Source organism: Massilia sp. LjRoot122, from assembly GCF_964252725.1.
In the GTDB taxonomy this organism is placed as follows: Bacteria; Pseudomonadota; Gammaproteobacteria; order Burkholderiales; family Burkholderiaceae_D; genus Telluria.
This window is the reverse complement of sequence record NZ_CAXUPB020000001.1, coordinates 55280-111328: the sequence shown is the minus strand read 5'-3', so window position 1 is coordinate 111328 and position 56049 is coordinate 55280. Positions and strand designations below refer to the sequence as shown.

The following is a 56049-nucleotide window of genomic DNA, read 5'->3' as shown; positions in this document are numbered from 1 at the left end:
GAACTGGACATCGATACTGTCAATGCCTGACTCCGGACTGGCCGGAGCAGGTGGGACGGCAGCCGTGCTACGGATCATCGGGCACTTTCTGTTATCGATGGGACAATGAAGATTGTCAGGCAGTATATCGTTGGTCTTGCCTGTTTGTATAGAAGCGGGCGCGGGATGAGCTTTTCGGCGGCGCGCCGCGTCGTGAAAAGTGCGCCATTTCGAGCGTTTTGGTGGATAATTCGCGTCTATGAACGATACCGCTACCCTCCCCCCACTCCCGGACCGGCTCTCGATCGACCCGAGCAGCCCTTTTCATAACCGCGACGTCTTCCAGCACGAGATCGGCATCCGCTTCAACGACAAGGACCGCCACGACGTGGAAGAGTATTGCATGAGCGAAGGCTGGATCAAGGTCGCCGCCGGCCGCACGCTCGACCGCAAGGGCAAGCCGATGCTGATCAAGCTGAAGGGCAAGGTCGAAGCGTTTTACAAGTAAGAGCGCCTAACAATTCCCCGATGGCTGCGTTGCATCGTCTCGCCGTACTAGCGTACTGTCTTCGACGATGCGCCTTGCCCTCGGGTTTTGTTAGGCGCTCCGTATTTACCTGAAAACAAAGGCGGCTGGTGAAAACCAGCCGCCTTTTTTATTCAAACCTGAGAATCAGTCTTCCAGCGGCGCGAAGATCGCCTGCAGGTCTTCCTGCGTCAGCGCCATCTTCTGGGATTCGCCTTCGGACAGGATCGACGCCGCCAGCTCCGACTTCTTCTGCTGCAGCAGCTGGATCTTTTCTTCCAGCGTCCCCTTGGCGATCAGCTTGTACACGAACACCGGCTTGTCCTGCCCGATGCGCCAGGCACGGTCGGTGGCCTGGTTTTCGGCCGCCGGGTTCCACCATGGGTCATAGTGGATCACGGTGTCGGCCGCGGTGAGATTCAGGCCGACGCCGCCGGCCTTCAGGCTGATCAGGAAGATCGGTACCGCGCCCTGCTGGAAGGCGGCCACCTGGGCCGAGCGGTCGCGCGTTTCGCCGGTCAGCAGGGCGTAGCGGATCCCGCGCGCGTCGAGCTCTTCCTCGATGAGGGCCAGCATGCTGGTGAACTGCGAGAACACGAGGATCTTGCGGCCTTCGCCCAGCAGGTCTTCGACCATCTGCATCAGGTCGGTCAGCTTGGCCGACACCGCCGCCGTGTTCTTCTTGCCCGGCATGGCCTTCACCAGGCGCGGGTCGCAGCAGACCTGGCGCAGCTTGAGCAGCGCTTCCAGGATGACGATCTGGCTGCGCGCCACGCCCTTGCGGTCGATCTCGTCGCGCACCTTCTTGTCCATCGCCAGGCGTACGGTCTCGTACAGGTCGCGCTGCGGGCCGGACAGTTCGATGCGGCGCACCATCTCGGTCTTCTCCGGCAGTTCCTTGGCCACGTGGTCCTTGGTCCGGCGCAGCAGGAAGGGCTTGATGCGGCGGCTCAGCAAGATGCGGCGCACCGCATCGTCCTGGCGTTCGATCGGGTGGCGGAACTGGCTGTTGAAGGTCTTCTCGTCGCCCAGCAGGCCGGGCAGCAGGAAGTGGAACTGCGACCACAGCTCGCCCAGGTGGTTCTCGAGCGGCGTGCCGGACAGGCACAGGCGGTGGCGCGCATTCAGCGAGCCGGCCGTCTGCGCCGCCTTGGAGCGGGTGTTCTTGATGTAGTGCGATTCGTCCAGGATCACCAGGTGATAGTGGTGCTCGCGCAGCTTCTCTTCGTCGCGCGGCAGCAGCGCATAGGTGGTCAGGACGATGTCGGCGCTGTCGATCTGGTCGAACAGGTCCATGCGCTCCTTGCCCTGCAGGAGCAGCACCTTCAGGCTCGGGGCGAAGCGCGCGGCTTCGTCGAACCAGTTGGTCATCAGGCTGGTCGGCGCGATCACCAGGGCCGGGCTGGTCAGGCGGCCCGCTTCCTTCTCGATGAGGATGTGGGCGATCGTCTGGACGGTTTTGCCGAGGCCCATGTCGTCGGCCAGGATGCCGCCGAGGTCGTACTCGCGCAGGAACTGCATCCATGACAGGCCGTCGAGCTGGTAGTCGCGCAGGGTAGCCTGCAGGCCCTTTGGCGGCTCGACCTTCTTGACCGAACCGAACTGGCTCAGCTTGCGGCCGGTCTCGCGCAGGCGCTCGCCGCCGGTCCAGCGCAGCTCGAGGCCGCGCGCCAGGTCCTCCAGGCGCGCCGCGTCCAGCGTCGACAGGCGCATGCGGGCCTTGATCTTGTCGTTGAAGTACAGCTCGCCGAGGGTGGCGAGGATGGGCTTCAGGCGGCCCCAGGGCAGCGCCACGCGCACGCCGTCGGGCAGGGTCGCCAGCATCTGGTCGGCTTCGGCATGCGCGGCCAGCACGGCCGGGTCGAAGTCGGCGGGCGCGCTGCGGATCAGCTGCACCAGCACCGGCAGCAGCGGCACGCGCTTGCGTCCCACCACGATGCCCAGTTCGAGTTCGAACCAGGCATTACCGGCTTCTTCGGGTTCGTCGATATCGGCATACCAGTCTTCGACCGGCACCACGTCGTAGCGGTACTTGGCCGACTTCTGGACGTGCCAGCCGGCGTCGGACAGCGCATCGAGGTCGTTCTCGGCGAAGCGCAGCCAGTGCGCCTGGCTGTCGAGCGCCAGCGCGCCGGCCATCGCGTTGAACGGCGCGGTGACGGGCTTGCGGAAGCCGATCTCGTTGAGTGTGTTGAGCGCCGCGGCTTCGGCCTTCGGGTCGCGCTCGATGATCTCGGTGACGTCGCCGATCTGGCGCACCACGCGCTGGGCCGGGTCGAAGGAGACGCGCTGGCCGTCGTAGTCATAGGCCAGCACGGCGAAGTCCTGCCAGCGCGGCGTGCCGCCGTCGGCCAGCTGCACCGCTTCGAGCAGCAGGTGCGGAATCGGTTTGACGTCGTTGCGCAGGCGCTGGGTCAGCGGCTGCGGCAGCGGCATCAGGGACTGCAGGCCGTGGGCCAGCAGCAGCTGCGAGACGCGCTTCTTGTCGGTGCCGGTGAGGGCCGGGGCCTGGGCCACCAGGGCCTGCAGTTCGGCCAGCGAGATGTCGATGCCGCCGCGATTCAGTTCGAGCGGGCCGATCGACAGGTTGTCGATGTACCACGGCGGGTCGGTCGGCAGCATGTAGTCGATCTGGTCGGCCGCGCTATGGGTCGCGCCCTTGGCCGGTTCCACCGACCATCCGAGCTTGGCCACGCGGCCCTCGTCGCGCCAGGCCAGGCTGGCCAGGCGGGTCGGGCCGGCCTGCAGCGGGTAGACCAGGCCGTTGGCCATGTCGGACCACGAGTTCGCCCACAGCAGCTTGCCTTGTTCAAGCAGCATGTGCAGCAGGATCGCACCTACCTTGCCTTTCGGTTCGGTGGCGCTGGTGCCCTGGGTCGAGCCGCTGCGCATGGCGATGAAGAAGCGCACCAGGTCGACGTCGTCGCCCTCGAGGTAGGCCGGCGGCGCCGACAGCAGCGAGAACACTTCGCTCACCGGGCTGGCGGCGGCGACGTCGCCGTTCGGGCGCAGGCGCGCCTTGCACAGGCAGATCGCGACGTGGCGGCCGCCGCTGGTGGGCGCCATCACGTAGACGAACTTGTACTGCACGGCCTTCGGATCGGCGACCTCGTCGGTCAGTTTGGGCTGCGGATGCGCCGCCGCCTCGACCCTTTGCAGCCAGCTCACCACCGGCGCGGGCAGGGCGGGAGCGCGTGCGGGAGCGCGGGCGACTGCGGGTGAAACCGCGGGTGCGTCGCTGGCGTTCTCGCGATGATCATCGACTGTGTGCATGGGTCTCGTGTGTCTGTATTAAAAACGACAATAAAGAACATTATCCTTCATACGGGCGCTTCCGTTTTGTTCGGAATCGCACGTAGCGGACAAAACTTGTCCGCACCAAGTCCGTGCACAATGAATTCAACGTGCAGTCGACTGTTCTCGCATGATCGGATGGCGCTGTCAAGACTGGCGTATCCGTCGCGATTGCGTATCATTGTTTGCTTGACCTTTCAGATCCACGCGCGTATGCGCATGACCACCGCACCAATGCTGCCATCCATCGAACAACGTCTCGCCCTCGAACTGTCCGCCAAACCGGCCCAGGTGGCCGCCGCCGTCGCCCTGCTCGACGAAGGCGCCACCGTGCCCTTCATCGCGCGCTACCGCAAGGAAGCCACCGGCGGACTCGACGACATACAACTGCGGCTTCTGGAAGAGCGCCTGCGCTACCTGCGCGAGCTCGAAGACCGCCGCGCATCGATCATCGCGTCGATCACCGAGCAGAACAAGATGACGCCCGAGCTGCTCGATGCGATCACGCATGCCGAGGACAAGACCCGCCTCGAAGACCTCTACCTCCCCTACAAGCAGAAGCGCCGCACCAAGGCGCAGATCGCGATCGAAGCGGGCCTGGCGCCGCTGGCCGAGGCGCTGCTGGGCGACCCCTCGCTGAATCCGGACGAGGTGGCCGCCGGCTACCTGCGCGAGGCCTTCACCAATGCCGACGGCGGCGCCAACCCGGGCGTGCCCGACGTGAAGGCGGCCCTGGACGGCGCGCGCCAGATCCTGATGGAGCGCTTCGCCGAAGACGCGGGCCTGCTGCAGTCGCTGCGCGAATACGTGCAGGAGCACGGCGTGGTCGAATCAAAAGTCGTGGCCGGCCAGGAAGACGCGGGCGAGAAGTTCGCCGACTACTTCGACTATTCCGAGACCCTGTCGACTATCCCCTCGCACCGCGCGCTGGCCTTGAATCGCGGCCGCCGCGAGGGCGTGCTGGACGTCACCCTGCGCCTCGACTCGGAACCGGAAAAGCCGAAGTGGGACGCCCCGCACAATCCCTGCGAAAGCCGCATCTGCGCCGCCTTCGGCATCAAGGGCGCGGGCCGCCCGGCCGACAAATGGCTGCTCGACACCGCGCGCTGGACCTGGCGCGTGAAGAGCTTCATGTACATCGAGACCGAGCTGATGGGCGCGCTGCGCGAGAAGGCCGAACTCGACGCCATCCAGGTCTTCGCCCGCAACCTGAAGGCGCTGCTGCTGGCCGCGCCGGCCGGCCCGCGCGCGACCATGGGCCTGGACCCGGGCCTGCGTACCGGCGTCAAGGTAGCGGTGGTGGACGCCACCGGCAAGGTGGTCGATACCGCCACGGTCTACCCGCACCAGCCGCGCAACGACTGGGATGGCGCCCTGCACGTGCTGGGCCAGCTGGCGGCCAGGCATAAGGTGTCGCTGATCTCGATCGGCAACGGCACCGCCTCGCGCGAGACCGACAAGCTGGCCCAGGACCTGATCAAGGGGCGTCCGGAACTCAAGCTGACCAAGATCGTCGTGTCGGAAGCCGGCGCCTCGGTCTACTCGGCCTCGGAATTCGCTTCGCGCGAATTGCCGGAGCTGGACGTCTCGCTGCGCGGCGCGGTGTCGATCGCACGCCGCCTGCAGGACCCGCTGGCGGAACTGGTCAAGATCGATCCGAAGTCGATCGGCGTCGGCCAGTACCAGCACGACGTGTCGCAGACCCAGCTCGCGCGCTCGCTCGATGCGGTGGTCGAGGACTGCGTGAACGCGGTGGGCGTGGACGTGAATACCGCTTCGGCGCCGCTGCTGGCACGCGTCTCGGGTCTGTCGGGCAGCGTGGCGCAGAGCATCGTGAACTACCGCGACATGCAGGGCGCCTTCAGCTCGCGCGCGGCATTGAAGAAGGTGCCGCGCCTGGGCGACAAGACCTTCGAGCAGGCGGCCGGCTTCCTGCGCGTGATGAACGGCGAGAACCCGCTCGACGCCTCGGCGGTCCACCCGGAATCCTATCCGGTGGTGCAGCGCATCCTGGCCGACATCAAGCGCGACATGAAGGCGGTCATCGGCGACAGCTCCCTCATCAAGTCGCTGAACCCGGCCAGGTATGCCGATGAAAAATTCGGTGTGCCGACCGTGACCGACATCCTGAAGGAACTGGAAAAGCCGGGCCGCGACCCGCGTCCGGAATTCACCACCGCGACCTTCAAGGAAGGCGTGGAAGAGATCTCGGACCTGCGCCCGGACATGATCCTGGAAGGCGTGGTCACCAACGTCGCGGCCTTCGGCGCTTTTGTCGACATCGGCGTGCACCAGGATGGACTGGTGCACATCTCGGCGCTGTCGAATACCTTCGTGAAGGATCCGCACACGGTGGTCAAGGCCGGCCAGGTGGTGAAGGTCAAGGTGCTGGAAGTGGACCCCAAGCGCAAGCGCATCGCACTGACCATGCGCCTGTCGGACAGTGCGCCGCAGCCGGGCGCGCAGCCGCAGCAGCGCGGCGACCGCGACGACCGCAAACGCGTGGCGCAGCACCAGCGCCAGGAACGCCCCGCCCAGAACGCCGGCGGCGCGATGGCGGCGGCCTTCGCCAAGCTGAAAAAGTAAGCCGGCGTCAGCCCGCGTGCTTGAGGTAGAGGCCGACCATGTATACGCTCAGGAAGCCGAAGCCGGTCAGGAGCATGCGCGACTGCGGCATGGCCGGGCGGCCGGTCTTGCGGATGGACAGGCCGTCGCGCACCAGCAACAGCGCGTAGCCGAGCGCCGCCAGGCCGCAGATGATTTCGCCCAAGCCGCTGCGCATGATGCCGCCGACGAGGTTGATGATGCCGGGAATGCCGAGCAGGGCGGCGATCAGGAAATTGGTGCCGGCGTTCGGACCGCGGCGGGGTGGCTGTTGCATGGCTGGGACCTGGGAGTGGAAGAAATCCGCGCGATCATACCGCAGTCGATGTCCTCCGCCCAGGCCGGCCGGCCCGATCAGGGGAAGATGCGCAGCGCGGTCGCGCCCACTTTCACGATGAAGCACAGGCAGAACAGGCCGAAGCAGGCGTAGCCGATCATGGTCGTGCGGCGCGACGCGAGCGCGCTGCGCCGGTCCCGGTAAGCCTGCACGGCGCAGTACAGCAGGAAGACGCCCGTGATCAGTTCGGCAATGTCGAGCATGCGGTCTTCCAGCGGCTCCTGGAGCGTCCCGGTCAGCACGTCGTACAGCCCCGGAATGAAGAAAAACGCCGTCATCACCCACAGCAGCGGCGACGGCATGGAGGCAAAGCCCCGGTAGGCGGTCATGGTGACTCCAGTTCGAGTAGCATGAAGTCCATCATAGCGGGGATTTTTCGACAAAAATCCGCCGATTGTCACAAGCCCGCCAATGCCCGTCCTGCCGAATTCTTATAAAATGTCGGCATCTATTCCATTCTCACTGAAGGCACACACATGAGCGACGTTCAAACCTGGATCAAAGAGACCGTGACCAATACCCCGGTCGTGCTGTTCATGAAGGGCACCGCCCAGTTCCCGCAATGCGGCTTCTCGGGCCGCGCCATCCAGATCCTGAAAGCCTGCGGCGTCGACAACATCGCCACCGTCAACGTGCTCGAGGACGCGGAAGTTCGCCAGGGCATCAAGGACTACTCGAACTGGCCGACCATCCCGCAACTCTACGTGCGCGGCGAATTCGTCGGCGGTTCCGACATCATGAACGAGATGTATGAATCGGGCGAACTGCAGACCCTGCTGAAGAACGGCTGATCGCATGACGGTCCGCCCGCGCCGGATTATTGTCGCCATCACCGGCGCGACCGGCGCGGTCTATGGCGTGCAGCTGCTGCGGCGCCTGCACGCGACTCCCGGCGTCGAGACCCATCTGGTCATTTCCGACGCCGCCTCCCTCACCCTGCACCAGGAACTCGGCCTGCAGCGGCGCGATGCCGAAGCGCTGGCCCACGTCGTCCACCGCAACCGCGACATCGGCGCCTCGATCGCCAGCGGTTCGTTCCAGACCGACGGCATGGTGATCGCTCCCTGTTCGATGAGAACCCTGGCCGCCGTCGCGCACGGACTGTCGGACAATCTCGTCACGCGCGCTGCGGACGTGATGCTGAAGGAAAGGCGCAGGCTGGTGCTGATGGTGCGCGAGACGCCGTTCAACCTGGCGCACCTGCGCAATATGACTGCCGTGACGGAAATGGGTGGGATCGTGTTTCCGCCGCTGCCGAGCTTCTACCACCGGCCGGCGACCATCGAAGAGATGGTCGAGCATACGGTCGACCGGGCGGTCGACCTCCTCGGGCTCGACAACGCCCATGCCCCGCGCTGGGGCGGCATGAAAGACGCGCAGGGCGACTAAGGCGCTGCTTCAGCGCTTCTCGCCGTCGAAAGGATCGTCGGCCTTCTTTGCCTCGCGTGCTTCCTCAATCATCCGCCGCCTGGCATTGCGTTGTCGCATTACCTCGGCATGGCGCGCCGCCGTCATCGGCGGTGCGGTCATCAGTTCCTTGAGCTGGGCGGTGTTGGCGTAATTGTTTCGCATACGGCGGCTGCTCCTTGACGTGACCCTGTGGCGGCGGATCCGCTCGCCACGAAGGTGATTATGACCTACACCGGGCCGTTTGTGCGTTCCGGGAGTCACGAAAAGTGCAGTTGCGAAACTATTTTTGCTCAGACTTCTGGTGATTCATCCGGACCAGCATCCGAATGAACTCGCGCGCGAGCTGGCGATGATGTTCGTCCAGGCGTTGCAAATCTGCAATCAGCTTGACGTCGGCAGACTCGAAGCGGGCACCGCCCCCGTTTGCCTCGGTGCCGGCGGCAGCATGTTCCGCGCCGCCGAAGCGCAGCCAGTCGGCCGGCACGCCCAGCCACTGGGCGATCATGCGCAATTTTTCCTGGGTCGGGATGGCTTCGCCCACCAGCCATTTACGAGCAGCGTGCACCGTGATCGGGCGGCCCTCGAAACGGATGTTGAATTCCCTGGCGAGGCGGGTCGGGCTATCGGGCGAGTAGTGGGCGTTCTTCAGCGCCTGCTGCAGGCGCTCACTGAAGCTCTCCCGTTCATTGGTTGAATTCATTGCATTGCTTACGTTAGGTGCAGTTGGCCGAACTGGGGCGGCCGGCTTTCTATTGCTGAGAAGCCTCAACGGACAATCATACCCTTATCAAGTAACAAAGATGTGATTATTTAATAGAATTAGCAGGTTTTTTCGGATCGGGAATATTACATCAATTCCCCATTTGGAGAATGCAAATATATCCTAACGGAAAAAGTATGACATTGCCGCACGGTTGCGCGCAACAAATATGCACAGCTGGTAGAACCCTGCTTGCGGAGAAAGCCGGCTCAGGCCAGCTGGAAGCGGATGATGCCGTCGCTGTGCTTCGTGCGGCGAAGCATCCCGTCCTGCCACAATTTGTGCAGGTGGGCCAGGGCCTCCCCCAGAGCGAAACTGAGCTGGTGGGCGTCGAGCTGGCGGCGGAACATCATGGGCACGATGTCGACCGCGGAGCGCGGCTCGGCGCAGGCGGCAAGCACTTCGGCCAGGCGCGCCGCGTGGTGATCATGCAACTGAGCAATACGGGTATGCAGGCCTCGGAAAGGCTTGCCGTGTGAGGGCAGGACGAGTGTGTCCTCAGGCAAGTTTGTGAACTTTTTCAGCGACTGCAAATACAGCGCGAGCGGGTTGCCTTCCGGCTCGACCGCGAAGACCGAGACATTGGTCGAGATACGCGGCAAGACCATGTCGCCGGAAATCAGGACATTCAGTTCCTCGCAATACAACGAAGCGTGCTCGGGCGAGTGGCCGAAACCGGTGATCACACGCCAATGCCTGCCGCCGACCTCGACGGAGTCGCCGTCCTGCAGGCGGGTATAGGCTTCCGGCACGGCCGGCACCAGCGAGGGATAGTAATTGCGGCGGCTGCGCATCTGTTCCAGCATGGCCGGATCCACCAGGCCATGGCGCTCGAAGTGAGGCAGGGCCGAGGGGCCATCGACGCCCGGCAGCGCCGCCGCCATCATGCGGGCGAAGGCGAACTCGCCGGCCGTCGTCACGAAGGGCGCATCGAAGCGGCTGGCGAGCCAGCCGGACAGGCCGACGTGGTCGGGATGGCAGTGAGTAGCGAACACGCGCAGCAAGGGCGCGCCCTGCAGGCCCTCGGCCAGCACCTGTTCCCAAGCGTCGCGGGTGGCGTCGGTACCGGCGCCGCAGTCGACCACGCTCCATCCCGCTTGCCCCTCCCGCTCGTCGCGCAGCAGCCACAGATTGATGTGGTCGAGCGCAAAGGGCAGCGGCATGCGGATCCAGGCCAAGCCCGGCGCCAGTTCCTGGACCATGCCGGGTGCCGGGATGGTGTCGCCAAGGGGATAGTGGAGCTGAGCTTCGAGCGGATTCATGGAAAACTTTCGTGTTCGTCGACAAGCGGGCACGCTACAATGCCATTAACGTTAACGTAAACGGAAATGCGCCGACATCGATTGTAAGCGATTCCGGGTTTTGCTTCCCTTGCCCAGGCTTTTCTTCACCTCATAGCACCATGGTCACTTACACCATCGCCGAACTGGCCCGCGAATTCGACATCACCGCCCGCGCGATCCGCTTCTATGAAGACCAGGGACTGCTCAGTCCCAAGCGCGAAGGCGTGGGCGGACGCAACCGCGTCTACACCCCGCGCGACCGCACCCGCTTGAAACTGACCTTGCGCGGCAAGCGCCTCGGCCTGACCCTGTCGGAAATCAAGAGCATCGTCGACATGTACGAGTCGCCGCGCGACACCGTCGCCCAGATCGACCGCTTCCTCGGCGTGCTGGCCCACCAGCGCGTGACCCTCGAACAGCAGCGCGCCGACATCGAGATGGCGCTGGAAGAAATTTCCGCCCACGAGGAAGAGTGCCGCCGCCTGCTGGCGGAAAACGGCGCGCGCCAGGACGCCGCCTGACCATCGCGGGGGCTTTTGCTCCCGCTTTTTTCGCCTTTTAGTTGACGTTTACGTTAACGTAAGAGGCGAGTATGATTCACCCTTAATTCTGCTCAACCACCGTTCACCGTGAGGACGACATGCTGCATCTCCCAGGCCTGACCTTTGACCATGGCGAAGACATCGCCGCGCTGCGCGAAGCCGTACAACAGTTCGCGGCAGCCGAAATCGCACCGCGCGCCGCGGAGATCGACCGTAGCGACCAGTTCCCGATGGACCTGTGGAAGAAGATGGGCGAACTCGGCCTGCTGGGCATCACCGTCAGCGAGGAATACGGCGGCGCCAACATGGGCTACCTGGCGCACATCGTCGCCATGGAAGAAATCTCGCGCGCCTCGGCCTCGGTCGGCCTGTCCTACGGCGCCCACTCGAACCTGTGCGTCAACCAGATCAAGCGCAACGGCAATGAAGAGCAGAAGCGCAAGTACCTGCCGAAGCTGATCTCGGGCGAGCACGTGGGTGCGCTGGCCATGTCCGAGCCGAATGCCGGTTCCGACGTCGTCAGCATGAAGCTGAAGGCCGAGCTGAAGGGCGACCGCTACGTCCTGAACGGCACCAAGATGTGGATCACCAACGGTCCGGACGCCGACACCCTGGTGGTGTACGCCAAGACCGACCTCGAAGCGGGCCCGCGCGGCATGACCGCCTTCCTGATCGAGAAGGGCTTCAAAGGCTTCTCGATCGCCCAGAAGCTCGACAAGCTGGGCATGCGCGGTTCGCACACCGGCGAACTGGTGTTCCAGGACTGCGAAGTGCCGGTCGAGAACGTGCTGGGCGGCCTCGGCAAGGGCGTCAACGTCCTGATGTCGGGCCTGGACTTCGAGCGTACCGTGCTGTCGGGCGGTCCGCTGGGCATCATGTCGGCCTGCATGGACTCGGTGGTGCCCTACATCCACGAGCGCAAGCAGTTCGGCCAGGCGATCGGCGAGTTCCAGCTCATGCAGGGCAAGATCGCCGACATGTACTCGACCATGATGGCTTGCCGTGCCTACGTCTACGCCGTGGGCCAGGCCTGCGACCGCGCGACCTTGCCGGAGCAGGTGCGCGCCCTGCGCAAGGACGCCGCCGGCGCCATCCTGTACAGCGCCGAGAAGGCGACCTGGATGGCCGGCGAAGCGATCCAGACCCTGGGCGGCAACGGCTACATCAACGAATACCCGGTCGGCCGCCTGTGGCGCGACGCCAAGCTGTACGAGATCGGCGCGGGCACCAGCGAGATCCGCCGCATGCTGATCGGCCGCGAGCTGTTCGGCGAGACGATGTAATTTGTAGGGCGGGCCTGAAGGTAGAAATCTTCTTCCTTTAGCCGAAAGACCGTCATTCCCGCGCAGGCGGGAATCCAAGTTCGTAGCGTACCAACAGCTTCTGAAGCTAAAGGTACGCAAGCAAAATTGGGTTCCGGCCTTCGCCGGAACGACGTGCTAAGGATGGTGGCCGCGTTTTATGCTTGTGCAGCGCAACCGTTGCCATAGAATGAACACCACCTCGGTCCACGCGCGAGACGAACGATGACCCAGCAAGCGTTCCCCAAACTGCTGTCTTCCCAGATCGCATTCGACATCGCGCGCACCATCCTGGACGGCTTCGACAAGCATTACCGCCTGTTCCGCCAGGCCAGCCAGCAGGCCCGCCGTTACTTCGAGACCGCCGACTGGGCCACCGCCCAGCAAGCCGCGCGCGAGCGCATCGATTACTACGACCAGCGCGTGCAGGAATGCGTCCGCATTTTGCAGGACGAATACCAGCCCGAAGAACTCCTCGACCCGGTCTGGCGCGAAACCAAGCTGCATTACATCGGCCTGCTGTCCGGCCACAAGCAGCCGGAACTTGCCGAAACCTTCTTCAACTCGGTCAGCTGCATCATCCTGCACCGCAGCTATTACCATAACGATTACATCTTCGTGCGCCCGGTGATCTCCACCGAGTACATCGAGAACGACGAGCCGCTGCCGACCTACCGCGTCTACTATCCGGCCGCCGACGGCCTGCGCTTCGCCCTGCGCCGGGCGGTCACCAACTTCCAGTTCGACCTGCCCTTCGCCGACCTCGACCGCGACGTCGCCAGCGTCGAGGCGCGCATGAGCGAGGCCTTCGGCCTGGCGCGTGCGGAACCGAACCTGCAGCTGCAGGTGCTCTCGAGCCCCTTCTTCCGCAACAAGGCCGCCTACATCGTCGGCCGCGCCATCAACGGCCCGCGCGACTATCCCTTCGTGATCCCGGTGCTGCACGACCGCCATGGCCAGCTGGTGCTGGACACGGTGCTGACCGACGTCTACCACATCACCCTGCTGTTCAGCTTCACGCGCGCCTACTTTTTGGTCGACATGGAAGTGCCCTCTGCCTACGTGGGTTTTCTGCGCAGCCTGATGCCGCGCAAGCCGCGCAGCGAGATCTACACGGTGCTGGGCCTGCAGAAGCAGGGCAAGACTCTGTTCTACCGCGACTTCCTGCAGCACCTGAAGCACAGTTCCGACCTGTTCCGCATCTCACCCGGCATCCGCGGCCTGGTGATGCTGGTGTTCGAGCTGCCTTCCTTCCCCTACGTGTTCAAGGTGATCAAGGATTTCTATCCGCCGCCGAAGGACACCACGCGCGCCCAGGTCAAGGAAAAGTACCTGCTGGTGAAGCACCACGACCGGGTCGGGCGCATGGCCGACACCCTCGAGTATTCCGACGTCGCCTTCCCGCTGGCGCGCTTCTCGGAAGAGCTGCTGGCCGAGCTGCAGCAGCACGCACCCTCGCTGGTCGAGATCGAAGGCGAGCGCATCATCGTGCGCCACCTCTACATCGAACGCCGCATGGTGCCCCTGAATATCTACCTGTCCGAGGCCCAGGCGGCGGGCGACGAGGAGCGCATCGAGCACGGCGTGCGCGAATACGGCAATGCGATCAAGGACCTGGTCGCCGCGAATATCTTCCCCGGCGACATGCTGTACAAGAATTTCGGCGTCACCCGCCACGGCCGCGTCGTGTTCTACGATTATGACGAAATCGACTACCTCAGCGACTGCAACTTCCGCGACATCCCGGAAGCGCGCAACGAAGAGGACGAGATGGCCTCGGAACCCTGGTACCCGATCGGCAGGCACGACGTCTTCCCGGAACAATTTGGCCGTTTCCTTCTTGGAAATCCGACCATCCGGCACTACTTTATGAAGCACCACGCGGAGCTCCTGACCCGCGCGTATTGGCAATCCCACAAAGACCGCATCCTGGAAGGCGTCATCGACGACGTGTTTCCTTACCCCCAGCAGATCCGATTCTGCAACCGGACAACCCCACCCATTTTGGAGAACCTACACAATGAATGATCCAGTCGTTATCGTCGGCGCCGCCCGTACCCCGATGGGCGCCTTCCAGGGCGATTTTTCGTCGAAGTCGGCGAGCGACCTCGGCGCGGTGGCGATCAAGGCCGCGGTGGAACGCGCCGGCGTCGACGCCAACAGCGTCGAGCACGTCTACTTCGGTAACTGCCTGATGGCAGGCCAGGGCCAGGCCCCGGCGCGCCAGGCCCTGATCAAGGCCGGCCTGCCGCTGTCGACCGGCGCCGTGACCCTCTCGAAAATGTGCGGCTCTGCCATGCAGGCCGCGATCTTCGCCCATGACCAGCTGGTGGCCGGCAGCGCCGACGTGGTCGTCGCGGGCGGCATGGAATCGATGACCAACGCCCCCTACCTGATCCCGAAAGCACGCGGCGGCTACCGCATCGGCCATGCGCCGATGTTCGACCACATGATGCTCGACGGCCTGGAAGACGCCTACTCGCGCAACGAGAAGACCGGTGAAGGCCGCTCGATGGGGACCTTTGCCGAAGAGTGCGTGGCCACTTACCAGTTCACGCGCGAAGAGCAGGACAACTTCGCGATCGAATCGGTCAAGCGCGCCCAGGCCGCCAACAATGAAGGCTGGTTCAACTGGGAAGTAGCGCCGGTCTCCGTCGCCACCCGCACCGGCGAGCTGCTGGTCGAGAAGGATGAAGGCCCGATGAAGGCCAAGGTCGACAAGATCCCTTCCCTGAAGCCGGCATTCAAGAAGGACGGCACCGTGACCGCCGCCTCGTCCTCGTCGATCAATGACGGCGCCGCCGCCCTGGTGATGATGCGCGAATCGAAGGCCAAGGAACTGGGCCTGACCCCGATCGCCCGCGTCCTCGGCCACGCCACCCATGCCCAGGAACCGAACCTGTTCACCACCGCCCCGATCGGCGCGATGCAGAAGCTGTTCAAGAAGACCGGCTGGACCGCGGGCGACGTCGACCTGTTCGAGATCAACGAAGCCTTCGCCGCGGTGCCGATGGCCGCCATGCGCGAGCTCGACATCCCGCACAACAAGGTCAACATCCACGGCGGCGCCTGCGCCCTGGGCCACCCGATCGGCGCCTCGGGCGCGCGCATCATCGTCACCCTGCTGGGCGCACTGAAGCGCACCGGCGGCAAGCGCGGCGTTGCATCGCTGTGCATCGGCGGCGGCGAAGCCACCGCGATGGCGATCGAGCTGGTTTAATTGCATCGACGGCTTTACGCCGTTGTAGGGTGGGCGGGGGAAAACAGTCCAGTGGACTGTTTTCCCGCCCGCGCGTTCAACCAGCAGATGCGTTAACGATATGCTGGTTATATTTGAACGCGCGGGCGGCAGAGCCGCCCACCCTACGAAAAACCACACAAGGAGCCTGCCATGCCTACTGTTCTGATCCTCGGCGCCTCGCGCGGCATCGGCCACGAAATGGTGCGCCAGTACCGCGAGGACGGCTGGCGCGTGATCGCCACCGCCCGCAAGCAGGAAGACTGCGACGAGCTGACCCGGATGGGCGCGACCGCCCACCAGCTCGACGTCACCAGCGCCGATTCGATCGCCGCGCTGGGCTGGCGGCTCGACGACGAACAGGTCGACGTGGCCTGGCTGGTGGCCGGCGTCTACGGTCCGTCGGGCTCGGGCTTCCCGACCGGCCCGGAATTCGACACCGTCATGCACACCAACGTGCTGGCGGCGATGCGCCTGCTCCCGATCATCGGCCCACTGGTGGCCACCCGGGGCGGCAAGCTGGCCGTGCTGTCTTCCAAGATGGGCTCGATCGGCGCACGCAACTCGACCGAAGCCACGCTGTACCGCGCCAGCAAGGCCGCGCTCAACTCGGTGCTGGCCGATGCCGCCATCACCTACGGCGCGCAGGGAGCGACCTGCGTGTCCTTCCACCCGGGTTGGGTCCAGACCGACATGGGCGGCGCCGGGGCCACCCTCACGCCCGAACAGAGCGTGCGCGAGCTGCGCGCCACCCTGGCGCAGCTGGACAAGTCCAGCAACGGCGCCTTCCTCGACCGCGACGGCACGCCGATCCCGTGGTAAGCCCATAACGCATGACAAACAACGAGACACCATGATTCTGAGCGAAGAACACCAGATGATCCGCGACGCCCTGCGCAGCTACGCGCAGGAGCGCCTGGCCCCCAACGCCGCGCGCTGGGACCGCGAACACTACTTCCCCAAGGAAGAACTGAAGGAACTGGCCGGGCTGGGCGCCTTCGGCGTCGCGGTGCCGGAGCAGTACGGCGGCGCGGGCCTCGACTACGTGTCGCTGGCGCTGGTGCTGGAAGAAATCGCGGCCGGCGACGGCGGCACCTCGACCATCATCTCGGTCAACAACTGCCCGGTCTGCTCGATCGCCATGATGTATGCGAACGAGGAGCAGAAAGAACGCTTCCTGCGCCCGCTGGCCCAAGGCGAGATGCTGGGCGCCTTCGCCCTCACCGAACCGCATACCGGCAGCGACGCCGCGGCGCTGCGCACCACGGCCGTGCGTGACGGTGACGACTACGTCATCAACGGTACCAAGCAGTTCATCACCAGCGGCAAGTACGGCGACGTCGCCATCGTCATGGCCGTCACCGACAAGGCGGCCGGCAAGAAGGGCATCAGCGCCTTCTGGGTACCGACCGACACCCCGGGCTACATCGTCGCCGGCATCGAAGAGAAGATGGGCCAGCACTCCTCGGACACGGCGCAGATCGTGTTCGACAACTGCCGCGTGCCCGCCGCGAACCTGATCGGCGAGGAAGGCATGGGCTACAAGATCGCCCTGTCCGGCCTCGAGGGCGGCCGCATCGGCATCGCCTCGCAGTCGGTCGGCATGGCGCGCGCGGCCTACGAGGCGGCGCTGGCGTATGCGAAAGACCGGACCAGCTTCGGCAAGCCGATCTTCGAGCACCAGGCGGTGCAGTTCCGCCTGGCCGAGATGGCGATGCAGATCGAGGCCGCGCGCCAGCTGATCCTGCATGCTGCGTCGATGAAGGACGCGGGCCTGCCCTGCCTGAAGGAAGCCGCGATGGCCAAGCTGTTCGCCTCCGAGATGGCCGAACGCGTGGTGTCCAGCGCCATGCAGGTGTTCGGCGGCTACGGCTACGTGGCCGACTTCCCGGTCGAGCGCATCTACCGCGACGTGCGCGTGTGCCAGATCTACGAAGGCACCAGCGACATCCAGAAGATCCTGATCGCGCGCGCGCTGTGATCAGCATTCGACCTGCGGCGCAAGAAGACCTGCCGGCGCTGTTCGCCTACCTGGGCGAACAGCTGGCGGAAAACGGCCGCGACGGCCTGCTGTTCCAGCCGATGGCGCCGACGACGGACGGCGTGCCGGCTGCCATGCGCGAGCGCTTCGCGGCCGGCGTGGCGACGCCGGTGGGCCAGCCCGGCTGGCGCCAGGTATGGATCGCGCTGGATGACGACGGCGCGGTGGCCGGCCACATCGACCTGCGCGGCCGGCCGGAACCGGCCTCCAGCCACCGTGCCCTGCTCGGCATGGGCGTGCGCCACGACCTGCGCCGCGCCGGCCTCGGTACCCGGCTGGTGCGGGAGGCGCTGGCCTGGGCCCGCAGCGCCGGCTTCGCCTGGGTCGACCTCGAGGTGCTGGCGCAGAACCACAAGGCGCGCGCGCTCTACGTGCGCACCGGCTTCCATGAAACCGGCGAAGTGGCGGACCTGTACCGCATCGGCGACGCGCAGGTCGGCGCGGTGTCGATGAGCATGCGCTTGACTGAAGCCGCCACTTCATGCCACCCGCATTGACCGGCAAGAGGGCCGCCCTATACTGGGCCGAGGACTCCTCTCCCCCGCTCCCTCCTCGTTTCCCTGTGCCTGCTGGGTGAGCGCGACGAGCCGCCGTATCCGCTCAAGGGCACGCGCGCCTACTACAAGGGAATCGCCGACCTGTACCGCAGGTTCCTGGACTACCGGGGCGACGCGACCGTCTACGTCACGGTGGGCGCCGACGGCGTCCCGACCAGCGCCAGCACCTATGGCGTCCCGCACCGCGAATTCGCGCGCTACCTGGCGATGATCGGCATGGTGCAGCGCTTCAAACCCGCGCTGTGCGGCGGCGCGCCCTGCGAGATGATCTTCCCGCTCAGGTTCCGTTTCCAGGTGCAGAAGTAGGCGCTTTCGGCTCGGTTCAGGAAACGGCGGGTTCGAGCAGGGTCACGGTTTGGGCCGCGGTGTCGAGCCGGGCCTGGATGCCCATCGGGACCGTGAACTGGTGGCGGATATGGCCGATCGAATACCCGGTCACCGCCGGGACGGTCAAGGGTTTGAGGTGCTGGTCGAAGGTTTCGTCGAGGCTCAGCGAGCGCTTGCCCTCCTCGGGCGCGCAATCCTCGCAGACGCCGACCATGACCCCGGCCGCACTGGCGAAGCCGAATGAAAGATCGAGCTGGGTCATCCAGCGGTCCAGCCGGTAAGGCGCCTCGTCCACCTCTTCCAGGAACAGCAGGCCGCCGCGGAAGTCGGCCGCATACGGCGTACCGCACAGCGCCGCCACGATCGACAGGTTGCCGCCCAGGAGCGGGCCGCTGGCCACGCCCGAGGTCAGGGTGCGGATGCCGAAATGCGGCGCGGTCTGCGCCTTCAGGACGTTCTCCGGCGCCATCGGGATCGTGTAGGTGGCGCGCGGATCGCACAGCACCGCCAGCATGTGCTCGCGCGGGTAATCGGCCAGCGTGGACGAGGCCACCGGACCATGGAAGCTCACCAGGCCGGTCTTGTTGTGGATGGCCAGGTGCAGCGCGGTGATGTCGGAGTAGCCGAGCAGGATCTTCGGGCTGCGGCGGATCAGTGGATAGTCCAGGCCGGACAGCAGCGAGATGCAGCCGGAGCCGCCGCGCACCGGCCAGATCATCTTCACTTCGGGGTCCGCGAACATGGCGTGCAGGTCGGCCAGGCGCTGCTGGACCGCGCCGGCATAGTTGCCGTGCACGGCGCGCAGGTAAGTACCCACTTTCACACGCAGGCCCAGTGCTTCGATGTTGCGTACGGATTTTTCGATCGTGCTGTCGCTGGCGTAGCCGCCGGGGGCGATCAGGCCGACCAGGTCGCCGGGGCGCAGGCGCGGGGGTTTGATGAGGCGTCTTGCGGCACGCGCGGGGGCGGCGGCGGCAAGGCCGGGAGTGGAAACAGCGGCGGCGGCAAGGGTGCCGAAGCCGCGTCGACTGAGCATCATGCGGAACTGGCTATCCAATGAAAACGGCCCGCGCCGCGGAGCCGGGATGCCTCCGTCGACAGCGGGCCGCCTGAAGCGATCAACTTAGAAGAACTTGTAGGTCGCCATCAGGGTGAACGAACGGCCACGCGGGTCGGCCACGCGCGGCTCCCACGAGCTGCCTGCACCGGTGTTGCTGTCGTAGGTGATCGCGAACGGCGGATCTTCGTCCAGGAGGTTCTTGATACCCGCGGTCAGCGTCACGTTCTTGATGCCGGTGTAGGTCGTCGTCAGGTGGAAGATCGAGTAGGCATCCACTTTCGGATTGTAGTTCGACGGTTTCACCAGGCCGTTGGCCACGCCCGGCAGCACCTGGTCATCGTAGCCGGCACGGTAGATGTTCTGCAGCATGGTGCTCCAGTTGCCGAACTTGTAGGTCGCGTAGGCGCTGTGCTTCCACTTCAGGCCCAGGTCGCCGGTGAAGGTGAAGCGGCCCACTTCGCTCTTGCCGAATTCCGCATTGGTAGTGGCGCGCGACTTCTTCTCGAGCAGGCGCGAACCGTCGATACCCAGGGTCCACTGCGAGCCGGTGCTGAATTTACCGTTAAAGCGGGCACCCAGCTCGAGGCCGCGGGTAATGCGCTCGCCGGCGTTGACCCAGCGCTGGTCGATGACGGTGATATTGCCCGTTGCCACGTCGCGGCCGAAACGATTTGCGAACAGGTTGTAGTTCGCCACCATGGTCGCGGTGCTGAACGAATCGATGGTGTTCTGCTTGCGGATCTCCCACAGGTCGGCGTTGGCCGAGAACCAGTTGAACGGCTCGATCACGACGCCGACGGTGCCCTGCTTCGCGGTTTCCGGACCCAGGTCGCTCTTGCCGCCGGTCCAGATGGTCGGGGTGATCGACTCGCAGCCCGGCTTGCTCGCGTCGACCAGACCGGTCGGGCACTTGGCCGGATCGACCAAGTCCTTGCCGGCGTACGGCGACTCGGTGATGCCGTTGAACAGCTGGTTGAACGACGGGGCGCGGAAGCCTTCGTTGTACGAACCGCGGAACAGCAGCTGCGGCATCGGCTGGTAACGGAACGAGACCTTCGGGTTGGTAGTGCTGCCGATGCCGCTGTAGTGGTCGCGGCGGACGGCCAGCGTCACTTCCAGGTCCTTGGTCACCGGCACCAGCAGCTCGGCGTAGATCGCCTTGATGTCGCGGTGCACGCCGTCCAGCGCGTTGGTGTCGTCGAATGGCGCGTTCAGGATCGCCGGACGGGCGGCCGAAGCGCGCTTGTCGCCATTGAACTTGTACTCTTCACGGCGCAGGTCGAAACCGAGCGCGCCCATCACGGCGCCGGCCGGCAGGTTGAACAGCTCGCCCGACAGGGCGCCGTCGACCTGGGTCAGGATGGTCTTGCCGCCGTACAGGGTGACGCCGGCGGCCGAGGTGCTCTTGATCAGGTCAACCGCTTCCTGCGACTGGGTCTGGCCCGGCAGCAGGAAGGGGTTGATCTTGCCGCTGCCCAGGGCGTTGGCCAGGGCGACGGTGTAGTTGAAGCCGGTGCCCAGCAGCGATTCCGACTCGCTGAAGGCGCGCGAAGCGCCGACACGGTAGTCGAAGCTGCGGCCGAACAGGTTGACCGGGCCGTCGGCGCCGATCAGCAGGCGCGCGGCTTTGCTTTCGGTCACGATCTCACGGTTGCCGCACTCCATGCAGCGCCAGCGGTAGGCGATCGGCAGGCCGTAGTTGGCCGCGACGCTCGGGAACACCTTGACCAGTGCGTTGTACACGGTGTCGTAGGCGGCGCCGGTGCGCGGGTAGAACGACGATGCGCCAAAGGTCGATGCCGACGGCGAGATCTGGTTCGGCGAGAAGCGCTTGGCCACTTCGACGTTCGAGCCCACGCCTTCGATGAAGAACTGGTGGTCGCCCGACTGGAAAGTGGCGCGTGCCAGCGCGTTGCTGTTCTTGACCGGCTGCTGCAGCACGGCCGCGCGGCCGGTGTCCCAGGCGCAGCCATAGGCGGCGCCGGCGCTGTTCCACAGCTTCTCGTCGTACGGACCCATGCCGTCGATGCTGGTGCAGCCCGCGCCGCCCGGCAGGTCGAGGATGCTGACGCCGCTATAGGTGGTGCTGCCGCCGCCAGGGATGGTCGGGCCGGTGCCGGTGCGCGACAGCAGCGACGGGCCGACGCTGGTGGCGAACACGTTGGCGTGCGGCGAACCGCGGGTGTCGACCGAGACGCCGCGGTCCGGCTGGAAGGTGTTCACGAAGTCGCGCTGGTCGCCGCGCAGGGCCTTGTTCTGGCTGTGCGAGAAGGTGGCCAGCACATTCCAGCCGTCGGTCTGCAGGTCGCCCCAGCCGCCGGTGATGGAAGCACGGCCGATCTCGCTGCCGCCCGCCTCGGTAACGTCGACGAAGGCCTGGGTTTCCAGACCCTTGTAGTTCTTTTTCAGGATGAAGTTGATCACGCCGCCGATCGCGTCGGTGCCGTAGATCGCGGAAGCGCCGTCCTTCAGCACCTCGACGCGCTCGACCGCCGCCATCGGGATCGAGTTCAGGTCGACCGCCGAGCCCTTCATGCCGTGGGTCGCCACGCGGCGGCCGTTCAGCAGCACCAGGGTCGAATCGGCGCCTTGGCCGCGCAGGTTGGCGGATGAAGCGCCATTGTTGCCGCGCTGGGCGCCCGAAGTGACGTCGGCGTTCGAAGCCAGGTTGTCCGAGCCGTTGCCGTTGACGTTCAGCGTTGCGATCAGTTGCTCGGCGGTGACGATACCCTGGTCTTCCAACTGCCTGGCAGTGATGATCTCGACCGGCAGCGCGCCTTCCTTGGCGATGCGCTTGATGCTACTGCCGGTGATCTCGACACGCTGCATCGGGCCGGTCGTCTGCACGTTCTGTGCGATGGCCGGGCTGACCGCTCCCATCAGGGCGATCAAATGGGCGAGCTTCTTTAACTTCACGCGTTTCTCCTAACGTTTTCCCTTGGCGGTCGCGGGGGATCGACCGGATTTTCGTAGCCGCAATGTCTTTGCATTACGTTATTTTTCGATTTCAGAGTAAGGCCCCTGTCTAGGCCTATCCAATGAAATATCCGGCGGCCAGTATAACTAACAGGAATGTTTTATTTAGGAAAAACTCACGGATACTAGCGCGTCACTCTGCCAGAACGTGCTCTTTGCGCAACATCGACATCCAGATAGCGCCAGCTCGTGAATTCGACCGGATGGCGTTTGTAGTTTTTCAACCACGGATGGCGCAGATCGCCCGATAAAACATGGGTCAAAGGCACCCAGGGGTTATACGCGTGGATCAGCTGGTTCATCTCGAAATACAGTTTCTGGCGCGCCGGTCCATCGCTCAAGAGCCGTGCCTGTTCATAGCGTTCGTTATAGGCCGGCAGGTTGAAGCGCGCATAGTTGGCGCGGCCGGCATTCGGGCCGTACAGCAGCTGGTAGAAGTTGTCGCCGTCGGGGAAGTCGGCGATCCAGTTACTCTCGAACATCTGCACCGTGCCCAGGCGCGAAGCCTTGATGATCTCGGTCTTCTTGTCCGACTTGAAGCTCACGCGCAGGCCGATCGCGTTCAGGCACTTGCGCCACAACTCGTCGCGCAGGCGGCCGCCGACCGTGGCTTCGCTGTGCATGGTCAAGGTCAGCGGCCGGTTGTCGGGGGTGCGCCTGAACCCGTCCGGGTCGCGCCGGGTATAACCGTAGCGGTCCAGCAGCGCATTCGCCAGCGCCGGGTCATAGGGCACCGGACTGCGGTAATTCGGGTCGTAGCCCAGCACATTGGGCGGCAGCGGCGATTCGGCCTTGATCGCAAAGCCCTTCTTCAACAGGGCGATGTCCTCGGCATTGTTATAGGCCAGCGAGATCGCCCGCCGCAGCGCCACCTTGTCCTTGCCGTAGCCGCCGACCACCGGGTCGTTCATGTTCATCCACATGTAGTAGGTCTGCAGCACCGGGAAGCGCGACAGCACGATGCCGCGCGCCGCCAGCTCCGGCTTGAGCTGGCCGTCGCGCACCACCATGTCGGTCATCGATTCCGGGATCTGCTCGAGGTAGTCGTACTCGGCGTTCAGGAAGCCCAGCATGCGGCCCTGGAATTCCTCGGCGATGCGCACCTCGATCCGCTCCACCCGCGGCAGGCGCTTGCCTTCCAATGCCGCGGCGATGGCCTTGTCTTCAGGATTGTCGCCCGGCGTGGCGTGGAACACGGCGGTCGAATACGGATTGGCCAGCAAGACGATGCGGTCGCTGCGCTTCCACTCGCCGACCATGAAGGGGCCGGTGCCGACCGGGTGGTTGCCGGCCTGGCCCGGATAGGCCTCGATCACTTCGCGCGCTACCGCGCCTGACGCGGGTATCGCCAGATAGAACAGGAAGTTGTTGTCCGGAGCCTTCAGGCGGATGCGCAAGCTGTGGCGGTCGAGGGCGCGCAGCTCGGTCACCCCCTCGAACATGGCGGCCCAGGGCGACCTGGTTGCCGGGTCGCTCAGGCGCTTGATGCTGTAGACGTAGTCCTGGGCCGTCATCTCGCGCTTCACCCCTTTGAAAGCCGGGTCGGGCGTGAAATGAATGCCGGGGCGGATGCGGAAGGTATAAGTCAGGCCGTCCGCGCTCACCTCGGGCATGGCGGTGGCGGTGTTCGGGCGCAGCCTGGCCGGGCGCGCCAGGTAGTCGTAGCGCAGCAGCGGATCGAACAGGTTTTCGAGCAGCGACAGGGTGGCATTGTCCGAGGCCACGGCCGGGTCCAGACCGGTCTCGCTGGTGGACAGGAACATGCGCAGGACTTTTTCCTGCGCGGGCGCCCTGGTCGGCGCTTGCGCGCCCGCGCTGCCGGCGCACAGCAGGGGAAACAGGAGGGCGGCGGCGCTCAGGCGGAGTTTCATGGCGCTATTGCTTCACTGGCGTAAGGGTGATCTCCTGGACCTTGGGCTCGCGTTCGGGGGTGAGCGTGAATGCGACGTTCACCGTGCCGCGCTCGCCATGCAAGGGGAAGCTGCCACGCAAGCCATTTTCGGCCTTGATCGGGCCGACCGAGGTGATCTTCCCGATCGGCTCCAGCTTTTCGCGCGCGTGCGCGATCCAGTCTTCGCGCGAGCGGTCGAGGAACAGGTTTTCGGCCGCGATCGCGCTTCCCAGGGACGCATCCCACGACTGCAGCAGCTGTGCCACCTGCGTATGGCGCGTCGCCAGGATCGGCGATACGGCGACCGGCCGCGGGCCAAGATCGGCACGCTCGACCAGGATGGCCAGCGCTTTGGCCGTCGGCCCGTAGACCGGCCCGTAGCGCAGGTTGGTGAAGGCAAACACCCCCACGCCATGGTCCGGTGCGAAACGGTACTGGCTGCCAAAGCCGGGCAGCCCGCCCGAATGGCCCGAGCTTACCACTTGGCGGCTGTCGCGCGACCAGACCAGGCCGTAGCTGTAGAAACTGACGTTCGGGTTCGGCGTTTTGCCGTCGCTCAGGGTGGCCCTGGCACCCAGGCCCGCAAACACCTGCGGCAGCTGCATCTCGCGCAGCGTGGCACGGCGCAGCGGTCCGCGATCTGGTTCGCTGCGGGCCGGCCAGGCGTCCAGGTGGAAGGCGACGTAGCGCGCAAAGTCATCCATTGTCGTGATCAGCCCGCCCATCGCGGCGCCGTCGCCATCGGGCAGGATCGGCTCGAGCTCCCAGTGGTCGCGGTCCCAGCGGTAGCCCAGCGCGAGCTTGCCCGGCGAGGCTTGCGTATATTCCCAGCGCGTGTTGTTCATGCCGAGCGGCCGCAGGATCTCGCGCGTGACGTAGTCCTGGAAGCGCATGCCCGAGACCTTGCTCACCACCTTGCCCAGCAGGATGTAGCCGAGGTTGCTGTACTCGAAAGTATGTCCGGGCGCGTTGGAAAACGACAGTCCGGCGCCAATCAACTGTTCGATCCTGGCGCTGGGAAGGGCCATCTGGCGGTCGCCCCAGGGATTGTCCTCCGGCAGCCCGGTAGTCATGGTCATCAGCTGGCGAATCGTCAGCGCCGGCGAGTCGGTGGTCGGCAGCTGGATGCGGCGCAGTTCGGGCAGGTAGTTGGCGACCGGATCATCGAGCCTCAGCTTGCCATCGTCACGCAGCTTCAGCGCCGCCATCGCCACAAAGCTTTTCGTCATCGAGGCGATGCGGAATTCGCTTGAGCTGGTCGCCGGGATCTTGCGTTCCACGTCGGCCAGGCCGAGCGCACGGGCATGCACCAGCTTGCCGTCGAGGACCACACCATAGACCAGGCCCGGCAGGTGTTCCTTGCCGGCCAGGTCCGTATACATCTTGTCTATTTCGGGCAGGAGCGCAGCCACGCGTTCACTACGGCTCGCGGCTGGCGCCTGCGCGTAGGCATGCACGGCGGCGACGCTGCCGAGGACGAAAACGAGGCTGCACAGGCTAGGGCGAAATGGACGACGCATGCTGGTCTCTTTTGTGGTGTGGAAAAAAGATTATGCCCTGATTCTGATGCCATTGAGCAAACAAAAAAATGACTCATAACTTTTCAACATGGCTCAAACGCATTCTTTCATCTGCGCAGCTTGCTCTCGGCCTATACTCTCCGCTGCACAATCGCAAGACCTCAGCGGCAGTAATCATATGGCACTCAATTACATCTGGACTGGCTTTTTCCTCGTCGGCTTCATCGCGGCACTCGCGCAGTGGCTGTTCCTGGGCGACTCAGAAATCTTCAAGCGCATCATCGACGGCACCTTCTCGTCGGCCAAGATGGCGGTGATGGACATCGCCCTGCCGCTGGCCGGCGTCATGACGCTCTGGCTCGGGATCATGAACGTCGGCGAGAAGGCCGGCGCCATCAAGCTGTTCGCGCGCGTCATCGCCCCCTTCTTCTCGCGCATCTTCCCGGGCGTGCCGAAAGACCATCCGGCCAACGGCCACATGGTGATGAACTTCTCGGCCAACATGCTGGGCCTGGACAACGCCGCCACCCCCTTCGGCCTGAAGGCCATGGAAAGCCTGCAGTCGCTGAACCCCAGCAAGGACGAGGCCAGCGACGCCCAGATCATGTTCCTGGTGATCCAGACCTCGGGCCTGACCATCATCCCGCTGGCGATCATGGCCCAGCGCGCGATCCTGGGCGCGGCCAACCCGGCCGACATCTTCATCCCGACCCTGATCGCGACCTACTGCTCGACCATGACCGGCATCATCGCCGTCAGCCTGCGCCAGCGCATCAACCTGCTCCACCCCGCCGTCTTCGGCTGGATCGGCGGCCTGACCGCCCTGATCGGCCTGCTGGTCTGGTACTTCACGGTCTTCCTCGACAAGGCGCAGATCCAGCTGGTCTCGGTGGTCGCCGCCAACCTGATCCTGTTCTCGGTCATCGCCGCCTTCATGGTCGGCGCGCTGGCGAAGAAGGTGAACGTGTTCGAAGCCTTCATCGAGGGCGCCAAGGGCGGCATCGAAACCTCGCTGAGGATCATTCCCTACCTGGTCGGCATGCTGGTGGCGATCAGCGTGGTGCGCAATTCGGGCATCCTGGGCTGGATCGTCAGCGGCTTCGCCTGGATCTTTACCGCACTCGGCCTGCCCACGGACTTCGTCGGCGCGCTGCCGACCGCGCTCATGAAACCGCTGTCGGGCAGCGGCTCGCGCGCCATGATGATCGATGCGATGACCACCTACGGGGTCGACTCCTTCGTCGGCCGCCTGGCCAGCATCCTGCAGGGCGCCGCCGACACCACCTTCTACATCATCGCGCTGTATTTCGGCTCGGTCGGCATCCGCAAGAGCCGCTATGCGATCGGCTACGGCCTGCTGGCCGACCTGGCCGGCGTCATCGGCGCCATCTTCGTCGCCTATCTGTTCTTCGGTTAAGGAGTTGTTCATGTTCCGCCGCCTCGCCCTTGCCACTGTTCTCGTCGCTGTCTTCGGCAGCGCCCACGCCCAGCTGCCGGCGCCGCTGGCGCAGGTGCTGGCCCAGCAGGGCCTGCCGGAAGACGCCCTCGCGGTGCTGGTGCTCAAGGGCGACAGCGCGCTGCTGTCGCACCAGGCCGACCGGCCGATGCAGCCGGCATCGACCATGAAGCTGGTGACGACCATGATCAGCCTGGAACGCCTCGGTCCCGCCTTCCGCGGCCGCACCGAGCTGCGCACCACGGGCGACATCGAGAAGGGCGTCCTGCGCGGCAACCTGATCCTGAAGGGCGGCGCCGACGCCGACTTCTCCGGCGAACACCTGGAGAACATGCTGCGTGCCCTGCACTACCAGGGCATCCGCCGCATCGAGGGCGACCTGGTGCTGGACCGCAGCCTGTGGGAACCGGCCCGCCTCGACCTCGGCCTGCCGCCCTTCGACGAGTCGCCCGAGGCGTATTACAACGTGATCCCGGACCCGCTGCTGGTCAACAAGAACATGCTGCAGATCGACATGCGCTCGACCGGCAAGCGCCTGAAGCTGGAGATGCAGCCGGCGCTCGACCGCGTCAGCATCGGCTCCGATATGACCCTGGTCGACGCCGACTGTGCGAAGTGGGAAGACGGCTGGAAGCTGCCGGAAGCGGTGCGCCAGAAGGATGGCCGCATCAAGGTGATCCTGCACGGGACCTTCCCCAAGGAGTGCGCGCGCAGCTACAGCATCAACGTGCTGGACCGCGACGACTACCTCGACCGCCTGTTCCGCCAGAAGTGGAAGGAACTGGGCGGAAAATTCAGCGGCAAGACTGTGGCGGGCACGGCGCCGCCGGAGTCGCGCCTGCTGGCCGAGCACACCTCGCGCATGCTGCCGGAGCTGGTGCGCGACACCAACAAGCCCTCGGACAACCTGCTGGCACGCACCCTGTTCCTGAGCCTGGGCAGCCTGCAGCCCGATCCGGCGGCCGGCAGTTTCGCGCTGCCGCCGAATGGCGAAACCACCTTTGCGCGTTCGGATGCCGCGGTACGCGAATGGATGCGCAGCCAGCGCATCGACGATACCGGCTTCGTGATCGAGAACGGCTCCGGCCTGTCGCGCACGGAACGCATCACGGCCCAGCAGATGGCTTATCTGCTGCAGGCCGGCCTGCGCAGCAACTGGGCGCCGGAATTCCAGGCCAGCATGCCGATCGCCGGCATCGACGGCACCCTGCGCCGCCGCCTGCAAGGCACGCCGGCGGCAGGCCGGGCGCGCCTCAAGACCGGCACGCTGCGCAACGTGGTGGCGCTGGCGGGCTATGTGCCGGATGCGAACGGGGTGCAGAACGTATTCGTCGCGATCGTGAACAGCGAGGATGCGGGCAACGGGCGCGGGCGCGCGGTGCTGGATGCGCTGGTGGATTGGGTGGCGCGGTCGGGGGCCGTTCAACAGCAGCAGCCGGCCGTGCAGGCGGCGCCTGTGGCGCCGTAAGCGACAGCGCTCAGAGTCCCTGCCGCCTGAGCGCCTCGATCTCGAAGTCGCCGTCGTCCATCAGCCGCAGGCCGATGTCCTGCGTCGTCAAGCCCAGGCTGCGTCCCATTGAGATCAACAGGCTCTGGCCCGGCACCTTGCGCTGCGGTTCGAGCTGGTAGACCGGGTCGGCGAAGGCCTCGGCCGGGGTGACGATGGTCCAGCCCATCTCCTTGAACTGGCGGATCACGTCGTCCAGCCACAGCGCATTGATCAGGTTATGGTGCATCAGCATCATCTGCGGGATATCCCTGCCCTGCAGCCGCTGCGACAGGGCGCGGTAGGCCAGCGCACGCTGGCGGATGTGGGACAGGTAGGCCTGGCGGATCGGTTCAAGGTCCGCCTTCGGATTCTTCTCCAGCACCTCGACCAGTTTGTCGTTCAGGCGCCAGTCGCTGGTGTCGAGCGTGACGTAGGCATTGCGGTAGCCCTGCTCGCGCAGGAAAGCACGCATGCCCTCGCTCTTTTCCGGCGTGTTCCCTTCGCGCAGGTAGGTGAAGCGGAACCATTTCTGGTAGCCGGGCAGCGCCGATACGATGCGGTCGCAGTCGAGCACTTCCTGCTGGTATTGCGCCAGGGTGGTCGTGGCCTTGTTCAGGTCGGGGTGGGTCATGGTGTGGTTCGCCACCACGTGGCCCTGCCCGCCCCAGGCGCGCGCCAGCGCCAGCCCTTCGGGCTTGACGGCCCCGTTGGCGGCCGTGACGAACAGCGCGGCCTTCACCTTGTGCTTCGCCAGCGCCGCCAGCATCGCCTCATTGCGGGCCTGCGGCGTCAGGCGCGGGGTGGCGGCCAGGGTCGGACCGTCGTCGAAGCTCAGCGCCACCGATTGCGCATGCAGTTGCGGGGCCAGCACCAAACAGGCGGCGGCGAGGACGCCGTGCAGCCAGCGCAGGGGAAATGATGGCGTCATCGGCCCGGTCAGAGCACGCGGCGGTAAGTGGCGCGCACCAGTTCGCGGTCGCCGCAGTCGAAATGCCACCATTCGGTATTGATGCCGAAGAAGCCGGCCTCCAGCATCGCTTCGCGCAGCAGGCGGCGGTTGGCTACCTGGGCTTCGCTGAGCTCACCGCTCAGCAGGAAGCCCTCTTCCAGCGCCGGGTGCGACAAATTGGTCATGTCGTCGAAGCCGGTGCCCATGTCGAGCTCGCGGCCCTGCTCGTCCAGCAGGGTGATGTCGAGCGCCATGCCGTAGGAATGGATCGAGCCGCGCGCCGGGTTGGCCAGGTACATCTGCAGGCCGGTGCCATCGAGCGCATCCCACAGCTGCTGCTGCACGCGCTGCGGGCGCAGGGCGTCGAGCACCAGTGCGGTATAGCCGGGACGGCGTTGCTTCAGCCAGGCCACGACCTGTTCGAGGGCCGCAGCGGCGTCGCGGTGCAGCCAGGCGCAGTCGAAGGGCGAATACAGGTCGCGTCCGACGAAGTTGTTCGACGTCGCGTAGCGCAGGTCGATCGCGATACCGGCGATGCTGGTCAGATGGCGGAATTCGGGGCTGCCGGTGATCTCCTCGCTGGCGACAGTCAAGGTCATGAACAGGCTTTTTCCAGACAGGCGCGCGCGGTCGCGCCGATACAGTTGGCCAGCTCCCGCGCCCCGTGCGACAAGGGGGAATGGCTGGCGCTCAGCAAATACAGGTGCACCGGCATCGCGGGCGACCAAGTGCGGCACTGCACCTTGGCCGGGTCGGCCGAGGCGGCGGTGAACGGATCGAGCACGGCCACGCCGGCACCGGCTTCCACCAGCGAACGCGCGATCTGGTAGGTCTGCACCACGGTGTGGTAGACCGGCTGCACACCCTGCGCCTCGCAGGCCGCGACCACGATCTCGCCCAGCGGGTCGCCGTCGTTCAGGCCGATCAGCTCCCCGGTCAGGCCTTCGGCCGTGAAGGGTTTGGCGCGCTCTTCTTCGCTCCAGGTGCCGGCGGGCGCCATCACGGTCAGGTTGCCGTGCGCGATAGGCTCAGCCACGATGCCCGGGTGGCGCGGATCCTGCAGCGACAGCGCCAGGTCGGCTTCGCCCAGGCGCAGCGCGTTCACGATCTCGCTGGTGTGCTGGGTCGCCAGCTCGCAGCGCGCCTGCGGGAAGTCGCGGCGCCACACCGTCATCGCCTGCGGCAGCACGCTGATCGCGATGGTCGGCGTCGACACCAGGCGCACGGTCTCCACCGCGCGGCCCTTCAGGCTGGCCGCGAGGCGGCGGATGCCCTGCAGGTCGCGGTTCAGCTTCTCGGTCTCGGCGAACAGGCGGTGCGCCTCGGGCTTCGGATACAGCTTGCCGCGCACGCGCTCGAACAGCGGCATGCCCAGCTGCAGCTCGGCGTGCTGCAGGACTTTCGTCACAGCCGGCTGCGAGATGTGGAGAACCTGGGCGGCACCGCTGATGGTACCGACCTGCATGATGGCGTGGAAAACTTCGATATGGCGCAGGCGCATCGCTTAATCCTTCAATAGGGGCTCCGCGCGCACGGCGCGGATTTTCCGAAGGATACAGGGAAAACCCGGCTGCGGCGATGGGTCACGGCGTGTTCACAACGGCTGGGTTGGCGGGCGCAGCCGGCACCGGGGCCGGGACCGGCGGCGTGGCCGGGGTCGGCACCGGCGTCGGCACGGCCGGGTTCGGGAGCGGGAGCGGCACCGGCGCCGCCGGGGCGGGCGCAGTTTCCGGGACCACCGGGGCCGGCTCGGTCGCCGGCGGCAGCGGCGGCACCGGCGAGGTGGTCAACGGCGGCGGAATCACGGGCAGCGGCGCATTCGCCGGCGTGGTCAGCACCTCGAGCAGGGTCGCGGTTTCCGCATCCGGGTTGCCGGCGAAGTCGGCCGGGCGGTATTTCATCTGGAAGGCCTGCAGCACGGTGCGGGTCTGCGGGTCGAGCACCCCGGTCTGCTGGATGGCGTAGCCGTGGGTGGCCAGCTTGCGCTGGAACCAGAAGATGTCGGGCAGCACCGCGTCGAAGGCCGGCCGTACCAGGGCGACCCGGTTCGCATCCGGCCACAGCACCAGGCCTTCCTGTGCCAGGCGCGCCCATGGGAACAGCGGCCCCGGGTCCTGCTTGCGCTGCGGCGCGATGTCGCTGTGGCCGAGGACGTTCTCGGGCGCGATGCCGTGGCGCTGGACGATGTCCTTCAGCAGCGGGACCAGGACATCCATCTGGGCTTGCGGGAAGGGGTAGAACATGCGGCCGCCATCGGGCGTGGCGGTCCAGCCGGCGTTCACGATCTCGATGCCGATCGAGCTGTTGTTCAGCTGGGTGTAGTTCTTCCAGCTCGAGTTGCCGGCATGGTAGGCCGCGCGGTTCTCGTCGACCAAGCGGTAGATGAGCGGCTGGGCGCCGTCGGTGACCAGGTAGTGGGAACTCACCTGCTGCTCGGTCAGGATCTTGATCGAGGCCGGCGTATCGGACACGGTGTAATGCAGCACCAGGAAGCGTGCCCGGCTCGACTGGCCCTTGGCAGTGTAGGTAGTGTCGATCTTGGGGCCGATCGGGGCAGTGGTACAGCCTGCCAGCAGGGCGAGAATGACGGGGACGATCAGGTTTTTCATCGGCGTGAATGCAGGGTCTGGGTTAAAGGGTGGAGTGCTGTGGCTCGGCAGCCAGCCGCGCGGCAGCGTAGTGAGCGCGCACTCCGGTCTGGTTGAGCGTGGTTTCCGGCGGCAGCGCCGCGCGCATGGTCTCGACGATCAGCGGGTGCAGCTCGGCGGCGCGGCCGGCCAGGGCCACCGGGCGCGGGCCGAAACGGCTGACCAGCGCCTGCGCCAGCCGGGCCAGTTCACGGCCGGCTTCGCGCAGGATAGCAGCGGCGGCCGGATCGCGCTCGGCGGTCGCGGCGACCGCGATCGCCAGCTTGCCGACTTCGCCGCGTTCGCGGCCATAGATGAACTGGCGCGAGAACGACCAGTCCGAGCCGCCCACGTGCTGGAACACGGCGTGCGCCATCGGCGAGGCTTCCCAGGCGCCGGGACACTCGTCCTCGATGCGCCAGATATGGCGCAGTGCTTCGCGGGCGATCCAGAAGCCGCCGCCGCCGTCGTCCAGCACCACGCCGCGGCCGCCCGCACGATGAAAGCCCTTGTGTTCGTCGATGAAGGCGCCGATCGAGCCGGTGCCTGCGTACACGAGGTAGCCCTCGCCCGGCCTGAAGCTGGCGAGGTAGGCAATTTCGATGTCGTTGCTCAGCACCACCGCCTGCGGGTCGAGGCCAAGCAGCTCACCCAGGCAGCGCTGCAGGGGAGCGCCGTCGCCGCCGAAGCCGGTCAGGCCGGCGCGCACCGCCGCCGGTCGGCCATGGGCCAGCACGGCGCCGGCGATCGCAGCGAAGGTCGCCTGCACGGATTCGCGCCCCTCGGCGCTGCCCATCTGCAGGGCCGACAGGCCGCCTGCCGTGCCTTCGGCCACGATGCGGCCGCCGGGCGCCGCCAGGGCCCAGCGGGTCTGGGTGCCGCCGGCATCGATGCCGAGCCCCAGCTTGTCTTGCTCCAGTTCGTGCATGTTCAACATTATGACGGTTTGCGCCATGCCTGCACGCGCGCGCCTTCCTTGCCGAGGCGGTCCACCGCGCTCACCACCACCAGGTCGGCGGCGCCGAGCTTGGCGTCGTCCGGCACGGTCCAGTCCACGCGCGCGGCCGGCGCCACCGAGAAGCGCCATTCGCCGCCGTGGCGCGCCCAGATCGCGTACAGCATGGTCGCCTTGCCGGCCTTGAGCTTGAGCGCGACACCGTTCTTGCCGCGCACGGCGGAGACCTGTGGCGTGCCGGGGCCCGGGCTGGGCAGCCACGGGGTGGCCGGCACCAGGGCATCGCCCTGGTAGGTGGTGGCGCGCAGCTGGTCGCTGATGCCCTTGCGGTTCTGGGTCAGGGCGACCATGCTGAAGTGGACGTGGCCGGTCGCCAGCGGGCGCTGGCGCGTCAGCGCGATCTGGTCCACGATTTCTTTCGGCTCGTAGTTCAGGGTCGGCGGCGCTGCACCGATGCGGCTGGTGAACAGGCCCGGCCACATGTGGCGGCCCTGCGGGTTCTGCGAAATCCAGTAGTCGAGCAGCACCGGATAGGACTGGGCGGTCTGGGCGATCGGCCAGTACAGCTGCGGCACGAAGTAGTCGAGCCAGCCCTTTTCCAGCCACAGCTCGGCGTCCGCATACAGCTTGTCGTACTGCGAGAAGCCCGAGATGCCGGGCGGGCGGCGGTCCGGACGGCCCATGCCAAAGGGGCTGATGCCGAAGCGCACCCAGCTCTTCTCCTTGTGGATGCCCTTGTACATGGCTTCGATCAGGCGGTTGACGTTGTCACGGCGCCAGGACGGGCGATCGAGCTTGCCGCCGCCAGCCAGGTAGCGCTCCCAGGCCGGGCCGTCGGGAAAGTCGAGTTCCTTGGCCGCAGGCTTGCCGTTGCCGTCGAGCGCCTGGGCATTGCCCGCGACTTCCGGCGCCGCGATCGGGTAGGGGTAGAAGTAATCGTCGATGTGCACGCCGTCGATGTCGTAGCGGCGCACCACGTCGAGGATCACGTCCATGGTCTGCTTCGACGCGGCTTCTTCGCCCGGGTCCATCCACATGAACTTCCCGTAGCGTTTGACGGCGGACGGGATGGTGTTGGTGATGTGGTTGGGCGCGCTCGGCGAACGCGCGTTGTCGTGGCGCGCGCGGTAGGGATTGAACCAGGCGTGCAGCTCGAGGCCGCGCGCGTGCGCTTCCTTGATCCAGAAGGCGAGCGGGTCGTACATCGGCATCGGGGGCTTGCCCTGGGCGCCGGTCAGGTATTCGGTCCAGGGCTCGATCGGCGAGGGATAGATCGCATCGGCCGCCGGACGCACCTGCAGCACGATCGCGTTCAGCTTGAGGCTGACTGCGCGCTCGAGGATGGCGATGGCCTCCGCCTGCTGCTGGCCGCTCGGCAGGCCCGGCTTGCTCGGCCAGTCGATGTTGGCGACGGTCGATACCCAGGCGGCGCGGAATTCGCGCGGCGCCGGCGGCGGCAAGTCGGCTGCGCCGGGGGCGGTCGGCTGGGTGGTGCAGGCGCCGAGGAATCCGGCCAGCGCCAGCGCACCGCCCATGGCTCCCAGCGTGAACGCGCGTTTATTCAGGTCAGGCTTCAAGTCCTCTCCTTTGTTCTTAGACTTTGACGAACCACCGCTTGCGCCACATGCCGTAAGCAATCGCGAACATGCAGGCGTTGAAGAGGATGGCATATAACAGCGACGTATTGGCGGCGCCGATCGGCAGCGCCTTGATCGGCGCGTACAGCGTGCGGCCGAGCGAAAGCTGGCTGCCGTCGGGCTGCGCCAGCTTGATAAAACCGAGCATCTTGGCGACGAATCCGGAGAACGCGAAGATGAACAGCGCGTTCATGCCGTAGATGACGAAGGGCCTGGCCCAGACGGCGGCGCGTTCGCGCACGAGCGCATGAGGATTGGCGTCGAGCAGCCAGTAGAACACGCCGAAGGCCAGCAGCGCCCAGCCGGTCATCCACAGGCAGTAGGATACCGTCCACAGGCTTTTATTGATCGGCATGAGCAGCGCATCCAGGCTCGACCCCAGCGCCAGGAACACCAGGCCGGCGAACAGCATCCATGCCGTCTGTTCGATGCGCGGCAGCTGCGCCGCCAGCAGGCGCCCGGCGAGCACGCCGAACAGCTGGCTGCACAGGGCCGGGATGGTGCTCACCAGGCCTTCCGGGTCCCAGGTCTTGGATTGCACCCACATATGGCCGTCCAGGACCATGCGGTCGATGTACGCGCCGAAGTCCTGGCCCGGCTCGAGCACGCCGGCGCCGATGCCCGGCACCGGCACCCACAGCATCAGCACAGAATACAGCGCCAGCAGCGCCGCGATCACGGCCAGTTGCGCGCGCCAGCCCAGGTAGACGACCAGCGGCGCGGCCAGCAGCGTGCACAGGGCGATGCGCTGCAGGACGCCGGGGATGCGCACCGTCTCGACGTCGAAGCGCGGAATCAGGTTGAGCAGGAAGCCGATCAGGAAGATCAGGGCCGCGCGCTGCGCCAGCTTGAGCAGCAGGCGCGGCTTGTCGGCGCCGGCGGCGGCCAGGCGGCCGAGCGACAGCGTCATGGCGACGCCGCCGATGAACAGGAAGAAGGGGAAGATGCAGTCGGTGAAGGTCCAGCCATGCCATTTGGCGTGGGCCAGCTGCGCGTGCAGATTGCCCCAGTCGCCCGGATTATTCACGAGCACCATCGCGGCAATGGTGAAGCCGCGGAAGGCGTCGAGCGAGGTCAGGCGCACGGGTGCATCGCGCATTGCTGTTATTTTTTCCCGAATTCCGGGTCGATCTTCACGAGGGCGGCCATGATGAAGGCCGGGATGGTCGACAGACACGCCCAGACGAAGAAGTTCTTGTAGCCGAGGTATTCCTGCAGGTCGCCGCTCCACATCCCCGGCACCATCATGCCGAGGGCCATGAAGCCGGTGCAGATCGCGTAGTGGGCCGTCTTGTGCTCGCCTTCGCAGACCATGATCATGTACAGCATCATCGCGGTGAAGCCGAAGCCGTAGCCGAACTGCTCGATCGCCAGCGCGGCGCAGACCACGGCGAAGCTGGTCGGCTGGGTCTGCGACAGGTAGACGAAGACCAGGTCCGGGAGGTGGATCGCGACCACCATCACCCACAGGCAGCGTTTCAGGCCCAGGCGCGAGATCAGGTAGCCGCCGGCCAGGCCGCCCATGGTCAGGAACGCGATGCCGATGGTGCCGTAGGCGATGCCGTACTGCTCGGTGGTGAGGCCCAGGCCGCCCACGGCCAGCGGGTCTTTCAGGAAGGGCGCGACCAGCTTCAGGAGCTGGGCTTCGCCCAGGCGGAAGGTCAGGATGAAACCGAGGATCAGCCAGATGTCGCGCTTGCGGAAGAACAGCACGAAGGTGGTGAAGAAGTCGCGCAGCGGGTTGCTGCTGCCCCTCACCGCGTGGTCGCTGTCCGGCTTGGGCAGGATCATCCCGTGCCACAGGAAGGCCAGGAAGAACAGGCCGGCCAGCACGAAGAACACGATGGCCCAGGCCTGGTTGACGCTGCCCAGGCGGGTGGCCAGGTAACCGGCCAGCACCACCAGCGGGCCCTGCACCGACAAGGTGGCCAGGCGGTAGAAGGTGGAGCGCACGCCCACGAAAGCGGCCTGCTGCTGCTGGCGCAGGCCGAGCATGTAGAAGCCGTCGGCCGAGATGTCATGGGTGGCGGAACTGAAGGCCATCAGCCACATCACGGCAAGGCTGGCCACGAAAAAGTTGGGCAGCTGCAGGGACAGGCCGACCGCCACCAGCGAGGCCGCGACGCCCAGCTGCAGCAGCACGGTCCAGCGGCGCTTGGTGCCGAACATGTCGACCACCGGCGACCACAGGGGCTTGATCACCCAGGGCAGGTACAGCAGGCTGGTATAGAAGGCGATGTCGGAGTTCGACACGCCCATGTCCTTGTACATGATGACGGACAGGCTCATCACCACCACGTAGGGGATGGCCTGCGCAAAGTACAGGGACGGGATCCAGGACCACGGGTTGCTGGAAGACGAATTCTTGGCGAGCGAAGTCTGCATAGGTCTTTCGTGGTCGGCCGGCGGGGCGCACACCGCGTGCGCCGGGCTGGAATTACGCGATGGCGTCGCGCACGCTGCCGCGCGCCGCCGCCAGGAGGGCTTGCGCCTGCTCGACACTGGTTTGTTTGATCAGGGCCACGATCGCCGTCTTGACGTGGAAGCCGCACTGTTCCAGCACCGCCTGCGCGGCCGCTTCGTCGGCGCCGGTGGCGAAACTGGTCAGCCGGATGGCGCGTCGCACCAGCTTGGCATTGGTAGCGCGGAAGTCTACCATCAGGTTGCCGTAAACCTTGTTCAAACGCACCATCAGTCCGCTGGAGAAGGTGTTCAGCGCGATCTTTTGCGAGGTGCCGGCCTTCAGGCGGGTGGAGCCGGAAATCGCTTCCGGTCCGGTATCGAGGGTAATGCCGATCTCGGCTTCGCTGGCGACGGGGGCGTCGGCGTTGTTGGAAAAGCCGATGGTCAGCGCACCCACCGTGCGCGCATGGCGCAGCGCACCCAGTACATACGGGGTGAAACCCGACGCGGCCAGCAGCAGCACCACGTCGTCCGGTCCCACGTTCACGCTCTTCAGGTCGGCGGCGCCCTGGTCATGGTCGTCCTCGGCGCCTTCGACCGCGACGAACATCGCCTCGGCGCCACCGGCCAGCAGCGCCACCGCGCGGCCGTGCGGCCACGAGAAGGTCGGGTTCAGCTCGACGCTGTCCAGCACCCCCAGGCGGCCGGAAGTGCCGGCGCCGACGTAGACCAGCCGGCCGCCCGCTTCCATGCGCGGCAGGGCTGCGGTGATCGCGGCGGCGATGCGCGGTGCGGCGGCGCGGACCGCGTCGACGGCCTTGACCTGGTCGTCGACGAATACGTGTACCAGTTCCGTGGTCGGGTATTGGTCGAGGGTCGCGTGGTCCTGGGCCGGGGTTTCGGTTTTCAGCATTGCCGTGTCTTCTAGATGCGGAGTGATCGATAAAACCAGTGTAATACCAATTGCGATGGGCGGCCCATGAAAGCTGCGCCCTTCATCATGCCGAAAAGTTATGCTGGACGGCGCAATTCAGCGACGAAGTCGTAATGGTCGCTCAAGCAATAAGAGTGCGTCAGCTCCACCGGCTCGCCCGATTCCAGGTAGCCGACCCGCGTGATGAACAGGACCGCACGGCCTTCGGGCACGTCGAGGCGCGCCGCCAGTTCGGCGGAGGCGTTCATCGCGCGCAGGTGCTGCAGTGCGCGCACCGGCATGTGCCCGGTCTTGGCCAGGTGGGCATACAGCGAGCCGCCCACGTTGTCGGGGCGCGGCAGCACGGTGGCCGGAATCACGCTGACTTCATAGGCCATCACCACCCCGTCGGCCAGGCGCAGGCGCTCGAGGCGCGCCACGCGGGTATTCGGCGACAGGCCCAGCGACAGCTGTTCGTCGGCGTCGGCCAGCATGAGCTCGCGGCGCAGCCAGTGGCTGCTGGGCGTATAGCCGCGCTGCTGGAGCTGCTCGGAAAAGCTCGACAGGTCGGACAGCGGCTGCTCGATGCGCGGCGCGATGTAATTACCGGAGCCGCGCCGGCGTACCACCAGGCCCTGGTCGACCAGCTGGTCGATCGCCTTGCGCGCGGTGACGCGCGAGACGTCGAGCTGCTCGGACAGCGTGCGTTCGGAGGGCAGGGCCTGGTCGGCCTGGTAGCGGCCGTCGCGCACGTCTTGCGCGAGCTTGCGCGCCAGCTGCATGTACAGCGGCGAGTTGTCGGTCAGGTCGACCTGGAAAGTTGGGCTGCTTGTCGTCATCGGCGTCATCGGGGGCTTGTACAAAGTGTAACGGCAAGCTTCGTCCCCGGCACGGCGCGGTCCATGAAAAAGCTTTGTATATGCATTCTCCTGGCTTATGAGCATACCACTTGATACCAATATAAAAGGGTTATGCCAAGGCGACGGCTATTCATTTGGCAATCCTTCCTGTCACTCCGTATGCTCGTCCAGAGACAAATAAAGGAGACCGGAATGAACGAGCGCAGGCGAAGCTTGCTGGGTGTGGCCCTGCTGGGCGCGGTCGAGCCCCTGTTCGCAGCCCCGCCGTCTTCCGGCGCCCCGGCTGGTGCGCGCCAAGCGCTCGACGCCGAGCTGGCCGCCATCGCGAACGACCCGGACATGCAGCTGGCCAGCCTGTCGGTGCTGGCGATCCGCGCCGGACAGCCGGTGTACCAGCAAGCCTTCGGACGCCGTTTCATCGGCAGCCCTGACCGCCCTGCCACGCCGGACACGCTGTACCGCATCGCCTCGATTTCCAAGATGATGACGACGCTGGGCCTGATGCGCCTGGTGGAAGGGGGCCGCGCCGAGCTCGACGCCGACGTCTCGACCTACCTCGGCTACAGCGTGCGCAATCCGCATTTCCCGCAGCGCCCGGTCACGCTGCGCCACCTGCTGACCCACACCTCGTCGCTGCGCGACGACGCCGGCTATTCCTGGCAGCTGCCGGTGTCGCTGAAGGACGTGCTGGTGCCGGGCGGCGCGCTCTACGGCGACGGCAAGATGTGGTCCGACCGCGCCGGTCCGGGCAATTACTTCACCTACTGTAACCTGGCCTGGGGCGTGATCGGCACCGTCATGGAGCGCATCGCCGGCGAGCGTTTCGACCTGCTGATGGAGCGCCTGCTGTTCCAGCCGCTCGGCATCCAGGCCGGCTACAGCCCGGCGGGCCTCGCGCCCGCGGCACTCGGCAATCTCGCCACCCTGTACCGCAAGCGCACGGTCGACACCGAGATCTGGAACGCGGCTGGACCATGGATTGCCCAGGTGGACGACTACAGCGCCAAGCCGCCGGTCCTGCCGGTGGGGACAGCCACTGCGGCCCCAGGCAGCAATGCCACTCCCTTCAGCCCGACCGGCGGCCTGCGCATCTCGGCGCCGTCCATGGGTGTCGTGATGCGCATGCTGATGAACGGCGGCGTCCATGGGAACACCCGCCTGTTCCAGCGCGCCACGCTCGAGCGCATGTTGACGCGCCAGTGGACCAACGACGGCAAGAATGGCGACACGCTGAACGGCCTGTACCAGGCTTGGGGGCTCGGCAACCAGCACTTCCCCGACCGTCCCGGCATGGGGCTGGTCGACGGCGGCGGCTTCGAAGGCGTCGGCCACCTGGGCGAAGCCTATGGCCTGCGTTCGGTCTTCGCCGCCGACCTCGCGCGCGGCAACGGCATGGTGGTGCTGACCGGCGGCAGTTCGGCCGACCCGGAGCAGCAGCAGGGACGCTATTCGGCCATGGCGCGCTACGAGGAACGCATCCTCACGGCCCTCCACCGCCAGGCCATCCTCGGCCAACGGGGGGCAACATGATATCAATGTGTGCATATACCCCGGTTATGGCGCTTGGCGCGACTTTCATTGGCCCTCGTCCGGCCCAGCGCCTAAGCTCAACGACCAAGTTCAACAAGAAGAGTGCAGGATGCAGCAGCAAGTAGTTCAAGCTCGTCAACCGAAAGAACAAGTCCTCGTCATCGGTGGCGGCGTGGTCGGCCTGACCTCGGCCTGGTGGCTGGCGGAAGCCGGCTTCCGCGTCAGTCTGCTGGAACGGGCGCCGGAAGTCGGCAGCGGGTCAAGCTACGGCAACGGCGGGCAGCTCAGCTACCGCTACGTGTCGCCCCTGGCCGACGAGGGCGTGCCGCTGAAGGCCCTGCAATGGATGTTCCAGGACACCGGTCCCCTGCATTTCCGCCCCGAAGCCGACCTGCGCCAGTACCGCTGGCTGGCCAGCTTCCTGGCGCACTGCCGCGCCGACGTCAACCGCAAGACCACGGCCAAGCTGCTGGAACTGGGTGAATTGTCGCGCCAGGGCATGAAGCAGCTCGAAGTCACGGTCCCACTGGACGAATTCGAATGGCGCGACGCCGGCAAGCTGGTGGTCTACCGCTCGCGCGACGTATTCGAAAAGGCGGCCGGCAAGGCCGGCGCCGGCGAGATCTGGTCGGCCGCGGAATGCGCCGCGCGCGAACCTTCGCTGGCCGCGGCCGAGCCGCTGCTGGCCGGCGGTATCTACAACAGCGGCGAAGCGGTGGCCGACTGCCATGCCTTCTGCCTGGCGCTGGCCGCGCGCCTGCGCGAGCATCCGCGCTTCGACGGCTTCGTCCATGGCGAGGCGCGCCGCCTGCTGGCCGACAAGGGCCGCATCACCGGGGTCGAAACCGACACCGGCACCATCCAGGCCGACAGCTACGTGCTGGCGGCCGGCATCCAGAGCCGCAGCCTGTCGGATACGGTCGGCATCACCCTGCCGCTCTATCCGCTCAAGGGTTACAGCCTGACCGCCCCGATCCGTGCCGACGACGTGGCGCCGGAAATCAGCGTCACCGACTTCGAACGCAAGGTGCTGTATGCCCGCATCGGCAACAAGCTGCGGGTGGCGGCCATGGTCGATATGGTGGGGGAAGACCTGAGCCACAATCCGAAACGCGTGGAGGGCCTGACCCGCCAGGTGAAGGAAACCATGCCGCGCGCGGCCGACTATTCGAAGCTCTCGGTCTGGGCCGGCCTGCGCCCCGCCACCCCGAGCAGCGCCCCGATCATCGGCGCCACGCCCTACGGCAACCTGTGGCTGAACGTGGGCCACGGTCCGCTCGGCTTCACTTTCGCCTGCGGCAGCGCCAGCCTGCTGGCGGGGGCGATGCGGGGGGAGGCGCCGCCGTTTGCGTTGGATGGACTGACCCTGCGCAGCTAAAAATCAGCTCATACCGGTCGCACACTCAGCCAAGGCTGGCCAGATTACGGATCAAGTAATCATTGAACATTGGTACAGTGAACGCGATGTCGCCATGAGAGGGGCTATAAATCATCCCTTTGCTGATGATCTGTGCACGCCGTGGACCAAGGCTCTGCGCAGTTTCACCAAGCGCATCTGCAACGTCGGACGAACGATATGGACCGTTGCCCAACTTCGCCATCGCAATCACGTACTCTCGTTCCTTTGGCGTAAGGCGGTCGAAGCGCACCTTAAAAAATCCTTCGTCCAGACGCTTGAGCGTTGCTGCTTCGGCTTGCCTTGCATCGTCCAAGGTAATGGTATTGCCAATGGCTAGGTTCCAGGACTGATGACCCCATTCTTGAAGGAAGTATGGATAGCCCCTGGTCTTGTGGAAAATTTCAGCGAGGGCGTCGTTATCGATGGCCGCCCCTTCCTCATTGACAGGCTGGCGGATTGCGGCCTTGGCATCGGCTTCCGGCAATGCACCGACATCCGGGTAGTGGAATAGCCTCTCCGCATACGATTTAGCTTCTCCCGACAGTGCTGCAACTTGGGGAAGTCCGGCACCAAAGAATAGGACAGGCAGGCCGGCCTGATTGATCTTGTGCAGTGATACGATGAGTGCAGCCAGATCTTTTTGACTCAAGTATTGAACTTCATCGATCAGGAGCGTCCAAGCCTTCCCGGCAGCCTTGGCAGCCTCGCCAACACGCATAAATAACTCGGGAAGATCATTTTCCAGATCCCCGCTGTCGGCCACACCTACTTCGGGCTCAACCGCAATGGCGACGTCGCCGTATTCAAATTTAAATACCGAGGCAAACGATCTGAGTGCCCGCATCGCATCGTAGGCCTTGGCCTTTGCGTGGTCGGTCAACGACAGCTTGCGCAATACCTGATGCACGCGTGGCAACAACTGTTCACCCAAGGATTTATTCTCAGGTGCTTCGATCATAGAAGTCAGGTGGCCCCGTTCTCTGGCCATAGTGTCGACCGCATTCAGGAGAACGGTCTTACCCACGCCCCGTAAGCCGAGGAACATTTGGGAGCGGCTTGATTTACAAAGTATGGCCCGCTCGATCGCAACACGCGCATCTTCGATAATTGCTTGTCGACCTGCAAGTTCTGGAGGTTGACTACCTGCGCCAGGGGCAAAAGGGTTTCTTACGGGATCCATAGGGAGCTCTATATAGGGATTTCTAACAAAGTATAAGCCATTGAACTTATACTTTGTTAGATTTGTTTAGATCTTGGTAGTAGCAGTATTTTTACTGTGTTACCACGGACTTATCATCTGCACCTCCCAGGTGAGCAAGTCTGTTAACTTATGCTTGTCCGGACCATGGCTGCAGAAAAATTCGCGGATAATGGCGGCCATGTCCAAAACGACCACCTTCGAAGCCTGTCCCTGCGGCGGGCCGTCGCTGGCCGCCTGCTGTGGCCCTTTCATCGCCGGCGAAGCGCTGCCGCCCACGGCCGAGGCCCTGATGCGCTCGCGCTACACTGCGTATGCGCTCAAGAATGAGCCTTATCTGCTGGCAACATGGCATCCGACCACCCGCCCGGCAGAGTCCATCATTGATGAGAAAGAACCCATCCGCTGGCTCGGCCTTGAGATAAAATCTGCTTTACGTTTACGTCAACGTAAAGTAAATTCACCGGACGATCCAGACAGCGACACCGTCGAATTCGTCGCCCGCTTCAAGGTGGGCGGACGGGCGCACCGGCTGCACGAAGTCAGCCGCTTCCTGCGCGAGCCCGATCCCGAGACCGGGGCGCCGCGCTGGTATTACCTAGACGGCAGTTTCCCTGAATAAATACAGAACAGCAGAGACATAGAGGACGGCAATGCCCCAGATCGAGAGCAAACTCAACCCGCGCGGTGAAGACTTCAAGGCCAATGCCGCGGCCATGCAGGCCATCGTCGACGATTTGCGCGCCAAGGTGGCCCAGATGGCCCAGGGCGGCGGCGAGGCCGCGAGCGCCAAGCACGTCGCGCGCGGCAAGCTGCTGCCGCGCGACCGCGTGCAGATGCTGCTCGACCCGGGCACGCCCTTCCTCGAGTTCTCCCAGCTGGCCGCCTACGACATGTATGAGGGCGCAGCGCCGGCCGCCGGCATCATCACCGGCATCGGCCGCGTCGCCGGCCAGGAAGTCGTGATCGTCTGTAACGACGCCACGGTCAAGGGCGGCACCTATTACCCGATGACGGTCAAGAAGCACCTGCGCGCCCAGGAGATCGCCGAGCAGAACCACCTGCCCTGCATCTACCTGGTCGACTCGGGCGGCGCCAACCTGCCGAACCAGGACGACGTGTTCCCGGACCGCGACCACTTCGGCCGCATTTTCTACAACCAGGCCAACCTGTCCGCCAAGGGCATCCCGCAGATCGCGGTGGTGATGGGTTCCTGCACGGCCGGCGGCGCCTACGTGCCGGCGATGAGCGACGAATCGATCATCGTCAAGGAACAGGGCACCATCTTCCTGGGCGGCCCGCCGCTGGTGAAGGCGGCGACCGGCGAAGTGGTCACGGCTGAAGACCTGGGCGGCGGCGACGTCCACACCCGCCTGTCGGGCGTGGCCGACCACCTGGCCCAGAACGATTTACATGCGCTGTCGCTGGCGCGCACCATCGTGTCGAACCTGAACCGGGTCAAGCCGGTGCAGGGCGCGCTGCGCGAAAGCGTCGAGCCCAAATATGCACCGGAAGAACTGTACGGCGTGATCCCGGTCGATACCCGCAAGCCCTTCGACGTGCGCGAAGTGATCGCGCGCGTGGTCGACGGCAGCGAATTCGACGAGTTCAAGGCGCGCTACGGCACGACGCTGGTGTGCGGCTTTGCCCATATCTACGGCATGAAGGTCGGCATCATCGCTAACAACGGCATCCTGTTCTCGGAGTCGGCGCTGAAGGGCGCCCATTTCATCGAGCTGTGCTGCCAGCGCAAGATCCCGCTGGTCTTCCTGCAGAACATCACCGGCTTCATGGTCGGCCGCAAGTACGAAAACGAGGGCATCGCCCGCAATGGCGCCAAGATGGTGACCGCGGTCGCCACCGCCTCGGTGCCGAAGTTCACCGTCATCATCGGCGGCTCCTTCGGCGCGGGTAACTACGGCATGTGCGGCCGCGCCTTCTCGCCGCGCTTCCTGTGGATGTGGCCGAACGCGCGCATCTCGGTGATGGGCGGCGACCAGGCGGCATCCGTGCTGGCCACGGTCAAGCGCGACGGCATCGAAGGCAAGGGCGGCCAGTGGTCGGCGGAGGAAGAAGCCGCCTTCAAGCAGCCGATCAAGGAACAGTACGAGCACCAGGGCCACCCCTACTATGCCAGCGCGCGCCTGTGGGACGACGGCGTCATCGATCCGGCCGATACCCGCACCGTGCTGGGTCTCGGTTTGTCGGCCGCGCTCAACGCGCCGATCGAAGACACGAAGTTCGGCGTGTTCCGGATGTAAGGAGGAGACGACATGGAATATCAGACCCTCACCGTCTCGATCGACGACAAGGTGGCCGCCGTCACCCTGAACCGTCCCGACCTGCGCAACGCCTTCAACGAGCACGCCATCGCCGAACTGGCGCTGGCCTTCGACGAACTGGGACGCCACGAGGGTGTGCGCGCCATCGTGCTGGCCGCCAACGGCCCGGCCTTCTGCGCCGGCGCGGACCTGAACTGGATGAAGAAGATGGCCGGCTACTCGCACAGCGAGAACCAGCAGGACGCCGCGCGCCTGGCCGACATGCTGCGCACCATCTACCTGTGCCCGAAACCCACCGTCGCCAAGGTACAGGGCGACTGCTACGCCGGTGGCATGGGCCTGGTGGCGGCCTGCGACATCGTGGTCGCCAGCGCGGTGGCGCACTTCTGCCTGTCCGAGGTGAAGCTGGGCCTGATCCCGGCCACCATCTCGCCCTATGTCATCAAGGCCATGGGCGAACAGGCCTCGCGCCGCTACTTCCTCACCGCCGAGCGCTTCGACGCCCAGGAGGCCCGCCGGATCGGCTTCGCGCATGAAGTGGTCGCCGCCGAGGCGCTGGATGCCACCGTGGCCGGCATCGTGAAGTCGCTGGTGACGAACAGCCCGAATGCCGTGCGCGAGGCCAAGAAGCTGGTGCGCGAGGTGGTGGGCCAGCAGGTCGACGACGCACTGCTGGCGGATACCGCGAACCGCATTGCCGAAATCCGCGCCTCGCTGGAGGGCCGCGAAGGCGTGGCGTCCTTCCTCGAGAAGCGCAAGCCGACCTGGCTGAATTAAATAGTATTGGATTGGATTGATTGTGAAGCAGCAGACCTCTTCCGACTGGATCGCACGCAGCCTGCGCAGCGTGTGGCACCCGTGCACCCAGATGCAGCACCACGAAGAGGTGCCGCTGATCGCGGTCAGCCACGGCAAGGGCCCGTGGCTGTACGACCACGAAGGCCGCCGCTACCTGGACGGCATCAGCTCCTGGTGGGTCAACCTGTTCGGCCACGCGAACCCGCGCATCAATGCGGCGCTGAAGGACCAGCTGGACAAGCTGGAACACGCGATGCTGGCCGGCTTCACCCATGAGCCGGTGATCGAACTGTCGGAAAAACTCGCCGCCCTCACCGGCCACAACCTGGGCCATGCCTTCTACGCCTCGGACGGCGCCTCGGCGGTCGAGATCGCGATGAAGATGAGCTTCCACGCCTGGCGCAACGCCGGCTACCCGGGCAAGCAGGAATTCGTCTGCCTGCAGGGCAGCTACCACGGCGAGACCATCGGCGCGCTCGCCGTCACCGACGTTCCGCTGTTCAAGGATGCCTACGGCCCGCTGCTGCGCGCCTCCCACGTGGTGCCGGCACCGGATGCGCGCACGGCCAGGGAAGGCGAATCGGTCCAGGACGTGGCACGCCGTGCCATCCAGGACGTGCGCACCCTGTTCGAGGAACGCGGCGACAAGATCGCGGCCATCATCGTCGAGCCGCTGGTGCAGTGCGCCACCGGCATGGCGATGTACGACCCGCTCTACCTGGAACTGCTGCGCAAGCTGTGCGACGAGCACCACGTGCACCTGATCGCCGACGAGATCGCGGTCGGCTGCGGCCGCACCGGCACCTTCTTCGCCTGCGAGCAGGCGGCCATCTGGCCTGACTTCCTGTGCCTGTCGAAAGGCATCAGCGGCGGCTACCTGCCGCTCTCGCTGGTGCTCAGCAGCGACGCAATCTACCAGGCCTTCTACAGCGAAGACATCACGCGCGGCTTCCTGCACTCGCACTCCTACACCGGCAATCCGCTGGCCTGCCGCGCGGCGCTGGCCACGCTCGCCATCTTCGAGGAAGACGACGTCCTGAACCGCAACCGCGAGCTGGCCACCAAGCTGACCATCGCACTGGCCCCGCTGGCCGAGCACGAGCGCAGCACCCACTTCCGCCAGCGCGGCATGATCTTCGCGTTCGACGCGGTGGAACCCGATCCGGCGCGCGCCTCGACCTTTGCACGCCGCTTCTTCACCACGGCGGTGGAAAACGAATTGCTGCTGCGCCCGATCGGCCGCACGGTCTACCTGATGCCGCCCTACGTGCTGGACGACGAAGAGGTCGCCGGCATCGCCGCGCGCACGCAGAAGGTCTTCGAATCGGTGATCGCGGCGTGAGTACCATGGACCTGATCAAGGGCATCGACCGCAAGCTCGACGCCATCGCGGCGCAAAGCCTGACGCGCCGCCTGCGCGTGGCCGACAGCCCCTGCGCGCCGCGCCAGGTGGTGGATGGCCGCCCGCTGCTGGCCTTCTGCAGCAACGACTACCTCGGCCTGGCCTCGCACCCTGCCGTCGTCAACGCCTTGCAGGAAGGCGCGGCGCGCTACGGCGCCGGCAGCGGCGCCTCGCACCTGGTCAGTGGCCACAGCCGCGCACACGCGCTGCTGGAAGAACGCTTCGGCGAGTGGCTGTCCCCCTACATCGAGCAGGCGCGTGCCTTGTACCTGTGCACCGGCTACATGGCCAACCTCGCGGTGCTGACCGCGCTGGGCGCCGATGCCGATGCGATGATCTTCTCGGAAGCGCTGAACCATGCCTCACTGATCGACGGCGCGCGCCTGGCCAAGGCCGGCGTGACGGTCTACCCGCACGGCGACGTCGAGGCCCTGGAACAGCAGCTGCAGGCCAGCACGGCGGGCACCAGAATCGTCGTGACCGACAGCGTGTTCAGCATGGACGGCAACCTCGCCCCGCTGCCGCAACTTCTCGCTCTGTGCGAGCGCCACGGCGCCTGGCTGGTGGTGGACGACGCCCACGGCTTCGGCGTGCTGGGCGACACCGGCCGCGGCGCGCTGGAACATTTCAAGCTGCGCTCGCCGAACCTGGTCTATATCGGCACGCTCGGCAAGGCGGCCGGCGTGGGCGGCGCCTTCATTGCGGCCCATGCCAGCGTGATCGAGCTGCTGGTGCAGCGTGCCCGCCCCTATATCTACACCACGGCCGCACCGCCGGCGCTGGCGCATGCGCTGCAGGCCAGCCTCGACATCATCGGCGGCGCGGAAGGTGCGCAGCGCCGCGCCCACCTGGCCGCGCTGGTGGACCACCTGCAGGATGCGTTGCGTCCACAGCGCTGGCAGCTGCTGGCATCAAGCACCGCGATCCAGCCGCTCATCATCGGCAGCAACGAGGACGCGCTGCGCGCCGCCGCCGCCCTGCACGAACAGGGACTGTGGGTGCCGGCCATCCGTCCGCCCACCGTGGCGCCCGGAACGGCGCGCCTGCGCGTGACCTTGTCGGCGGCGCACACCCACGACGAGGTGGCGCAGCTGGCGCGCGCGCTGAATGCACTGGAAAGGACCACAGCATGAAGAACCTGAACGAACCCGACCAGCCGCTGGCGCTGACGCCGGCCGTCGCTGTCCCGATGCCTGCCACGGCGGGCGCCGCGGTCGCGGAGCCGAAGCCGGAAGCCCAGACCTTCGACAGCGTGCCGGCGCGCTTCTGCTGCTTCGTCACCGGCACCGATACCGAGATCGGCAAGACCCTGGTGTCGGCCGCCATCCTGCACAAGCTGGCGGCAAGCGGACGCCGCGCCTGCGGCATGAAGCCGGTGGCGGCCGGCGCCGAGCTGGTTGACGGCGAGCTGCATAACGAGGACGCCGACATGCTGCGCGCCGCCGGCAACGTGCACCTGCCATCCAGCATCACGACGCCCTTCATGCTGAAGGAACCGGCCGCGCCGCACATCGCGGCCGCACTCGAAGGCGTGCGCATCGAACCGGTGCCGATCCTGGCCGCCTACACCGAAGTCCATGCGGCTTCGGACGCCGTCGTGGTCGAAGGCGTGGGCGGTTTCCGCGTGCCCTTCAACGAGGATTTCGACAGCGCCGACCTGGCGATGCAACTCAACCTGCCGGTGATCCTGGTGGTGGGCCTGCGCCTGGGCTGCATCAGCCATGCCCTCCTGACCGTGGAGGCGATCGTGGCGCGCGGCCTGGTGCTGGCCGGCTGGGTCGCCAACACGGTCGACCCGAACATGCGCTTCATGCGCGAAAACATCGACGCGCTGGAACAACGCATTCCGGCGCCGCTGCTGGGCCACGTGCCCCGCCTGGAGCACCCGACGGCGCAAGCCGCCGCCGAATATATCGATCTCGCGGGACTGCCAGGCTGGCATTCCCCGCGCGTCCAGACCTAGAAGGAAACCAAGATGTCCCAAACCAATACCGTCGCTCTCCACCGTCCTGTCGCCATCAAGCAGGCGGACAACGCCACCTGGCCGCTGGCCGACGTGCTGGCCCTGTTCGAGCTGCCCTTCAATGAACTGATGCACCGCGCGCAAACCGCGCACCGCGCCAACTTCCCGGACGGCGACGTCGAGCTGGCCACCCTGCTGTCGATCAAGACCGGCGGCTGCGAAGAGGACTGCGGCTACTGCCCGCAGGCCGCGCGCTACGACACCGGCGTCGAAGCCAAGAAGATCCTCGACCTCGACACCGTGCTGGACGCGGCGCGCGAAGCCAAGGCGAATGGCGCGACCCGCTTCTGCATGGGCGCCGCCTGGCGCAGCCCGAAGGAGCGCGACATGGAGAAGGTCGAAACCATGGTGCGCGAAGTGAAGGCGCTCGGCATGGAAACCTGCGCCACCCTGGGCATGCTGGAAGAAGGCCAGGCCGAACAGCTGAAGAAGGCGGGCCTGGACTACTACAACCACAACATCGATACCGCGCCCGACTTCTACAACAACGTGATCTCGACCCGCGAGTACCAGGACCGGCTGGACACCCTGGGCCGCGTGCGCAGCGCCGGCCTGAAGGTCTGCTGCGGCGGCATCGTGGGCATGGGCGAGACGCGCGAGCAGCGCGCCGGCCTGATTGCCCAGCTGGCCAACCTGAATCCGTATCCGGAATCGGTGCCGGTCAACCACCTGGTGCAGGTCGAAGGCACGCCGCTGCACGGCATCGAAAAGCTCGACCCGATCGAATTCGTGCGCACCATCGCCGTGGCCCGCATCACCATGCCGCAGGCGCGCGTGCGACTGTCCGCCGGCCGCCGCGAACTGGGCGAAGCCGTGCAGGCGATGTGCTTCATGGCCGGCGCCAACTCGATCTTCTACGGCGACAAGCTGCTCACCACCGGCAACCCGGAAGCGGACGACGACCGCGTGCTGCTCGAGAAGCTGGGCCTCAAGACCCGCGCGGCAACGCTGGAATCTGCGCCGAAGGCTGCCTGCGGCTGCTAAGCATGTGAGGGCGGCCGGGGAGACACGGCCGCCAATGAACGAATAACCAAAAAGCGAAAGTCAAACGCATGTTCACCAAAATCCTCATCGCCAACCGTGGCGAAATCGCCTGCCGTGTCGCCGCCACCGCGCGCCGCATGGGTATCCGCACCGTCGCCGTGTATTCGGAAGCCGACGCGGGGTCGAAACACGTGGCGGTCTGCGATGAGGCGGTGCTGATCGGACCGGCCGCCGCCAAGGACAGCTACCTGCGCGGCCAGAAGATCATCGAGGTGGCCAAGGCTACCGGCGCCCAGGCGATCCACCCTGGCTATGGCTTCCTGTCGGAGAACGCGGAGTTTGCCGAAGCCGTGCAGGCCGCCGGCCTGGTCTTCATCGGCCCGCCGGGTTCCTCGATGCGCGCGATGGGTTCCAAGTCGGCCGCCAAGCAGCTGATGGAGGCTGCCCGCGTGCCGCTGGTGCCGGGCTACCACGGCGACAACCAGGACCCTGCCTTCCTGCGCGAACAGGCCGACCGCATCGGCTATCCGGTGCTGCTCAAGGCCAGCGCCGGCGGCGGCGGCAAGGGCATGCGCGTGGTCGAGCGCTCGGAAGACTTCGAAGCCGCGCTGGCCTCCTGCAAGCGCGAAGCGATCAGCTCCTTCGGCGACGACAAGGTGCTGGTCGAGAAATACCTGATCCGCCCGCGCCACATCGAGATCCAGGTGTTCGCCGACAGCCACGGCAACTGCGTCTACCTGCACGAGCGCGACTGCTCGGTGCAGCGCCGCCACCAGAAAGTGCTGGAAGAAGCGCCGGCGCCGGGCATGAGCCAGGACCGCCGCGCCGCCATGGGCGAGGCCGCCGTGAATGCCGCGCGCGCGGTCGGCTACGTGGGCGCCGGCACCGTGGAATTCATCGCCAACCAGGACGGCTCCTTCTACTTCATGGAGATGAACACCCGCCTGCAGGTGGAGCACCCGGTCACCGAGATGATCACCGGCACCGACCTGGTCGAATGGCAGCTGCGCGTCGCCTTCGGCGAGCCGCTGCCGAAGAAGCAGAGCGAACTGGGGATCCACGGCCACGCGATCGAGGCGCGCGTGTACGCCGAGAACCCGGAAAAGGGCTTCCTGCCCTCGATCGGCACCCTGCGCCACATGGATACCCCGAACGCCGTCGCGTTCGAGCTGGGCGCCTCGGGGACCAACCCGGCCGCCGTGCGCGTGGATTCCGGCGTGCGCGAAGGGGATGCGATTTCGCCCTTCTACGACCCGATGATCGCCAAGCTGATCGTCTGGGGCGCCGACCGCACGCAAGCCCTGGCGCGCCTGTCGCAGGCCCTGGCCGAGTTCCAGATCGTCGGCCTGGCCACCAACATTGCTTTCCTCAAGCGCCTGGTCGAAGGCGAGGCCTTCTCGACCGCCGACCTGGACACCGGCCTGATCGACCGTCACGGTGAAGCCCTGTTCCCCCTGCCTTCCGCGGCCCCGCTGGGCGCCCTGGCCCTGGCCGCGCTGGCGCTGAGCAGCGGCGAAACCGTCCGCGGTGCGGCCAACCCGGCCGACCCCTGGGCCCAGGCACGCGGCTGGCGCATGAACAGCGCCTACCGCCGCAGCCTGTCGTTTGCCGACGAGTTCAGCGGCGCGGAAGGCTACAAAGTCGGCCTGACTTATGGCGCCCACGGCTGGGAAATCGACGCCAACGGCGAGCGCCAGTCCCTGGAGCTGGTCCGTCACGAAGGCGCCGAACTGAGCATCCGCCTGGGCGAGGCCTCGCTGCACGGCAGCGTGCGCCGCGACGGCGACCTGTTCCACGTATTCACCGGTGGCCGTCATTACACCCTGGCGTACAATGATCCGATGGCGCACGCCGGCGAGCAGGAATCGGCGGGCGGACGCCTGACCGCGCCGATGCCGGGTAAAGTGGTGGCGGTGCTGGCCTCGTCCGGCAAGGAAGTGAAAAAGGGCGAGCCGCTGGTGATCATGGAAGCGATGAAGATGGAGCACACGATTTCCGCGCCGAGCGACGGCCTGGTGGAAGAAGTGCTGTACCAGGTTGGCGACCAGGTGGCGGATGGCGCGCCGCTGCTGGCTTTTAAAGCGGCGTAACACCAATATAAAAATTATAGAGGGGGAGACATGCGCATACTCCTGTACCGCGGAGACGGCGTGATCGAGCCATGGGCGCGCGAATTCGCCGCCGTCATGCCGCAGGTGGAAACCGTCGCATGGAAAGAGGGCGAAGCGCTGCCGCCCTGCGACTACGCGGTCGTCTGGAGCCCGACGCCGGCCCTGCTGGACCAGCTCGCGCACGTGCGCGCGATCTTCCTGATGGGCGCCGGGGTCGATGCCCTGCTCAAGCTGGGCGAGGCCCTGCCGCCGGTGCCGATTGTGCGCCTGGGCGACGCCGGCATGGGCGTGCAGATGGCGGAGTACGTTGCGCACGCGGTGCTGCGCTACTACCGTCACTTCGACGACTACGAACAGCAGGCCCGCCATGGCGTCTGGGACCCGCTGCCGCTCACGCCCAAGGAAGAGTTCTCGGTCGGGATCATGGGTCTCGGCAGGCTCGGCCTGCCGGTGGTCGAGGCGATGCGCCTGTTCGGCTTCCCGGTGCGCGGCTGGAGCCGCACGCCCAAGGACATCCCCGGCGTCGAGTGCTTCCACGGCACCGAGGGGCTGGATCCCTTCCTGCGCGGCACCCGCGTGCTGGTCTGCATGCTGCCGCTCACGCCAGAAACCGCGAACCTGCTCGACCGCCACAACCTGGGCAAGCTGCAGCCGGGCGCCTACCTGATCAACGTCTCGCGCGGCGCCATCCTGGCCGAGCCCGACCTGATGACCCTGATCCGTTCCGGCCACATCGCCGGCGCCACGCTCGACGTGTTCCGCCACGAACCGCTGCCGGCGCCGCACCCGTTCTGGAACGAGCCGCGCATCAGCATCACCCCGCATATTTCGGCGCTCACCGTGCGCCACGACGCCGTGCTCCAGATCGCCGACAAGATCGCGAAGCTGGAGAGCGGCCAACCCGTCGGCGACATCGTCGACCGCGATCTAGGATATTGAAAGAATGAACCAAGCCAGCTTGCCGAACAAGGTCAAGATCGTCGAAGTGGGGCCGCGCGACGGCCTGCAGAACGAGAAGGAAGCCCTGTCCGCCGCCGTCAAGATCGAACTGGTGAACCGCCTCGCACGTGCGGGCTTCGCCAACGTCGAGGCGGCGTCCTTCGTCTCGCCCAAGTGGGTGCCGCAGATGGCCACCAGCGCCGAAGTCATGGCCGGCATCGAACGCCTGCCGGGCACGATCTACTCGGCGCTGACGCCGAACATGCAGGGCTTCGAAGCGGCATTGGCGGCCAGGGCCGACGAAGTCGTGATCTTCGGGTCGGCCTCGGAAGCCTTCTCGCAGAAGAACATCAACTGCTCGATCGCCGAATCGATCGCGCGCTTCGAGCCGGTGGCGAAAGCCGCCAAAGCCAATAACTTGCGCCTGCGCGGCTCGATCAGCACGGCCTTCGGCTGCCCCTACCAGGGCGAGGTGCCGCTGGATGCGGTGGCCGACGTGGTGCGCCGCATGCGCGACCTCGGCTGCGACGAAATCGACATCGCCGACACCATCGGCGTCTCGACCGCGCGCAAGACCCAGGCCGTGATGCTGCGTGCGGCCCAGGAATTCCCGCTGGAACGCCTGTCCGGCCATTTCCACGACACCTACGGCCAAGCGCTGGCCAACATCTACGCGGCACTGGAAGTGGGCGTGGCCATCTTCCACTCGTCGGTATCGGGACTGGGCGGCTGCCCGTATGCGAAGGGTGCGACCGGCAACGTCGCCACCGAGGATGTGCTCTACCTGATGAACGGGCTGGGCATCGAGACCGGCATCGACCTCGACCAGGTGGTGGATGCGGGACAGTTCATCTCGCAGCAGCTGGGCCGCAAGGGCGCCAGCCGCGCGGGAAATGCGATCGCCGCCAAGCGCGCCGGCTGAAACCGGCTCCGGAAACGAAAAAAAAAAAAAAAAAAAGCCGACAGTTTTCACTGTCGGCTCTTCTCTTGAAACTGGTCGGAGTACAAGGATTCGAACCTTGGACCCCCTGGTCCCAAACCAGGTGCGCTACCGGGCTGCGCTACACTCCGAAGACAACGATCATAGCGCGTCGGAAAGCTTCGGTCAAGGCTTAAGGGCGAAATAAGCGGATCGCCGTATTCTCTGTCGCATTATTTGGATAGTGATCGAGCGGACAATATTGTGAATCCGGCAGCCCCCACCAGCATGCATGACGACATTACCAGGGGCAACAAGCGCTTCCTGGCGGGTGTCGGCGTGTCGCTTGCCGTGCACCTGCTGCTGATGTTCGCTTATCGCCACGCGGGGCCGTTCGCGCCGCTGGTCGAGCCTGAAGCGCCCTCTTCGATCACGGTCACGATCCGGCCACCACCTCCACTACCGGCACCACCCACGGTACAGGCAGCACCACGCGCGCTTTCCAAGGCTGCGGCGTCACGGCGTGCGCGCCGGCCCGCGCCGGTGCAGGAGAGCGTTGGGGAGCCGTTCACGGTGCAGCAGCCGGCTGAACCGGTTCCCGACAGCGACAGCAAGGACGATGCACCGAAGTTCGACATGAACGCCGCCAAGCAAACGGCGCGGGAATTGGCGAGTCAGACCAAGCTCGGCCGCGAGGGAACGGCGGTGGCGCAGTTTCCCGATCCGCCATTGGAAACCGAATCGAAGTTTGCCAAAGCGATCAGCAAGGCCAAGCGCCGCAACTGCAAGGATGGCATTCCGGGAGGATTGCTGGCTCCGCTCCTCCTCATGATGGACAAGAAGGACAGCGGCTGCAAATGGTAGGGTGTGCCTCAGTGGCGACGCGACAGTGAGGGCCTGTCTAGAATCGAGGCAGGTCTTTTACTGATAGGAATAGTCAACATGAAACGCAGCCTGCTCTTTTCCGCCCTGATCGGCGCCGTCGCCAGTGCGCGTTCCATGACGCCGATGGCCACGATTGCCACGGCACGCCTTGCCCATCGCGATACGCCGGGGGATCTGTTCCTGCTGGATCGCCCCTTGTTCAAGTACGGTGCGCTCGCCATGGGCGTCGGAGAACTGCTCGGTGACAAGATGAAGACCGCGCCCGACCGCACCGTCTTCCTGGGACTGCTGGCGCGCGTGATGAGCGCCGGGATCGCCGGTGCGGCCTTGGCGCCGCATGGCCGCGAGAAGACCGGCGCAGCGCTCGCCATCGCTACCGCCGTCCCACTGGCCTACCTGACGCTGGCCGCCCGCAAGCAGGCCATGGCGAGCATCGGCCAGACCCGCAGCGGCCTGATCGAAGATGCGCTGATCGTGTCCGCGGGCGCCGCGCTGGTGTCCCTGGCGACGGGGCCGCAACACGGTTCAGGAGCGATTACTCGCCCTTGATCTGCAGCGCGCGTTCGTACAGCGCGTTCTTCTTGCGCCCTGTTATTTGCGCAGCCAGGTTGGCGGCCTGCTTCACCGAGCATTCGCTCAGGAGT

At 65.8% G+C, this 56049-nt stretch carries 50 protein-coding genes, 1 tRNA gene and 1 pseudogene (2 of these 52 only partly in view); 28 read left to right on the top strand and 24 right to left on the bottom strand.

Features of this window, described 5'->3' with window-relative positions; all coding sequences use genetic code 11:
* A protein-coding gene (locus ACSQ25_RS00520) for an ATP-binding protein (protein ID WP_436103774.1) crosses the window boundary here: on the bottom strand, positions 1-78 show its start. 1074 nt of this gene lie to the left of the window's left edge; the window shows 78 of its 1152 coding nt (coding positions 1-78); it begins with the start codon at positions 76-78; its stop codon lies beyond the left edge, outside the window.
* A gap of 160 nt (positions 79-238) precedes the next feature.
* On the opposite strand from ACSQ25_RS00520, the gene ACSQ25_RS00515 reads away from it, so the two are divergent.
* Positions 239-487 (top strand): DUF3297 family protein, encoded by a 249-nt coding sequence (locus tag ACSQ25_RS00515; protein WP_436103773.1) that lies wholly within the window; start codon positions 239-241, stop codon positions 485-487.
* A gap of 165 nt (positions 488-652) precedes the next feature.
* Here the strand turns inward: ACSQ25_RS00515 and ACSQ25_RS00510 are convergent, their stop codons facing one another.
* A complete protein-coding gene (locus ACSQ25_RS00510; protein ID WP_436103772.1) occupies positions 653-3778 on the bottom strand; it encodes a DEAD/DEAH box helicase in 3126 nt (1041 codons plus the stop codon).
* A gap of 255 nt (positions 3779-4033) precedes the next feature.
* Between ACSQ25_RS00510 and ACSQ25_RS00505 the strand changes: the two genes are divergently transcribed.
* A complete protein-coding gene (locus ACSQ25_RS00505; protein ID WP_436108004.1) occupies positions 4034-6385 on the top strand; it encodes a Tex family protein in 2352 nt (783 codons plus the stop codon).
* A 7-nt stretch (positions 6386-6392) separates the two neighbouring features.
* On the opposite strand, the gene ACSQ25_RS00500 is transcribed toward ACSQ25_RS00505, so the two are convergent.
* Both ACSQ25_RS00500 and ACSQ25_RS00495 read right to left on the bottom strand, forming a co-directional pair.
* Positions 6393-6680: a hypothetical protein gene (locus tag ACSQ25_RS00500; RefSeq protein ID WP_436103771.1), complete on the bottom strand. Its 288-nt coding sequence runs from the start codon at positions 6678-6680 to the stop codon at positions 6393-6395.
* A gap of 77 nt (positions 6681-6757) precedes the next feature.
* A complete protein-coding gene (locus ACSQ25_RS00495) occupies positions 6758-7069 on the bottom strand; it encodes a hypothetical protein (RefSeq protein ID WP_436103770.1) in 312 nt (103 codons plus the stop codon).
* 147 nt (positions 7070-7216) lie between these two features.
* On the opposite strand from ACSQ25_RS00495, the gene grxD reads away from it, so the two are divergent.
* A complete protein-coding gene (gene grxD / locus ACSQ25_RS00490; protein WP_436103769.1) occupies positions 7217-7531 on the top strand; it encodes a Grx4 family monothiol glutaredoxin in 315 nt (104 codons plus the stop codon).
* A gap of 4 nt (positions 7532-7535) precedes the next feature.
* Positions 7536-8129: a UbiX family flavin prenyltransferase gene (locus ACSQ25_RS00485; RefSeq protein ID WP_436103768.1), complete on the top strand. Its 594-nt coding sequence runs from the start codon at positions 7536-7538 to the stop codon at positions 8127-8129.
* A 9-nt stretch (positions 8130-8138) separates the two neighbouring features.
* Here ACSQ25_RS00485 and ACSQ25_RS00480 read toward each other — a convergent pair whose 3' ends face one another.
* The 3 genes from ACSQ25_RS00480 to ACSQ25_RS00470 form a co-directional block, all read right to left on the bottom strand.
* Positions 8139-8312, bottom strand: coding sequence for a hypothetical protein (locus tag ACSQ25_RS00480; protein ID WP_436103767.1), 174 nt, complete (start codon positions 8310-8312; stop codon positions 8139-8141).
* A gap of 118 nt (positions 8313-8430) precedes the next feature.
* Positions 8431-8850, bottom strand: coding sequence for a hypothetical protein (locus ACSQ25_RS00475; RefSeq protein WP_436103766.1), 420 nt, complete (start codon positions 8848-8850; stop codon positions 8431-8433).
* A gap of 269 nt (positions 8851-9119) precedes the next feature.
* Positions 9120-10172 (bottom strand): MBL fold metallo-hydrolase, encoded by a 1053-nt coding sequence (locus ACSQ25_RS00470; protein ID WP_436103765.1) that lies wholly within the window; start codon positions 10170-10172, stop codon positions 9120-9122.
* A gap of 140 nt (positions 10173-10312) precedes the next feature.
* On the opposite strand from ACSQ25_RS00470, the gene ACSQ25_RS00465 reads away from it, so the two are divergent.
* The 8 genes from ACSQ25_RS00465 to ACSQ25_RS00430 all read left to right on the top strand — a co-directional run bounded on the left by ACSQ25_RS00465 (position 10313) and on the right by ACSQ25_RS00430 (position 18178).
* Positions 10313-10714 carry a MerR family transcriptional regulator gene (locus tag ACSQ25_RS00465; RefSeq protein ID WP_436103764.1) on the top strand — a complete coding sequence of 134 codons (402 nt, stop codon included), beginning with the start codon at positions 10313-10315 and terminating at the stop codon, positions 10712-10714.
* A gap of 119 nt (positions 10715-10833) precedes the next feature.
* Positions 10834-12018, top strand: coding sequence for an isovaleryl-CoA dehydrogenase (locus ACSQ25_RS00460; protein WP_436103763.1), 1185 nt, complete (start codon positions 10834-10836; stop codon positions 12016-12018).
* Positions 12019-12261: 243 nt separating this feature from the next.
* Positions 12262-14064, top strand: a complete 1803-nt coding sequence (aceK, locus tag ACSQ25_RS00455; RefSeq protein ID WP_436103762.1) for a bifunctional isocitrate dehydrogenase kinase/phosphatase — start codon at positions 12262-12264, stop codon at positions 14062-14064.
* The gene (locus ACSQ25_RS00450; RefSeq protein WP_436103761.1) at positions 14057-15256 is read left to right on the top strand and encodes an acetyl-CoA C-acyltransferase; all 1200 of its coding nucleotides are present in this window, start codon (positions 14057-14059) and stop codon (positions 15254-15256) included. Before aceK ends, ACSQ25_RS00450 begins: the two co-directional genes overlap by 8 nt.
* Positions 15257-15427: 171 nt before the next feature.
* Positions 15428-16096, top strand: a complete 669-nt coding sequence (locus ACSQ25_RS00445) for an SDR family oxidoreductase (protein WP_436103760.1) — start codon at positions 15428-15430, stop codon at positions 16094-16096.
* A gap of 31 nt (positions 16097-16127) precedes the next feature.
* Complete coding sequence (locus ACSQ25_RS00440; protein WP_436103759.1) at positions 16128-17255, top strand: acyl-CoA dehydrogenase family protein; 1128 nt, start codon at positions 16128-16130, stop codon at positions 17253-17255.
* Positions 17252-17812, top strand: a complete 561-nt coding sequence (locus ACSQ25_RS00435; protein ID WP_436103758.1) for an N-acetyltransferase family protein — start codon at positions 17252-17254, stop codon at positions 17810-17812. The genes ACSQ25_RS00440 and ACSQ25_RS00435 overlap by 4 nt, the downstream gene beginning before the upstream one ends.
* Before the next feature lie 192 nt (positions 17813-18004).
* Positions 18005-18178, top strand: coding sequence for a hypothetical protein (locus ACSQ25_RS00430; protein ID WP_436103757.1), 174 nt, complete (start codon positions 18005-18007; stop codon positions 18176-18178).
* A gap of 16 nt (positions 18179-18194) precedes the next feature.
* Here ACSQ25_RS00430 and ACSQ25_RS00425 read toward each other — a convergent pair whose 3' ends face one another.
* From ACSQ25_RS00425 to ACSQ25_RS00410, 4 genes are all read right to left on the bottom strand, one after another.
* Complete coding sequence (locus ACSQ25_RS00425; protein ID WP_436103756.1) at positions 18195-19238, bottom strand: S66 peptidase family protein; 1044 nt, start codon at positions 19236-19238, stop codon at positions 18195-18197.
* Positions 19239-19322: 84 nt separating this feature from the next.
* Complete coding sequence (locus ACSQ25_RS00420; protein ID WP_436103755.1) at positions 19323-22175, bottom strand: TonB-dependent receptor domain-containing protein; 2853 nt, start codon at positions 22173-22175, stop codon at positions 19323-19325.
* A 185-nt stretch (positions 22176-22360) separates the two neighbouring features.
* Positions 22361-24106, bottom strand: coding sequence for an ABC transporter substrate-binding protein (locus ACSQ25_RS00415; protein ID WP_436103754.1), 1746 nt, complete (start codon positions 24104-24106; stop codon positions 22361-22363).
* A 4-nt stretch (positions 24107-24110) separates the two neighbouring features.
* On the bottom strand, positions 24111-25646 hold the full coding sequence (locus ACSQ25_RS00410) for a serine hydrolase domain-containing protein (protein ID WP_436103753.1): 1536 nt from the start codon (positions 25644-25646) through the stop codon (positions 24111-24113).
* A 178-nt stretch (positions 25647-25824) separates the two neighbouring features.
* Between ACSQ25_RS00410 and ACSQ25_RS00405 the strand changes: the two genes are divergently transcribed.
* On the top strand, positions 25825-27063 hold the full coding sequence (locus tag ACSQ25_RS00405) for a nucleoside recognition domain-containing protein (protein ID WP_436103752.1): 1239 nt from the start codon (positions 25825-25827) through the stop codon (positions 27061-27063).
* 10 nt (positions 27064-27073) lie between these two features.
* Complete coding sequence (gene dacB, locus ACSQ25_RS00400; RefSeq protein WP_436103751.1) at positions 27074-28570, top strand: D-alanyl-D-alanine carboxypeptidase/D-alanyl-D-alanine endopeptidase; 1497 nt, start codon at positions 27074-27076, stop codon at positions 28568-28570.
* Positions 28571-28580: 10 nt separating this feature from the next.
* Here the strand turns inward: dacB and ACSQ25_RS00395 are convergent, their stop codons facing one another.
* The 10 genes and pseudogenes from ACSQ25_RS00395 to ACSQ25_RS00350 all read right to left on the bottom strand — a co-directional run bounded on the left by ACSQ25_RS00395 (position 28581) and on the right by ACSQ25_RS00350 (position 38914).
* A complete protein-coding gene (locus ACSQ25_RS00395) occupies positions 28581-29519 on the bottom strand; it encodes a polysaccharide deacetylase family protein (RefSeq protein WP_436103750.1) in 939 nt (312 codons plus the stop codon).
* Positions 29520-29527: 8 nt separating this feature from the next.
* On the bottom strand, positions 29528-30139 hold the full coding sequence (locus tag ACSQ25_RS00390; protein WP_436103749.1) for a M15 family metallopeptidase: 612 nt from the start codon (positions 30137-30139) through the stop codon (positions 29528-29530).
* Positions 30136-31041: a LysR family transcriptional regulator gene (locus tag ACSQ25_RS00385; RefSeq protein WP_436103748.1), complete on the bottom strand. Its 906-nt coding sequence runs from the start codon at positions 31039-31041 to the stop codon at positions 30136-30138. The genes ACSQ25_RS00390 and ACSQ25_RS00385 overlap by 4 nt, the downstream gene beginning before the upstream one ends.
* A 331-nt stretch (positions 31042-31372) precedes the next feature.
* Positions 31373-32149: pseudogene (locus ACSQ25_RS00380) on the bottom strand (peptidoglycan recognition protein family protein); the annotation flags it as partial.
* Between the two features lie 22 nt (positions 32150-32171).
* Positions 32172-33104, bottom strand: coding sequence for an N-acetylglucosamine kinase (locus ACSQ25_RS00375; RefSeq protein WP_436103747.1), 933 nt, complete (start codon positions 33102-33104; stop codon positions 32172-32174).
* Positions 33104-34657: a glycoside hydrolase family 10 protein gene (locus ACSQ25_RS00370; RefSeq protein ID WP_436108003.1), complete on the bottom strand. Its 1554-nt coding sequence runs from the start codon at positions 34655-34657 to the stop codon at positions 33104-33106. Before ACSQ25_RS00370 ends, ACSQ25_RS00375 begins: the two co-directional genes overlap by 1 nt.
* Before the next feature lie 58 nt (positions 34658-34715).
* Positions 34716-35858 carry an acyltransferase family protein gene (locus ACSQ25_RS00365; RefSeq protein WP_436103746.1) on the bottom strand — a complete coding sequence of 381 codons (1143 nt, stop codon included), beginning with the start codon at positions 35856-35858 and terminating at the stop codon, positions 34716-34718.
* 5 nt (positions 35859-35863) lie between these two features.
* Positions 35864-37144 (bottom strand): MFS transporter, encoded by a 1281-nt coding sequence (locus ACSQ25_RS00360; RefSeq protein WP_436103745.1) that lies wholly within the window; start codon positions 37142-37144, stop codon positions 35864-35866.
* A 52-nt stretch (positions 37145-37196) separates the two neighbouring features.
* Positions 37197-38075, bottom strand: a complete 879-nt coding sequence (gene murQ, locus ACSQ25_RS00355) for an N-acetylmuramic acid 6-phosphate etherase (RefSeq protein WP_436103744.1) — start codon at positions 38073-38075, stop codon at positions 37197-37199.
* Between the two features lie 98 nt (positions 38076-38173).
* Entirely contained in the window at positions 38174-38914 is a 741-nt protein-coding gene (locus ACSQ25_RS00350; RefSeq protein WP_436103743.1) for a GntR family transcriptional regulator, read from the bottom strand.
* Positions 38915-39127: 213 nt separating this feature from the next.
* Here ACSQ25_RS00350 and ACSQ25_RS00345 point away from each other — a divergent pair, with 213 nt between their 5' ends.
* Both ACSQ25_RS00345 and ACSQ25_RS00340 read left to right on the top strand, forming a co-directional pair.
* Positions 39128-40465, top strand: a complete 1338-nt coding sequence (locus tag ACSQ25_RS00345) for a serine hydrolase domain-containing protein (protein ID WP_436103742.1) — start codon at positions 39128-39130, stop codon at positions 40463-40465.
* Between the two features lie 109 nt (positions 40466-40574).
* A complete protein-coding gene (locus ACSQ25_RS00340) occupies positions 40575-41843 on the top strand; it encodes a D-amino acid dehydrogenase (protein WP_436103741.1) in 1269 nt (422 codons plus the stop codon).
* Between the two features lie 25 nt (positions 41844-41868).
* Here ACSQ25_RS00340 and ACSQ25_RS00335 read toward each other — a convergent pair whose 3' ends face one another.
* The gene (locus ACSQ25_RS00335; protein WP_436103740.1) at positions 41869-43044 is read right to left on the bottom strand and encodes an AAA family ATPase; all 1176 of its coding nucleotides are present in this window, start codon (positions 43042-43044) and stop codon (positions 41869-41871) included.
* Positions 43045-43243: 199 nt separating this feature from the next.
* Between ACSQ25_RS00335 and ACSQ25_RS00330 the strand changes: the two genes are divergently transcribed.
* The 10 genes from ACSQ25_RS00330 (at position 43244) to ACSQ25_RS00285 (ending at position 54523) form a co-directional block, all read left to right on the top strand.
* On the top strand, positions 43244-43684 hold the full coding sequence (locus ACSQ25_RS00330) for a YchJ family protein (RefSeq protein ID WP_436103739.1): 441 nt from the start codon (positions 43244-43246) through the stop codon (positions 43682-43684).
* Between the two features lie 31 nt (positions 43685-43715).
* Complete coding sequence (locus tag ACSQ25_RS00325) at positions 43716-45323, top strand: carboxyl transferase domain-containing protein (RefSeq protein ID WP_436103738.1); 1608 nt, start codon at positions 43716-43718, stop codon at positions 45321-45323.
* Between the two features lie 12 nt (positions 45324-45335).
* Positions 45336-46121, top strand: a complete 786-nt coding sequence (locus ACSQ25_RS00320; RefSeq protein WP_436103737.1) for an enoyl-CoA hydratase/isomerase family protein — start codon at positions 45336-45338, stop codon at positions 46119-46121.
* Between the two features lie 22 nt (positions 46122-46143).
* Positions 46144-47484 (top strand): adenosylmethionine--8-amino-7-oxononanoate transaminase, encoded by a 1341-nt coding sequence (bioA, locus tag ACSQ25_RS00315; RefSeq protein ID WP_436103736.1) that lies wholly within the window; start codon positions 46144-46146, stop codon positions 47482-47484.
* A gap of 5 nt (positions 47485-47489) precedes the next feature.
* Positions 47490-48677: an 8-amino-7-oxononanoate synthase gene (gene bioF / locus ACSQ25_RS00310; RefSeq protein WP_436108002.1), complete on the top strand. Its 1188-nt coding sequence runs from the start codon at positions 47490-47492 to the stop codon at positions 48675-48677.
* Positions 48674-49507, top strand: coding sequence for a dethiobiotin synthase (gene bioD, locus ACSQ25_RS00305; RefSeq protein ID WP_436103735.1), 834 nt, complete (start codon positions 48674-48676; stop codon positions 49505-49507). Before bioF ends, bioD begins: the two co-directional genes overlap by 4 nt.
* 12 nt (positions 49508-49519) lie before the next feature.
* Positions 49520-50551, top strand: coding sequence for a biotin synthase BioB (gene bioB / locus ACSQ25_RS00300; RefSeq protein WP_436103734.1), 1032 nt, complete (start codon positions 49520-49522; stop codon positions 50549-50551).
* Between the two features lie 68 nt (positions 50552-50619).
* Entirely contained in the window at positions 50620-52641 is a 2022-nt protein-coding gene (locus ACSQ25_RS00295; protein WP_436103733.1) for an acetyl/propionyl/methylcrotonyl-CoA carboxylase subunit alpha, read from the top strand.
* Positions 52642-52671: 30 nt separating this feature from the next.
* Complete coding sequence (locus tag ACSQ25_RS00290; RefSeq protein ID WP_436103732.1) at positions 52672-53601, top strand: 2-hydroxyacid dehydrogenase; 930 nt, start codon at positions 52672-52674, stop codon at positions 53599-53601.
* Positions 53602-53605: 4 nt separating this feature from the next.
* The gene (locus ACSQ25_RS00285) at positions 53606-54523 is read left to right on the top strand and encodes a hydroxymethylglutaryl-CoA lyase (RefSeq protein ID WP_436103731.1); all 918 of its coding nucleotides are present in this window, start codon (positions 53606-53608) and stop codon (positions 54521-54523) included.
* A 72-nt stretch (positions 54524-54595) separates the two neighbouring features.
* On the opposite strand, the gene ACSQ25_RS00280 is transcribed toward ACSQ25_RS00285, so the two are convergent.
* Positions 54596-54672, bottom strand: a tRNA-Pro gene (locus ACSQ25_RS00280).
* Positions 54673-54784: 112 nt separating this feature from the next.
* Between ACSQ25_RS00280 and ACSQ25_RS00275 the strand changes: the two genes are divergently transcribed.
* Both ACSQ25_RS00275 and ACSQ25_RS00270 read left to right on the top strand, forming a co-directional pair.
* Complete coding sequence (locus ACSQ25_RS00275; protein WP_436103730.1) at positions 54785-55384, top strand: hypothetical protein; 600 nt, start codon at positions 54785-54787, stop codon at positions 55382-55384.
* Between the two features lie 78 nt (positions 55385-55462).
* The gene (locus ACSQ25_RS00270) at positions 55463-55954 is read left to right on the top strand and encodes a hypothetical protein (protein ID WP_436103729.1); all 492 of its coding nucleotides are present in this window, start codon (positions 55463-55465) and stop codon (positions 55952-55954) included.
* Here the strand turns inward: ACSQ25_RS00270 and rsmI are convergent.
* A protein-coding gene (gene rsmI, locus ACSQ25_RS00265) for a 16S rRNA (cytidine(1402)-2'-O)-methyltransferase (protein ID WP_436103728.1) crosses the window boundary here: on the bottom strand, positions 55941-56049 show its 3' portion. It continues 797 nt past the right edge of the window; 109 of the gene's 906 nt are visible here — the last part of the coding sequence; the start codon falls outside the window, past its right edge; the stop codon is at positions 55941-55943. The two genes, ACSQ25_RS00270 and rsmI, sit on opposite strands and share 14 nt — an antisense overlap.

What these genes read in the sequence shown, in the direction of transcription:
- bioB (WP_436103734.1), top strand. Translation starts at nt 49,520, where the DNA reads ATGTCCCAAACCAATACCGTCGCTCTCCACCGTCCTGTCGCCATCAAG.
- ACSQ25_RS00270 (WP_436103729.1), top strand. Translation starts at nt 55,463, where the DNA reads ATGAAACGCAGCCTGCTCTTTTCCGCCCTGATCGGCGCCGTCGCCAGT.
- bioF (WP_436108002.1), top strand. Translation starts at nt 47,490, where the DNA reads ATGGACCTGATCAAGGGCATCGACCGCAAGCTCGACGCCATCGCGGCG.
- ACSQ25_RS00485 (WP_436103768.1), top strand. Translation starts at nt 7,536, where the DNA reads ATGACGGTCCGCCCGCGCCGGATTATTGTCGCCATCACCGGCGCGACC.
- ACSQ25_RS00345 (WP_436103742.1), top strand. Translation starts at nt 39,128, where the DNA reads ATGAACGAGCGCAGGCGAAGCTTGCTGGGTGTGGCCCTGCTGGGCGCG.
- ACSQ25_RS00510 (WP_436103772.1), bottom strand. Translation starts at nt 3,778, where the DNA reads ATGCACACAGTCGATGATCATCGCGAGAACGCCAGCGACGCACCCGCG.
- ACSQ25_RS00465 (WP_436103764.1), top strand. Translation starts at nt 10,313, where the DNA reads ATGGTCACTTACACCATCGCCGAACTGGCCCGCGAATTCGACATCACC.
- ACSQ25_RS00295 (WP_436103733.1), top strand. Translation starts at nt 50,620, where the DNA reads ATGTTCACCAAAATCCTCATCGCCAACCGTGGCGAAATCGCCTGCCGT.
- ACSQ25_RS00320 (WP_436103737.1), top strand. Translation starts at nt 45,336, where the DNA reads ATGGAATATCAGACCCTCACCGTCTCGATCGACGACAAGGTGGCCGCC.
- grxD (WP_436103769.1), top strand. Translation starts at nt 7,217, where the DNA reads ATGAGCGACGTTCAAACCTGGATCAAAGAGACCGTGACCAATACCCCG.
- ACSQ25_RS00415 (WP_436103754.1), bottom strand. Translation starts at nt 24,106, where the DNA reads ATGAAACTCCGCCTGAGCGCCGCCGCCCTCCTGTTTCCCCTGCTGTGC.
- ACSQ25_RS00515 (WP_436103773.1), top strand. Translation starts at nt 239, where the DNA reads ATGAACGATACCGCTACCCTCCCCCCACTCCCGGACCGGCTCTCGATC.
- ACSQ25_RS00405 (WP_436103752.1), top strand. Translation starts at nt 25,825, where the DNA reads ATGGCACTCAATTACATCTGGACTGGCTTTTTCCTCGTCGGCTTCATC.
- bioD (WP_436103735.1), top strand. Translation starts at nt 48,674, where the DNA reads ATGAAGAACCTGAACGAACCCGACCAGCCGCTGGCGCTGACGCCGGCC.
- ACSQ25_RS00495 (WP_436103770.1), bottom strand. Translation starts at nt 7,069, where the DNA reads ATGACCGCCTACCGGGGCTTTGCCTCCATGCCGTCGCCGCTGCTGTGG.
- ACSQ25_RS00470 (WP_436103765.1), bottom strand. Translation starts at nt 10,172, where the DNA reads ATGAATCCGCTCGAAGCTCAGCTCCACTATCCCCTTGGCGACACCATC.
- ACSQ25_RS00395 (WP_436103750.1), bottom strand. Translation starts at nt 29,519, where the DNA reads ATGACGCCATCATTTCCCCTGCGCTGGCTGCACGGCGTCCTCGCCGCC.
- ACSQ25_RS00390 (WP_436103749.1), bottom strand. Translation starts at nt 30,139, where the DNA reads ATGACCTTGACTGTCGCCAGCGAGGAGATCACCGGCAGCCCCGAATTC.
- ACSQ25_RS00475 (WP_436103766.1), bottom strand. Translation starts at nt 8,850, where the DNA reads ATGAATTCAACCAATGAACGGGAGAGCTTCAGTGAGCGCCTGCAGCAG.
- ACSQ25_RS00460 (WP_436103763.1), top strand. Translation starts at nt 10,834, where the DNA reads ATGCTGCATCTCCCAGGCCTGACCTTTGACCATGGCGAAGACATCGCC.
- ACSQ25_RS00325 (WP_436103738.1), top strand. Translation starts at nt 43,716, where the DNA reads ATGCCCCAGATCGAGAGCAAACTCAACCCGCGCGGTGAAGACTTCAAG.
- dacB (WP_436103751.1), top strand. Translation starts at nt 27,074, where the DNA reads ATGTTCCGCCGCCTCGCCCTTGCCACTGTTCTCGTCGCTGTCTTCGGC.
- ACSQ25_RS00335 (WP_436103740.1), bottom strand. Translation starts at nt 43,044, where the DNA reads ATGGATCCCGTAAGAAACCCTTTTGCCCCTGGCGCAGGTAGTCAACCT.
- ACSQ25_RS00285 (WP_436103731.1), top strand. Translation starts at nt 53,606, where the DNA reads ATGAACCAAGCCAGCTTGCCGAACAAGGTCAAGATCGTCGAAGTGGGG.
- ACSQ25_RS00500 (WP_436103771.1), bottom strand. Translation starts at nt 6,680, where the DNA reads ATGCAACAGCCACCCCGCCGCGGTCCGAACGCCGGCACCAATTTCCTG.
- ACSQ25_RS00360 (WP_436103745.1), bottom strand. Translation starts at nt 37,144, where the DNA reads ATGCAGACTTCGCTCGCCAAGAATTCGTCTTCCAGCAACCCGTGGTCC.
- ACSQ25_RS00365 (WP_436103746.1), bottom strand. Translation starts at nt 35,858, where the DNA reads ATGCGCGATGCACCCGTGCGCCTGACCTCGCTCGACGCCTTCCGCGGC.
- ACSQ25_RS00505 (WP_436108004.1), top strand. Translation starts at nt 4,034, where the DNA reads ATGCTGCCATCCATCGAACAACGTCTCGCCCTCGAACTGTCCGCCAAA.
- ACSQ25_RS00480 (WP_436103767.1), bottom strand. Translation starts at nt 8,312, where the DNA reads ATGCGAAACAATTACGCCAACACCGCCCAGCTCAAGGAACTGATGACC.
- ACSQ25_RS00375 (WP_436103747.1), bottom strand. Translation starts at nt 33,104, where the DNA reads ATGTTGAACATGCACGAACTGGAGCAAGACAAGCTGGGGCTCGGCATC.
- murQ (WP_436103744.1), bottom strand. Translation starts at nt 38,075, where the DNA reads ATGCTGAAAACCGAAACCCCGGCCCAGGACCACGCGACCCTCGACCAA.
- ACSQ25_RS00340 (WP_436103741.1), top strand. Translation starts at nt 40,575, where the DNA reads ATGCAGCAGCAAGTAGTTCAAGCTCGTCAACCGAAAGAACAAGTCCTC.
- ACSQ25_RS00450 (WP_436103761.1), top strand. Translation starts at nt 14,057, where the DNA reads ATGAATGATCCAGTCGTTATCGTCGGCGCCGCCCGTACCCCGATGGGC.
- ACSQ25_RS00330 (WP_436103739.1), top strand. Translation starts at nt 43,244, where the DNA reads ATGTCCAAAACGACCACCTTCGAAGCCTGTCCCTGCGGCGGGCCGTCG.
- ACSQ25_RS00385 (WP_436103748.1), bottom strand. Translation starts at nt 31,041, where the DNA reads ATGCGCCTGCGCCATATCGAAGTTTTCCACGCCATCATGCAGGTCGGT.
- ACSQ25_RS00290 (WP_436103732.1), top strand. Translation starts at nt 52,672, where the DNA reads ATGCGCATACTCCTGTACCGCGGAGACGGCGTGATCGAGCCATGGGCG.
- aceK (WP_436103762.1), top strand. Translation starts at nt 12,262, where the DNA reads ATGACCCAGCAAGCGTTCCCCAAACTGCTGTCTTCCCAGATCGCATTC.
- ACSQ25_RS00370 (WP_436108003.1), bottom strand. Translation starts at nt 34,657, where the DNA reads ATGGGCGGTGCGCTGGCGCTGGCCGGATTCCTCGGCGCCTGCACCACC.
- ACSQ25_RS00350 (WP_436103743.1), bottom strand. Translation starts at nt 38,914, where the DNA reads ATGACGACAAGCAGCCCAACTTTCCAGGTCGACCTGACCGACAACTCG.
- ACSQ25_RS00440 (WP_436103759.1), top strand. Translation starts at nt 16,128, where the DNA reads ATGATTCTGAGCGAAGAACACCAGATGATCCGCGACGCCCTGCGCAGC.
- ACSQ25_RS00425 (WP_436103756.1), bottom strand. Translation starts at nt 19,238, where the DNA reads ATGATGCTCAGTCGACGCGGCTTCGGCACCCTTGCCGCCGCCGCTGTT.
- ACSQ25_RS00445 (WP_436103760.1), top strand. Translation starts at nt 15,428, where the DNA reads ATGCCTACTGTTCTGATCCTCGGCGCCTCGCGCGGCATCGGCCACGAA.
- ACSQ25_RS00410 (WP_436103753.1), bottom strand. Translation starts at nt 25,646, where the DNA reads ATGCGTCGTCCATTTCGCCCTAGCCTGTGCAGCCTCGTTTTCGTCCTC.